Origin of the sequence: Pseudomonas sp. NPDC089554 (assembly GCF_050280645.1) — a bacterium.
GTDB lineage: Bacteria > Pseudomonadota > Gammaproteobacteria > Pseudomonadales > Pseudomonadaceae > Aquipseudomonas.
Map to the genome: position 1 here is coordinate 1 of NZ_JBNNVR010000009.1, position 57448 is coordinate 57448.

The window sequence follows — 57448 nt, forward strand, 5'->3', positions numbered from 1 at the left end:
GGCCTGGCCTATGGCACCTTGCGCCTGACCACCGATGTTCCGGCCAAGCGGGCGTTCCTCAAGCAGTTGCAAGACCCAGCTGCGCATCGCCGAGACCGAAAAGTACGCCCACGTGACGTTCTTCTTCTCGGGCGGGCGCGAGGAGCCGTTCGACGGCGAAGAGCGCATCCTGATCCCGTCGCCGAAGGTCGCCACCTATGACCTCCAGCCAGAGATGAGCGCGCCGGAAGTCACCGACCGCATTGTCGAGGCCATCGAGCAGCAGCGCTTCGATGTGATCGTGGTCAACTACGCCAACGGCGACATGGTCGGCCACACCGGCGTGTTCGACGCCGCGGTCAAGGCCGTGGAAGCCCTGGATGGCTGCGTCGGGCGCATTGTCGAGGCCCTCGGCAAGGTGGGTGGCGAAGCGCTGATCACCGCCGACCACGGCAACGTCGAGCAAATGGAAGACGAATGCACCGGCCAAGCGCACACCGCCCACACCACCGAGCCTGTGCCCTTCATCTATGTTGGCGAGCGCGACCTGAAGGTGCGTGAAGGCGGCGTGCTGGCCGACGTGGCGCCGACCATGCTCAAGCTGCTGGGCCTGGAAAAGCCCGAGGAAATGACCGGTACGTCGATCCTGGTCGACTGATCACTGCCCGGTTTCCAGACAAACGCCCCGCCGCATCTGCCGCGGGGCGTTTTTTTTGCCGCCCCGCGCGGGCATACTAGGCCGGTCTCCAGCCCTGGTACGCCCATTCCATGCTCCGCGCCCTGATACTCCTAGCCCTGTCATGCCTGTTCGTCCCGGCCTTCGCCGACGAGCGCGCGCAGACCCAGCAACAACTGGACGCCACCCGCCAGGACATCGCCGAGCTGAAGAAAATGCTGGGCAAGCTCCAGGAAGAAAAATCCGGCGTGCAGAAAGACCTCAAGACCACCGAGACCGACATCGGCAACCTCGAGAGACAGGTGGAGGCGTTGCAGCAAGAACTAAAAAAGACCGAGGGCGAACTGGAGCGCCTTGACCACGAGAAAAAAAAACTCCAGTCCGCCCGCGTTGAACAGCAACGCCTGATCGCCATCCAGGCCCGCTCGGCCTACCAGAACAACGGCCGCGAGGAATACCTCAAGCTGCTGCTCAACCAGCAGAACCCCGAGAAATTCGCCCGCACCCTCACCTATTACGACTACCTGAGCAAGGCGCGCATGGAGCAGTTGCGCGCCTTCAACGAAACCCTGCGCCAGTTGTCCGGGGTCGAGCAGGACATCGCCAGCCAGCAGGCGCAACTGCTGGCCCAGCGCGGCAACCTCGACAGCCGCCGCCAGGAACTCGAAGCCGAACGCAGCAAGCGCCAGCAGGTGCTGGCCAAGCTCAACGGCGACTTGAAAGAGCGCGACCAGAAGCTGCAAGCCCGCGAGCAGGACCAGGCCGAACTGACCCAGGTACTCAAGACCATCGAGGAAACACTCGCCCGCCAGGCCCGCGAGGCCGAAGAAGCGCGCCAGAAAGCCTTGTTGGCCCAACAGGAAGCGGAAAAACGCCGCCAGCAGCAAGCCCTGGCCGCCCGCGAGCAGCCTGCCGAAGAGGCGCCGAAGAAGGCCAGCACCACCCTCGGCCCCCTGGTTTCCAGCGACGGTGCCAACTATGGCGGCGCATTTTCTGCCGCTCGCGGAAAACTTCCCTGGCCAGTCAATGGTCGATTGCTGGCACGCTTCGGCGATGCGCGCGGCGGCGACGCCCGGGCCAAGTGGGACGGTGTGATGATCAGCGCCAGCGCCGGCACCCAGGTACGCGCCGTACACGGCGGGCGCGTGGTGTTCGCTGACTGGTTGCGCGGTGCTGGACTTCTGGTCATTCTCGACCATGGTAATGGTTACCTGAGCCTGTACGGCCACAACCAGCGCCTGCTCAAGAGTGCCGGCGACATCGTCAAGGCCGGCGAAGCCATTTCCACCGTCGGCGACAGTGGCGGCCAGGAAAGCGCAGGCTTGTACTTCGCCATTCGCCAGCAGGGCCGCCCGTCGGACCCTTCGCAGTGGTGCCGCGGTTAGCAGTTATTCACGGCGTAACACGCCGATGCTCCCCGGAGCGCCAACAGGATCAGGAGTTCGTTCGACATGCTGCACTCGCCCCGCCTCACCCAGCTGGCCCTGACCATCGCACTGGCGGTAGGCGCCCCCCTGGCCATCGCCGCCGACCCGGCCAAGCCCGCTGCCATGCCAGCCCCCGAGGTGACCAGCAAGGCGCCGCTGCCGCTGGACGAGCTGCGCACCTTCGCCGAGGTCATGGACCGCATCAAGGCCGCCTACGTGGAGCCGGTGGACGACAAGACCCTGCTGGAAAACGCCATCAAGGGCATGCTCAGCAACCTCGACCCGCACTCGGCCTACCTCGGCCCCGAGGACTTCCAGGAACTGCAAGAGAGCACCAGCGGGGAATTCGGTGGGCTGGGCATCGAAGTGGGCATGGAGGACGGCTTCGTCAAGGTGGTCTCGCCCATCGACGACACCCCGGCCTCCCGCGCCGGCATCGAGGCGGGCGACCTGATCGTCAAGATCAACGGCGCCCCCACCCGCGGCCAGACCATGACCGAAGCCGTGGACAAGATGCGCGGCAAGGTCGGCGAGAAAATCACCCTGACCCTGGTACGCGATGGCGGCACGCCGTTCGACGTGACCCTCGCTCGCGCGGTGATCCAGGTGAAAAGCGTGAAGAGCCAGTTGCTGGAAAACGACTACGGCTATATCCGTATCACCCAGTTCCAGGTCAAGACCGGGGACGAAGTGGGCAAGGCCCTGGCCAAGCTGCGCAAGGACAACGGCAAGAAGCTGCGCGGCATGGTGCTGGACCTGCGCAACAACCCCGGCGGCGTGCTGCAATCGGCCGTGGAAGTGGCCGACCACTTCCTGACCAAGGGCCTGATCGTCTACACCAAGGGCCGTATCGCCAACTCCGAGCTGCGCTACTCCGCCGACCCGGCCGACGCCAGCGAAGGCGTGCCATTGGTGGTGCTGATCAACGGCGGCAGCGCCTCGGCGTCCGAGATCGTCGCCGGCGCCCTGCAAGACCAGAAACGCGGCGTGCTGATGGGTACCGACAGCTTCGGCAAGGGCTCGGTGCAAACCGTGCTGCCACTGGCCAACGACCGCGCGCTCAAGCTCACCACCGCGCTGTACTTCACCCCCAACGGCCGCTCCATCCAGGCCCAGGGCATTGTCCCGGACATCGAAGTGCGCCCGGCCAAGCTCACCGCCGAAGCCGACAACGAAGCCTTCAAGGAAGCCGACCTGCAAGGTCACCTGGGCAATGGCAACGGCGGCGCCGACCGCCCGAGCGGCAGCAGCAAGCGCAAGGAGCGCCCACAGGACAACGACTTCCAGCTGAGCCAGGCGCTGAGCTTGCTCAAGGGCCTGAACATCACCAAGGGCGACTGACTGCCCGCCATGCGTTCGTTGTTCCTAGCGTTGCTCCTCTGCCTGGCCGGCACCGCCCACGCGGCGCCGGCCAAGGCCTACCTGAGCATCATCATCGACGACCTGGGCCAGAGCGCCGAACGCGACAGCCGCACCCTGGCGCTGCCCGGCCCGGTGACGATGGCGATCATGCCCGACACCCCCCACGCCACCGACTTCGCCCGCCAGGCCCACAAGGCCGGGCGCGAGGTGATCCTGCACATGCCCATGGACCCAGCCACCGGCCCCTACGCCTGGCACCCCGGCATCACCATCGACGAGCTGGCCAAGCGCCTGGACGCAGCGCTGGCCAAGGTGCCGTTCGCGGCCGGCATCAACAACCACATGGGCAGCCGCATGACTGCCCAGCGCGAGCCGATGCATTGGTTGATGGGTGAATTGCAGCGGCGCCAGCTGTTCTTCGTCGACAGCCGCACCAGCGCTGCCACCGTGGCTGCAGCCGAGGCGCAGTCCCAGGGTCTGGCGCACGTTTCCCGGGATGTGTTCCTGGATGACATACGTACCGTCGAAGCGATCACCGAACAGCTGCGCCAGGGCGTGGCGCTGGCCCGCAAGCAGGGCTCGGCCGTGCTGATCGGTCACCCTTACCCGCAAACCCTCGAGGTGCTGGAAAAGCAGATGCCCCAGCTGAAAAGCCAGGGCATCGAGGTGATCGGCCTGCAACAGATGATCGCCGAGCGCAGCAACCAGGCCATGCCAGCCCATGGCCGCCACGGTCGCTACGCCAACCACTGAGCGGCCTTGCACATCAGTAGAACGGGATGATGCCTTGCGCCTGGGCAAGCGTCAGCGGCCCTCGGTGAATCCGCAGGTTTTGCTTGGCGAGCTTTTTCGCGTCCTCGGGCCCATAGTGACGCTGCGCCCAGGTTTTCAGGTGCCCACGCGTGAAGTCGGTGGCATTGTCGGCCTGCTCGTTGAAATGGAAATGCGCGACCCATAGCGGCCGGCTGTTGCGGGCATCCGGCTTGGGCAACAGGCGGATGATGTACTCGTCCATGGCACTGTCATCGGCCAACGTCTTGCGTGGCGGGTTGTACGCCACCCGCAGCAACCCCTTCTCATGCAAGTAGCGCAATGCCTCGGCGTCTGGGTAGGGCGTCTTCGAATACAGCGTGACCAACAGCGACTGCAAGCGCACAGTCCACTCCCCCAGACGCTGCCTGAGCAGCAGCGCGGTAGGCGTCTGCTGCCCCTCGAACGCCTGCTCGAAACCCCGAAGTTTGCTCACATGAGCCTCTACCAGTTGCTCCAGCAAGTGGTGGCTGACGTTGTTGTCCACGTACTCCTGCGCTTTTTCCTGAACCGCGACGTCCTTGCCCAATATCTTGAGCGCCTTTGTCGTAAGTTCAGCGTCAGCAGCAGAAGGCGGCACGACCTCGGGCTCAGCGGCCACATCGACCCAGGCCTGACCTACCCGCTTGAATTGCTGCAGGACCGCTTTGGTCGCCGGGTCGCAGACATTCAAGAAGGTCTCCCCCTCTACTGTGACCAGGTCACCGACCAGAATCTGCCCGTTGCGCGCACGCACTACCCCCCGGGGTGTCTCGCTGGGCACGTACGCACTCATCATCTGCACGCCGCCACCCTCCTCCTCGCCGACCGAACCTGCAATCAACTTGCCGGCATCGTCCTTGAGCGCCTGGAGGGTCTGCGCGTAGCGCTCGAACATGGGCAGGTTGACCAGGTTGTCATCGGCATCGCGCTTGATATCGACCAAGTTGATCAAGGCGGCGCTGTACTCGTCCCAGGCCACTTGCAACACCTCGATCCGGTCGGCGGCATCCAGGTTGCCCACGCTCACTTCGCCATGGGCATAGGCTGCGGCCCGCAAGCGGGTGCCCATGAGCTGCTCGTAGTAGCCCGGCAACCTGTCGAGGGGGTCTTCCTGGTCAAAGTTTATCGCCAGGTCGCTGTAGTGCATCGCTTGCTGGAAGAGGAAATCCACTGTCGTTAGCGTGCGCTCATACTTGATCCACTCGATGCGGATCTCGGGCTGGCCAGCCATCTCCGGGATCATCACGGTATTGGCCGGCACTTCGGGAATGAACCGGTCCATCAATGCGCTGGCCTTGACGAGCCGCGCCTGTATCCCCACCAAGTGCTCCAGGCCCTGCCTGTAGTCACGGTACTTGGCCAGCAGTTCCCCCTCGATGACCCGACCGTGCAGATCATTGCTCAACGCCCTGATCTTGGGGTAGCCCGCGATGATCGGCAAGCGTGCGAGGACAACGCGACATAAACGGATGGCGGTGTCGCGGGCGGTAGCGCGGGTATCGATGAAGTACTGGGGCACTTGATCGGAAGTGACCCGCGGACGCTTGAGCAGGTCCAGTATTTCATCGGTCTCAGCCACCAGTTGCACGCACAAGTCGACCAGGCCTTCGACACTGTCGACATAACGGCTCACTGCCTGCTCGTAGACCAAGGCCTGCGTTTCTATCTTGCCAACGACCCCCGCCATCAACCGCTCGTAGTCCGCGCTCGACAACGAAGCTTTGTTGGATTCGGTGTTCTCCTTCAAGGCGTAGTAGTTCTGCAAGGTCGTCAACGCTTCGAGCTCGGTAATGTTCAAACCTGTACTCGTGCTGTTGTCGCTGACGATGCGCGCGCTCAACACATTGATATTGGCATTCAGCGCATCGAACCGCGCTTGCGCCTGGCGCCTGCCGACTGGCGCGCCCCCCAGCCCGAAGCCATCGACGCGGATCCGCCACTGGCCATCGTTGTACAACAGCGGGCCTTTCTCGCCAGCAGGCCCGACAACCCGCCGCCCCATCTCATCGACCTGCACCTCATAGGGCTCGCCATACAAGGTGACGTAGCGCCGTCCGTCGAGCAGGCTCAGGCCATCGACCAACACGCCAGCAGCCAGGTCGACCTCAGCCTTGTAGGGCAACAGCATTCGACGCTGCTGCACCGGCCCCGGCCCCCAGCCATGCCCGAGCGCCACGTGCCCGGCCCACGCCTGCAACACCTGGTCGGTCGGCTCATGGACAACCTCCACGCTGTCCTGGGGCAATTGCAGCGGGGTACGCGACGCGGGCTCGCCCAGGCTGATCGGCGCGGCCTCGAGGGACATGACCCTGGCGTGGGTATTCGGCAAGCGTGCATGCATCAGCACAAGCGCGAAGCTGGCAAGCAGGTTGACAGCCTTCACCGCCCCAGCGCCATCGACTTGCGGCGCATCATCCTGTTCCAGCCATGGCTCCAGCATGCCGACAACCCACGCCACAGCACCGACCGGGCCGCGCAACAGGGGGGTGACAAAGTCGAACAGCAACCAGGCAAAGCGCCCAATGACGTGCCAGCGCTCCTCGCTGTTGGAGGTGGACTGCCGGTCGGCCAGCACCTGCAAGGCCTGGCGTTTGTCCTCGAACAGCCAGGTATCGATGTCGGCCTTGAACGGCTTGAGCCACAGGCTGACCGGCTGTACCGGCTGCGGCCAGAGGCTCGTGTCGAAGATCACCCGGCGCAGGTGCGGCTCCAGGAAACCGCCATTGGCATAGACCCGGAACACCGAGTCGGGCAACCAGTGCAACACGCTGTCCTGCAACTCGCCCGATTGCGCCAGGGCCGCCATCAGTGCAGCACGGTCAGCGAAGTGCATGAGCGGTGCATCGCGGTACAAGGGGCGGTACAGCAGCAGCGCCTGGGGTCGCTGCACCTCGATGACGTACATGCAGGTGGCCACGTCGCGCTGGCTGTCGCCCTCCTGCGCCCTGAACCCCAGGGGCGAAAGGTCGATGTTGCTCTTGAGGTCGCGCCGGCTGCGGCAGAACTCGGCCAGTGCCTGCCAGCACTCAGCGTCCAGCACACCATCGACCTTCGCCTTGAGCCCATCGAAGAACAGCGCGCTGCGCCATTCCAACGTGAAACGCTCGATGCGCTCGGCACGCTGTTCAGGCGCCGCGAGCAACGCTTCGACATAGCCGGGATAGGCGCCCCCGACATCGACCCGCTCGACCAGGTCCACCACATAGGTTGGCGTCATCCAATTCATGATCAGTTGCTCGTCGCGGTGAGTGAGCTGGGTGATCACCGCGTCCTGCAGGCCCTTGAGCCGGTCGATGGCGAACTGCGTCAGGCTCATGCTGCCGATCGCCCGAAGCTGCACAGGCAGTTCCGGGTCTACCGTCGGGTCGGGAATGGACAGGTGCAGCACCAAGTCGTCAGGGAAATAGTTGGCCTCCACCGGGTAGTCCTCCAGCAGCACCTCGCGCAGGCGCCGCGCGGCGTAGGCCTGGAGGCTCTGCACCCCCTCGAGCGAGGAGCGTCCCTGCCAGCGCGTCTGGGCGATGGCCAGGTCGAGCATCGCCACCTGGTAGGCAAAACGATCCTCGCTGGCAGCGGTGTTCAGCCAGTCGGGAACGCTGGACGGGGTGTCGCTCTCGCCGAAGAACGCATCGTCGAGAAAGTACCTGGACGGGTCGGTGATCTCGGCCATGACCTGTTCGAGTGCTTCCCTGCTGGTGAGCGACGACAGCCGTACACGCTCAAGGTCTTGCAGCAGGCTGTTCAACAGCAAGCCCGACTGCTGCTGGAAAGGGTCGCCCTGGAACGTTCGACGCCGCCAGTCCAGCCGGTCGAACTGCGAAAGCGGCACCTCAGACCGATGCAGGTACTGCTCGAAGTCTTGCAACGACGCGAATGCCTGGAACAACCCGGATGGCACACAGAGCACCACCAGGCTGCGCTCCTCACGCTCGGCCTCGAGCAACAGCCCAGGCAGCAAGCGGCTGAAGGTCTCGTCCCCGACTTGATAATCCAGCTCGACGACCGACACCGAAAGGCCCTTGTCCATGCCCAGCAGCATGTCATACAGAACGTTGCGCTCATCGCTGCCCAGGTTCGAATAGCTGATGTTGCCCAGCAATGCCACCCGCAATACCTGGCGCATCCAGGCGTGTCGGCTGACGCCGGTCACGTCCGGGGTAATCGCATCGTCCTCGTTCCAGAAGCGCACCTGAGCCTTCTGAAAGCTGACTAGCAAGGTCGCCAGGACGGCATTGAGGTCATCGTTCAGGGGCGCCAATGCCAGCAAGCTACTGCCCTGGCCCGCGTCATAACGATTGCCGCTCAGGCCTTCGAGCGTGTAATCCAGGTACTCCTCGGCGAAGGGCCTGAACTTGAGCTTGTCGCTTGCACCGAAGGCAACGACGTAGCCCTGCACATAGGCATCGAGCAGCAGGGACAGCAGCCGCTCGGGCTGCAAGGTGCCATCGGCACCCGGCCGCACCAGGGTGTAGGGCTCACTCTGGTGGTGATCGATGGCTTCTGCCGCATGACCGGGGTAATGCGTGGCGACGACCTTGAAGAACGCCTCGCTGAGCACGTTTCGCAAGGTGGGGCGGTAAGCGAACTGCCTGGCGACAGCTCGCCTGAGCGTAGCGGGTTGCGATGGGGCATTGGACATGATGTGGACCCTGGTCGAAGAACGAGGGGTCCACGCTAGGCGTTGCCCCTCCAGACCTGGCGCTACTCATTCACCACCCAGCAGGGCCCTGCTCGAACACGCAGGGCCCTCGATCGATCGAACTCAGCTGTAGACGCGCCCCAGCAGTTGGCGATGGCTCTCGAACTGGTCGAATACGTCGCGCACCATCTGCTCGGGGGTGAAGCCCATCAGGTCGTACTCCTGGCTGCCGTCGTGCAGGTACACCTCGGCGCGGTAGAAGCGCTGGCGTACTTCCGGCGCACCCTCCACCGGTGCCTCGCTCGGCGCGGCCAGGTAGCCGTCCAGGCTCACCTCGTAGACGAAGGGGTTGCCCTCTTCCATCATCACCCGCAGGCCCATCATGCTGCGCGCCTGGCCCACCCGGGTCTCGACGCTGAAGCCCTGAGCGCGCAGCTGCTCGGCAGCTTCCTTGAGCGCCGGGCTGACGTGGCGGTCCATGAAGCGCTGCACCACCGCCTGGGTCGGTTGCAGCTCAAGCGCAGTCAGGCGCTCGCTGAAGCCGCGGCGGCCACGGGCGGCCAGCTCGGCACGCTCCTGCTCGACCGCCACGTCCTGCTTCATGGCCTTGTACAAGCCGAACATGAACAGCACCAGCACCACCGAGAACGGCAGCCCGGCCAGCACCACCATGGTCTGCATGGCTTCGAAGTTGCCGGCGAACAGCAGCCCGATGGTCACCAGGGTGATCACCACCGACCAGAACACCACCATCCAGTGCGGGGCGTCTTCATCCACCTTGCCGCCCTTGCAGGAAAGGTTGGCCATCATCACCGCGCCCGAGTCCGCCGGGGTGAGGAACAGCACGAAGCCAACGAACACCGCCACGCCGATCACGATCTTGGCCGCCGGGAAGTACTCTAGCAGCTGGTAGATCGACATCGAGGGTTGCTCCAGCGCGGTCTTGCCCAGCTCCACGGCGCCCTGGTTGATCACCAGGTCCAGCGCGGTGTTGCCGAAGATCGACAGCCACGCCAGGGTGAAGCCCAGTGGGATCAGCAACACGCCACTGACCAGCTGGCGCACAGTGCGGCCCTTGGAGATACGCGCGATGAACATGCCCACGAACGGGCCCCAGGAAATCCACCAGGCCCAGTAGAACACGGTCCACAGCCCAGCCAGCGCTCGGACTTGCCGGGCTCGCCCTCGTACACGTACAGGTCGAAGGTTTTGAGCACGATGCCATTGAGGTAGTCGCCGACGTTCTGCACGAAGCCATTGAGCAGGTGCAGGGTTTCGCCGCCCAGCAACACGAACAGCAGCAGGCCGCTGAACAGCATGATGTTCAGGTTGGACAACCGACGAATGCCGTTCTCCACGCCCGACACCGCCGCCACGGTGGCCACGCCGGCCATCACCAGAATCACCACCAGCAGGTTGGTCTTGCTGTGGTCCATGCCGAACAGGTATTCCAGGCCCGAGGCCACCTGCATCGAGCCGATCCCCAGGTTGGTCACCAGGCCCAGCAGGGTCACGAACATGCCGAAGATGTCCACCGCGTTACCTGCCGCGCCCTTGACCCAGCGCTCGCCCACCAGCGGGTACAGCGCCGAACGCAGCGCCAGCGGCTGGTTGTGGCGGTAGGCGAAATAACCCACGGCCAGGCCGACCAGGGCGTAGATCGCCCAGCCGTGCAGGCCCCAATGCAGGAAGGTCAGTTGCAGGCCCTGACGCGCGGCTTCAAGGCTGGCCGGCGTGCCTTCGGGCGGATTGAAATAGTGGTCCAGCGGCTCGGAGGCGCCGAAGTACAGCAGCGAAATACCGATACCCGAGGAGAACAGCATGCCGGCCCAGGCGCCGTAGCTGAAGTCGGGGGTGTCGTCCTTGCCGCCCAGCTTGAGCTTGCCGTAGTCGGAGAAGGCAATGGCGACCACGAACACCAGGTAGCCGCAGATCACCAGCATGTAGTACCAGCCGAAGGTGCGCGTCAGCCATTTCTGGGCCACACCCAGGACCTGGCCAGCGGTTTCGGGAACAGCGATCAACAAGGCAGTCAGAACGAGGATCATCAACGCCGAGGTGAAGAACACCACGCGGTTGACCCGTACCCTCTCGGCGGGGGGTTTGGTTAGGGAGGCAGAACTCATTGCACGAAGGCTCCGGGGAGTGCGGCAGTGGAGGCTAATCAGTGATTTCCCGCGCAATTGGTGCAATAGCCCCACTGCTACAGGTGTTATAAAAGCAACCTGGAAACCGTGATCCCGAATCGAATCGTTGCAAAAAAACAGATCCAGGCCCGCTCCAAAGGCCCTGCCGCGCGGCCTGTGACCGTTCGGCAGAATCTGCAACTCGCCTCGCTCGTGCCCGTCAACGCCTTGTATTCCGGGGGTTACGCGATTTCCTGGGGTGCCAGTTCGTGCCTGCTTGAACGCCCTTGAGGGTGTCAATGGCACAAATTGTCGCAGAGCTTATTCTTTATTGATTGAACGTTCAATCAAAACAAAATAGACTGGCCTTCGCCGAGGCAGCCGCTCGTCGTCTGCTCGCAGGCCTGAGGAGAATCGCAAGATGCCCAAGGTCGGTATGCAACCCATCCGCCGCCAGCAGTTGATCGACGCCACATTGCAGGCGGTCGATCAGGTCGGGCTGGGAGATGCCAGCATTGCGCTGATTGCCCGTTTGGCCGGTGTGTCGAACGGTATCATCAGTCACTACTTTCAGGACAAGAACGGCCTGATCGCAGCGACCATGCGCCACCTCATGAACGCGTTGAGCGAAGGCACCGTCGCCCGTCGACAAGCCCTCACCGACGACAGCCCGCGGGCGCACCTGCAGGTGATCATCGAAGGCAACTTCGACGCCACCCAGGTCAGCGGCCCGGCAATGAAGACCTGGTTGGCCTTTTGGGCCGCCAGCATGCACCAGCCGTCGTTGCACAGGTTGCAGCGGATCAACGATCACCGCCTGTATTCCAACCTGTGCTTCCAGTTCCGCCGGGTGTTGCCGCGCGATGACGCGCGCAGCGCGGCGCGCGGGCTGGCCGCCTTGATCGACGGCCTGTGGCTGCGTGGCGCCCTGTCGGGAGATGCCTTCGATACCGACCAGGCAGTACGGATCGCTTACGAATACATGGATCAACAACTGGCTAAGCAGCAGGCCCCGGACACCCAACCGGCCGCTGAACGATCGCGCGACGCGCTTGCCAAACCGGCAGGAGCGCGACGCGGCTAGCCGCACACACACTGCACTTGCGAGGACACTATGGCCCGTTTCGGAACGCAAAAACTCTACATCGATGGTGGTTATGTCGACGCTGGCAGCGATGCCACCTTCGAAGCCATCAACCCAGCCAACGGCGAGGTGCTTGCCCATGTGCAACGCGCCACCCAGGCTGACGTCGAGAAGGCGGTCGAGAGCGCCGAGCGTGGCCAGAAAGTCTGGGCGGCGATGACCGCCATGCAGCGTTCGCGCATCCTGCGCCGTGCCGTCGATATCCTGCGTGAGCGCAACGACGAGCTGGCCATGCTGGAAACCCTGGACACCGGCAAGTCGTACTCCGAAACCCGCTACGTCGACATCGTCACTGGCGCCGATGTACTGGAGTACTACGCAGGCCTGGTGCCGGCCATCGAAGGCGAGCAGATCCCGCTGCGCGAGTCGTCCTTCGTCTACACCCGCCGCGAGCCGCTGGGCGTCACCGCCGGTATCGGCGCATGGAACTACCCGATCCAGATCGCCCTGTGGAAATCCGCCCCGGCCCTGGCCGCTGGCAACGCGATGATCTTCAAGCCTTCGGAAGTCACTTCGCTGACCACCCTGAAGCTGGCCGAGATCTTCACCGAAGCCGGCCTGCCGGATGGCGTGTTCAACGTGCTGACCGGCAGCGGCCGCGAAGTCGGCACCTGGCTGACCGAGCACCCACGCATCGAGAAGGTGTCGTTCACCGGCGGCACCACCACCGGCAAGAAAGTCATGGCCAGCGCCTCGAGCTCCTCGCTCAAGGAAGTGACCATGGAACTGGGCGGCAAGTCGCCGCTGATCATCTGCGACGATGCCGACCTGGACAAGGCCGCCGACATCGCCATGATGGCCAACTTCTACAGCTCCGGTCAGGTCTGCACCAACGGCACCCGCGTGTTCATCCCAGCAGCGATGAAAGCCGCCTTCGAAGCCAAGATCGCCGAGCGCGTAGCGCGCATTCGTGCCGGCAACCCGCAAGACGAAAACACCAACTTCGGCCCGCTGGTGAGCTTCGCGCACATGGAAAGCGTGCTGGGCTACATCGCCAAGGGTAAAGAGGAAGGTGCCCGCGTACTGTGCGGCGGCGAGCGTCTGACCGAGGGTGACTTCGCCAAGGGCGCCTTCGTGGCCCCGACCGTGTTCACCGATTGCACCGACGAGATGACGTCAAGGAAGAGATCTTCGGCCCGGTCATGAGCATCCTCAGCTACGAGACCGAAGAAGAAGTGATCCGCCGCGCCAACGACACCGAGTACGGCCTGGCGGCGGGTGTGTGCACCAACGACATCACCCGCGCCCACCGCATCATCCACAAGCTCGAAGCGGGCATCTGCTGGATCAACGCCTGGGGCGAGTCGCCGGCGGAAATGCCGGTCGGCGGCTACAAGCAGTCGGGCGTCGGCCGTGAGAACGGCGTCAGCTCGCTGGCCCAATACACGCGCATCAAGTCGGTCCAGGTCGAGCTGGGCGGCTACAACTCGGTCTTCTAAGGCCCTGTTCAGCCACGCCCGCGCCCTTGTGCGCGGGCGTTCCCGCTCCCTGCCTACCGCAAAACGAGGGTACTTTTCCCATGTCCCAAGCATTCGACTACATCATCGTCGGCGCAGGCTCGGCCGGTAACACCCTGGCCACTCGCCTGACCGAAGACGCCGGCGTCACCGTATTGCTGCTGGAAGCCGGTGGCCCGGACTACCGCTTCGACTTCCGCACCCAGATGCCCGCCGCCCTGGCCTTCCCACTGCAAGGCCGCCGCTACAACTGGGCCTACGAGACCGACCCGGAACCGCACATGGACGGCCGCCGCATGGAATGTGGCCGCGGCAAGGGCCTGGGTGGTTCCTCGCTGATCAACGGCATGTGCTACATCCGCGGCAACGCCATGGACTTCGACGGCTGGGCCAAGCTGTCAGGCCTGGAAGACTGGGCCTACCTCGACTGCCTGCCGTATTTCCGCAAGGCTGAAACCCGTGACATCGGCCCGAACGACTACCACGGCGGCGAAGGCCCGGTCAGCGTCACCACGCCCAAGGCCGGCAACAACCCGCTGTTCCACGCCATGGTCGAAGCCGGCGTGCAAGCCGGCTATCCGCGCACCGAAGACCTCAACGGCTACCAGCAGGAAGGCTTCGGCCCGATGGACCGCACAGTGACCAAGAAGGGCCGTCGTTCCAGCACCGCCCGTGGTTATCTGGACCAGGCCAAGCAGCGCCCGAACCTGACCATCGTCACCCACGCCCTGAGCGACCGCATCCTGTTCGACGGCAAGCGCGCCGTTGGCGTGACCTACCTGGTCGGCGACAGCGAAGAGCGCGTCGAGGCCCGGGCGCGCAAGGAAGTGATCGTCAGCTCCGGCGCCATCGCTTCGCCACAGCTGCTGCAACGCTCCGGCGTCGGCCCGCGCGCGCTGCTCGAAAGCCTGGATATCCCGGTGGTGCACGAGCTGCCAGGCGTCGGCGAGAACCTTCAGGACCACCTGGAGCTGTACCTGCAGTACGCCTGCACCCAGCCGGTATCGCTGTACCCGTCGCTGCTGTGGTGGAACCAGCCGGCCATTGGCGCCGAGTGGCTGTTCAACGGCACCGGCATCGGCGCCAGCAACCAGTTCGAGGCCGGTGGTTTCATCCGCACTCGCCCTGAGTTCGAGTGGCCGAACATCCAGTACCACTTCCTGCCGGTGGCGATTAACTACAACGGCTCCAACGGCGTGAAGGAGCATGGCTTCCAGGCGCACATGGGCTCGATGCGTTCGCCCAGCCGTGGCCGTATCCAGGCCAAGTCCAAGGACCCACGCCAGCACCCGAGCATCCTGTTCAACTACATGGCAACCGAGCAGGACTGGCAGGAGTTCCGCGACGGCATTCGCCTGACCCGCGAGATCATGGCCCAGCCCGCACTGGATGCGTTCCGTGGCCGCGAGATCAGCCCAGGCGAGCACGTGCAGACCGACGAGCAACTGGACCAGTTCATCCGCGAGCACGCCGAAACCGCCTTCCACCCGTCCTGCTCGTGCAAGATGGGCGACGACGACATGGCGGTGGTCGATGGCCAGGGCCGCGTGCACGGCATGCAGGGCCTGCGCGTGGTGGATGCGTCGATCATGCCGATCATCATCACCGGCAACCTCAACGCCACCACGATCATGATCGCCGAGAAGATCGCCGACCGTATCCGTGGCCGCCAGCCGCTGCCGCGTAGCACTGCCGATTATTACGTGGCGGGTGATGCGCCGGTGAAGGGCAAGGCGATGCGTGAGGTCAAGCAGGGCTGATCGCAGCGTGGCCATCGCGGGCTTGTCCCGCGATGAGGCCTGCCCCTCTAGAAAAGGCACCTTTACGGTGCCTTTTCTACATATGCAGAAACGCTTTACAGCCTGCCAATTCATCAGGTTAGAATCGATTGGCACGCGACCTGCTAGTTCACGACAACAGCACGTCCTCTTCCCCGCGATGTACCGGAGTACCTGCCTTTGGATGCCAGCACCATCAACAGCCTGTTCCTGATCGGCGCATTGCTGGTGGGTGCAAGTATCCTGGTCAGCTCGCTGTCCTCGCGCCTGGGCATTCCTATCCTGGTCATCATTCTCGCGGTCGGCATGGTCGCCGGGGTCGATGGTGGCGGCATCATCTTCAACAACTACCCCGTGGCCTACCTGGTGGGCAACCTGGCCCTGGCCGTGATCCTGCTCGACGGCGGCCTGCGCACGCGGGTGGCGAGTTTCCGCGTAGCACTGTGGCCTGCGCTGTCGCTGGCCACGGTGGGCGTGCTGATCACCACGGGCCTGACCGGCATGGTCGCCGCCTGGCTGTTCGACCTCAGCCTGATGCAAGGCCTGCTGATCGGCGCCATCGTCGGCTCCACCGACGCCGCCGCAGTGTTCTCGCTGCTGGGCGGCAAGGGCCTGAACGAACGGGTGACCGCCACCCTGGAAATCGAATCGGGCAGCAATGACCCGATGGCGGTGTTCCTCACCGTCACCCTGATCGAAATGATCGCCAGCGGCCAGACCGGCCTGCACTGGGGCCTGCTCGGGCACCTGTTGCGCGAATTCGGCATCGGCGGGGTGATGGGCCTGGGCTGCGGCTGGCTGATGCTGCAGCTGGTCAACCGCATCAACCTGGCCAGTGGCTTGTACCCGATCCTGGTGATCGCCGGTGGCCTGGCGGTGTTCTCGCTGACCATCGCCCTGCACGGCAGCGGCTTCCTCGCCGTGTACCTGTGCGGCCTGGTGCTGGGCAACAAGCCGATCCGCAGCCGCCACGGCATCCTGCACATGCTCGATGGCATGGCGTGGCTGGCGCAGATCGGCATGTTCCTGGTGCTCGGCCTGCTGGTCACGCCCCACGACCTGCTGCCCATCGCCTTACCGGCCCTGGGCCTGGCGCTGTGGATGATTCTGGTGGCGCGGCCGCTGTCGGTGGTCGCCGCGCTGCTGCCGTTCAAAGCCTTCCATGGCAAGGAAAAGGGCTTTATTTCCTGGGTCGGCCTGCGCGGCGCGGTGCCGATCATTCTCGCAGTGTTCCCGCTGATGGCCGGGTTGCCGCAGGCACAGCTGTTCTTCAACCTGGCGTTCTTCATCGTGCTGGTGTCGCTGCTGGTGCAAGGCACCAGCCTGCCGTGGATGGCCAAGTTGCTGAAGGTCACCGTACCGCCGGACCCAGCGCCAATTTCCCGCTCCGCGCTCGAGGTGCACATCACCAGCGAGTGGGAGCTGTTCGTCTACCGCCTGGGCGCCGAGAAGTGGTGCATCGGCGCCGCCCTGCGCGAGCTGAAGATGCCCGAAGGCACGCGTATCGCCGCACTGTTCCGCGGCGAGCAGTTGCTTCACCCCTCGGGCAGTACAGTGCTTGAGGTAGGCGACATGCTCTGCGTGATCGGCCACGAACATAACCTGCCGGCCCTGGGCAAACTGTTCAGCCAGGCCCCGCAGCGTGGCCTGGACCTGCGTTTCTTCGGCGACTTCGTACTCGAAGGCGATGCCGAGCTGGGCGCGGTGGCGACGCTGTACGGCCTGAAACTCGACGGCCTGGACGCAAAAATGCCGCTGGCGCAGTTCATCCGACAGAAGGTCGGAGGCGCTCCAGTAGTAGGCGATCAGGTCGAATGGCACGGCACGATCTGGACCGTGGCGACGATGGACGGGAACAAGATCCAGAAAGTCGGCGTCAGATTCCCCGAAGGTACCCGACCCGGCCCCGGGTTGTTCCTCTAAACTCGATTTCCTGCCCAGTACACAAGATTTCTGCCTATGTCCCTGCGTGTGTCCTTGCGCGCAGCCCTGCTGGGGCTGTGCCTGTCTCTCTCGTTCGCCACCCTCGCGGCCGAGGCGCCCACCACCGCCTCCATCCAAGGCAGCCTCGACAAGATTGCCGAGCGCAAGCTGCCCGAAGCCGAGCAGAAAGCCTTGCAACAGGTGCTGGAGCAAACCCTGGCGCAGCTCACCAGCCAGCAGGACAGCGAGAAGAAGCTCGCCGCCCTCAAGCAGCAACTGGCCGACGCGCCCCAGGAAACCCGCGATGCCCAGCGCGAACTGGCCAAGCTCAAGGACAGCAAGGTCACTGCCGTGGCCCAGCGCTACGCCAGCCTCGACGTGCCGCAGCTCGAACGCATGCTCAGCGAGCGCAGCACCCAGCAGGGCGAGCTGCAAAAGGCGCTGTCCGAAGCCAACAGCCTGATCATCAATTCCCAGACCCGCCCGGAACGCGCCCAGGCCGAGATCAGCAACAACCAGACCCGCACCCAGCAGATCAACAACACCCTCAAGGCCGGCAAGGACAACGGCAAGGCCTTGACCAGCGACCAGCGCAACCAGCTCAACGCCGAACTGGCCTCGCTCAATGCCCTGACCCTGCTGCGCCGCCAGGAACTGGCCGGCAACAGCCTGCTGCAAGACCTCGGCAACGCCCGCCACGACCTGCTGATCGAGCGCGCCGCGCGCCTGGAGCAGGAGATTCTCGACCTGCAAACGCTGATCAACGAAAAGCGCCTGGCCCAGTCGCAGCAGACCGTCACCCAGCAGTCGATCGAAGCGCAGAAGGCCGGCGGCAGCACCCTGCTGGCCAACGAGAGCGCGGCCAACCTCAAGCTCTCCGACTACCTGCTCAAGAGCACCGACCGCCTCAACGAACTGACCCAGCAGAACCTGCAGACCAAGCAGCAGCTCGACAGCCTGAGCCAGGCCGACCAGGCGCTGGACGAGCAGATCAACGTGCTCAAGGGCAGCCTGCTGTTGTCGAAGATCCTCTACAAGCAGAAGCAGGCGCTGCCGCACCTGAAGCTCGACCGCGACCTGGCCGACCAGATCGCCGACATCCGCCTGTACCAGTTCGAGGTCAACCAGCAGCGCGAGCAGATCAGCAGCCCGGCCAGCTACGTCGACAAGCTGCTGGCCAGCCAGCCCGAGGAGAGCGTCACACCGCAGCTGCGCAAGGCCCTGCTGGAGGTGGCGCTCACCCGCAGCGACCTGCTCGAGCGCTTGAACCGCGAGTTGTCTGCCCTGCTCAACGAGTCCATCACCCTGCAACTGAACCAGAAGCAACTGCTCAGCACCGCGCAGAACCTGCGCACCACGCTGGAAGAGCAGATGTTCTGGATTCCCAGCAACAAGGCGCTGGACTGGGAATGGCTGCGCTCGGTGCCCGAGCGCCTGGTCGAGCAGGTCGCCAGCCTGCCCTGGGGCTCGGGGGTCAAGGAACTGGTCGATGGCCTGGGCCAGCGCCCGTTGCTGTTCCTGCCGCTGCTGCTGGTGATCGGCGGGCTGCTGTGGCGGCGCAAGTACCTGTATCAGCGCCTGGACAAGGTGCACCAGGACATCGGCCATTTCCGCCGCGACAGCCAGTGGCACACGCCCCAGGCGATCCTGATCAACATCCTCCTGGCGCTGCCACTGAGCCTGGCCCTGGCGCTGGGTAGCTACGCCTTGCAGATCGACGCGCGAGGGCAGAACGCCAACCTCGGCGCGGCGCTGTGGCAACTGGCCCAGGCCTGGCTGGTGTTCTACACCGCCTACCGGGTGTTGGCGCCCGGTGGCGTGGCGGAGGTGCACTTCCGCTGGCACAAGCCGCAGGTCGAGTTCCTGCGTGGCTGGGTGCGCCGCTTGGGTATCGTGGTACTGGCGTTGGTCGGCGTGGTGGCGGTGGCCGAGCACCAGCCTTCGGCGCTGGCCGACGACGTGCTGGGCATCGGCGTGGTGCTGACCTGCTACGCGCTGATGGCCTGGCTGCTCAGCCGCCTGCTGCTGAGCAGCCCGGCGCACCGCGATACCTCGCTGTTCCGCAAGGCTGTCGGGGTGGCCTTCACCGCCCTGCCGATCGCGCTGTTCGTGGCCGTGTGCTTCGGCTACTACTACACCGCCCTGAAGCTCACCGACCGCTTGATCTACACCCTGTACCTGTTGCTGTTCTGGCTGGTGATCGAAGCTGCGTTCGTGCGCGGCCTGGCGGTGGCGGCGCGGCGCCTGGCCTACCAGCGCGCGCTGAGCAAGCGCCAGTCGGCCAAGGAAGGGCTGGACGGCGAAGTGCTGGTCGAGGAGCCGACGCTGGACATCGAGCAGGTCAACCAGCAATCGCTGCGCCTGATTCGCCTGGCCCTGCTCGGCGGCTTCATCGGTGGCCTGTACTGGGTGTGGTCAGACCTGATCACGGTGTTCGCCTACCTCAACAACATCACCCTCTACGAATACAGCAGCGGCACCGGCGCTGCGGCCAGCCTGGTGCCGATCAGCCTGGGCGACCTGCTGGGCGCGCTGGTGATCGCCGGCATCAGCGTGGCGCTGGCCAGCAACCTGCCTGGCCTGCTCGAAGTGCTGGTGCTGTCGCGCCTGAACCTCGCCCAAGGCAGCGCCTACGCCATCACCACGCTGCTGTCTTATGTGATCGCCGGGGTCGGCATCGTCAGCACCCTGGCCACCCTCGGGGTGAGCTGGGACAAGCTGCAATGGCTGGTGGCAGCGCTGTCACTGGGCCTGGGCTTCGGTATGCAGGAGATCTTCGCCAACTTCATCTCCGGCATCATGATCCTGTTCGAACGCCCGGTGCGTATCGGCGACACCATCACCATCGGCAACCTGTCGGGCACGGTGAGCAAGATCCGCATCCGCGCCACCACCATCACCGACTTCGACCGCAAGGACATCATCGTCCCCAACAAGACCTTCATCACCGGCCAGCTGATCAACTGGTCGCTGACCGACACCGTCACCCGGGTGACCCTGAAGCTGGGCATCGACTACGGCTCGGACCTGGACCTGGTGCGCGACCTGCTGCTCAAGGGCGCCCACGACAACCCACGGGTGCTCAAGGACCCGGAGCCGATCGTGTACTTCCTGAACTTCGGCGAGAGCTCGCTGGACCACGAGCTGCGCATGCACGTGCGCGACCTGGGCGACCGCAACCCGACCCTGGACGAGATCAACCGCTACATCAACCGCGAGTTCAAGGCGCACAACATCAAGATCTCGGTGCGCCAGGTGGAGGTGTTCCTGATGGATACCCAGGGCGGCAAGCAGCAGTTGATCGTGCAAGAGGGCGGCGACAGCGCCAAGCCCGCGTGACTGGACGCCACCGCACCTGACCGCCCAGAATGGGCAATGCCCCTGGGGCTGCTGTGCAGCCCTTTCGCGACACAAGGCCGCTCCCACAGCCATACTCGCCCCCTGTGGGAGCGGCCTTGCGTCGCGATAGGGCCGCACAGCGGCCCCAAGCCCCACTTCAGGACCCGACCCATGAAGTCCCTCGACCAACTCAGCTTCGACAACCGCTTCGCCCACCTGGGCGACACCTTCTCCACCCAGGTGCTGCCCGAGCCCATCGCCGACCCGCGCGTGGTGGTGGCCAGCGAAGCGGCCATGGCCCTGCTCGACCTCGACCCTGCCCAGGCCGAACTGCCGGTGTTCGCCGAGCTGTTCAGCGGCCACAAGCTCTGGGAAGAAGCCGACCCACGGGCGATGGTGTATTCCGGTCACCAGTTCGGCTCGTACAACCCGCGCCTGGGCGATGGCCGAGGCCTGCTGCTGGGCGAGGTGGTCAACGAGGCCGGCGAACACTGGGACCTGCACCTCAAGGGCGCCGGGCAAACCCCCTATTCGCGCATGGGCGATGGCCGCGCCGTGCTGCGCTCGTCGATCCGCGAGTTCCTCGCCTCCGAAGCCCTGCATGCGCTGGGCATCCCCAGCAGCCGGGCATTGTGCGTGGTCGGCTCCAGTACCCCGGTGTGGCGCGAAACCCAGGAAAGCGCGGCGATGTTGCTGCGCCTGGCGCAGAGCCATGTGCGCTTCGGCCACTTCGAATACTTCTACTACACCAAACAACCCGAGCAGCAGCGCGTGCTGATCGACCACGTGCTCAACGCGCACTACCCCGAGTGCCGCGACGCCGAGCAGCCGTACCTGGCGATGTTCCGCAGCATCGTCGAACGCAACGCCGAGCTGATCGCCCGCTGGCAGGCCTACGGCTTCTGCCATGGGGTAATGAACACCGACAACATGTCGATCCTGGGCATCACCTTCGACTTCGGCCCCTACGCCTTCCTCGACGATTTCGACGCCAACTTCATCTGCAACCACTCCGACGACCGTGGCCGCTACAGCTACGCCAACCAGGTGCCGATCGCCCACTGGAACCTCAGCGCGTTGGCCCAGGCGCTGACGACGGTGATCGAGGTGGAAGCGCTCAAGGAAGTGCTGGGGCTGTTCCTGCCGCTGTACCAGGCCCACTACCTCGACCTGATGCGTCGTCGCCTGGGCCTGACCACTGCCGAGGACGACGACATGGCGCTGGTCGAGCGCCTGTTGCAACGTATGCAGAGCGGTGGCGTGGACTACCACCTGTTCTTGCGCAAGCTAGGCGAGCAGCCAGTGGAAGAGGCGCTGAAGGTGGTACGCGACGATTTCATCGACCTGGCCGGTTTCGACGCCTGGGGCCAGGACTACCTGGCGCGCTGCCAACGCGAACCCGGCAACGCCGAAGGCCGGCGCGAGCGGATGCATGCGGTGAACCCGCTGTACGTGCTGCGCAACTACCTGGCGCAGAAGGCCATCGAAGCGGCAGAAGCGGGCGACTACAACGAAGTGCGACGCCTGCACCAGGTGCTGTGCAAGCCGTTCGAGGAGCAGCCCGGCATGCAGACCTACGCCGAGCGCCCACCGGAGTGGGGCAAGCATCTGGAAATCAGCTGTTCGTCCTGACGATCACCTCACCCCCTGTAGGAGCGGGCTTGCCCGCGAACACGGGCTACGCCCGTGCCATCCACCGCGATGCTTCATTCGCGGGCAAGCCCGCTCCTACAGGGTCTGTGCAAACCGAACAAGGAAATGGACATGCCCGACCCACTACTGATCCCCTGCCCCCACTGCAACGGCCTCAACCGCCTGCCCGCCGCACGCCTGGGCGACAGCCCCAAATGCGGCCGCTGCAAGCAGGACGTACTGCTGGCCACCCCCTTCGACCTCAACGAACGCAGCTACGCCGCGCAAATCAAGGGCGACCTGCCCTTGCTGCTGGATGTCTGGGCCGACTGGTGCGGCCCGTGCAAGTCCTTCGCGCCGATCTTCGAACAGGCCGCCCGCCAGCTCAGCGGCCGCTGCCGCCTGGCCAAGCTCGACAGCGAAGCCAACCGCAACCTCGCCGGGCAACTGGGCATCCGCTCGATTCCCAGCCTGATCCTGTTCAAGGATGGCCGCGAAGTGGCCCGCCAGGCCGGGGCGTTTCCCTTGCAGCCACTGCTGGAGTGGCTGCGTTCGCAGGGGGTATGAGGTTTCAGAAACCTGCCAGGGCAGGATGAATCGGGTAGTGCTCGTTTTCGTACCTTTCGATCAACGTTACGAGCATTTCCATTTCATCCGCCTCAGGTGCGCTCACCTCGGCCTGAAAAATCTCTTCGAGACGACAGAGTGCAGCCTGAAGATCGCCTTCAGTACGGATCGACTTAAGATTCACTGTTCATCCCCGCCACCCTAAACACCGACAGCTCAAACCTCACGCACTACGCTCCAGCAAGTCATGCAACTCGACAAACTGCTGCGTCAGCTTGTGCCGCGGCTCCAGGTGAATCAGCGGCAGGCTGGCGTGGTGCGACTCGCGCATCTTCACCGAGCTGCCCAAATACACCGGCAACACCGGCATGCCCTCGGCCAGCAGCTCGTCGAGCATCTGCTGCGGCAGGCTGGCGCGTGACTGGAACTGGTTGACCACGATGCCCTCGACCATCAAATCTTCGTTGTGGTCGTCCTTGAGCTCTTCGATCTCGGCCAGCAGGCCATACAGCGCCTGGCGCGAGAAGCTGTCGCAGTCAAAGGGGATAAGAACACGATCAGCAGCGATCAGCGCCGAAACTGCATAGAAATTCAGCGCAGGCGGGGTGTCGATGTAGATCCGCTCGTAGTCTTCGTCCAACTCGTCGAGCAGTTTGCGCAGCTTGTTGATCTTGTGCTTGGCCTCGAGCTTGGGCTGCAGGTCGGCCAGCTCCGGGGTCGCGGTGACCACGTGCAGGTTGTCGAAGGGGGTTTCGTAGATATCGACCTTGTTCTTCTTCGAAAACGGCCCGCTGGACAGGCTCTGTTTGAAGAAGTCGGCAATGCCCATGGGGATGTCCTCGCCCGTGAGCCCGGTCAGGTACTGGGTCGAGTTGGCCTGGGCATCCAGGTCGATCAGCAACGTCCTGTAGCCCTCGTTGGCGCTCACCGCCGCCAGGTTGCAGGCGATGCTCGACTTGCCCACGCCACCTTTCTGATTGAACACCACGCGCCGCATGCTAGACCTCCGTGTATCAAGGAATGCCCGAGTATGTGTCGCACTCCCGGCATTGACCAGCATTCTTCGTCCACATCATTACCGTTCGAACCTGATAGCATCCAGCCATTACTGCTTTCACGGCCGATTGTCGGAAAAAACGGCCGGGAAAAGTCAACAACGCCGCAACTAAGAATCGGCGTTGTCTGATGGCAATTATGTAACAGCCATTTGCTACACACCTCCGTCACCGGGATAATGCCCGCCACTCGGCGAAGCGCCACCCCTGCAAGGTCTGTGTTCCGAGTCATCCCCACGGCAAGGAAGTCCCTCAGGGCGGGAAGTAACAAGCATCGTGATCAGCTTCGACATCAGCCAATGGCGCGCCTGGGCACCGGGCCTGCAAACGCCTGACGATTGGCAAGCCTGGGCCAGTGGAGCCCCCCTCGTACCTGCCGACGGGCAGGCACCGGACGTCTCGTTCCTGCCCGCCATGCAACGCCGTCGCCTCAGCTACCTGGCACGCATGGCCTTCAGCGTGGGCTGGCCCCTGGCCGAGGGCCAGGCGCCAATGCCGCTGGTGTTCGTCTCGCGCCATGGCGAAACCCCGCGCACCTTCTCGATTCTCAGCGAACTGGCTGAAGGCCAGGCGCTGTCGCCCACCCAGTTCAGCCTGTCGGTGCACAACGCGGTGATCGGCCTGTGGTCGATCATGCGCGGCGAAACCTCGGAAATGACCGCCCTGGCTGCCGCTGGCGATGGCTTCGAGCAGGGCCTGCTGGAAGCGGCTGCACTGCTGCACGAAGGCGCACCCGCCGTGCTGCTGATCGTCGCTGAAGAGCAGCCGCCGGAAATCTATCGCCCCTGGGTGGACGACGTGCCGTTCGCCTATGCCGTTGGCCTGCGCGTGACCGCTGGGCAGCAGTGGCAATTGTCGCCACAGCCCGCCACGGCGCACACCCCGCGCACGCCACTGCCCCATGCCTTGAGCTGGCTACAGGCCTCGCTCGCGGGGGCTCATTCACTCACCCACACCTGGAAGCGTCGCGCATGGAACTGGCAACGACAGCCATAGACCGGCCCCGCGACGCCTACTACTGGCGCCTGCTGGCCACCGCCCTGAGTTTCGCCCTGTTCGGCATCGGCGGCCTGTGCCTGCGCGTGCTGGTACTCCCGTTGCTCACCTGCCTGCCCGGCGACGCGGCCCGCCACCGCCAGCGCGCCAGACGCACCATCGGCTGGCTGCTGCGGCGCTTCATCCATTTCATGCGCGCAACGGGTGTGCTGACCTACGACGTCCAGGGCATCGAACGCCTCGGCCGCCCGGGGCAGATGATCGTCGCCAACCACCCCTCGCTGATCGACGTGGTGTTCCTGCTCGGCCTGGTGCGCGATGCCAACTGCGTGGTCAAGCACAGCCTGTTCACCAACCCGTTCACCCGCGGGCCGGTCAGCGAAGCGCAGTACATCGGCAACGACGGCAGCATGGACATGCTCGACAGCGCCGTTGCCGCGCTGCAACACGGCCAGACGCTGATCATCTTCCCCGAGGGCACCCGCACCCCGCCCGGCCAGGCGCCCGCCTTTCATCGCGGCGCCGCAGCCATTGCCCTGCGCGGTGCGAAAATCATCACACCGGTGACCATCCGCGTCAGCCCCACGACCCTGACCAAGCACGAGCCTTGGTACCGCATTCCCCGCCGTCGCGTGCATTTCAGCCTGCACGTGGGCGCCGACATCGACCCACAAGGCTTCACCGCCCTGGGCCCGGCGCCGATCGCCTCGCGGCGGCTCAACGATTTCCTGCACCAGCACTATATGAAGGAGCTCGCCACAGATGAGCGATCCACGACACGACCTGACGCGTGACATCAAGCAACTGATCATCGACGCCCTGGGCCTGGAAGACATCAGCGTGCACGACATCGATGACCAGCAGACCCTGTTCGGCGAAGGCCTGGGCCTGGATTCGGTGGACGCCCTGGAGCTGGGCCTGGCCCTGCAAAAACGCTTTGGCATCAAGATCGACGCCGACGCCAAGGACACCCGCACCCATTTCACCAACGTCGCCACCCTTGCGGCGTTCGTCACTGCCCGCCAGGCCGCCTGAGATCGCACCATGCAAAACCGTGAAGACATCTTCAACATCCTGCGCGACGCCCTGGTCGAGCTGTTCGAATTGCCACCCGAGCGCATCACCCTGCAAGCCCACCTGTACCAGGACCTGGAAATCGACAGCATCGATGCGGTCGACCTGATCGACCACATCAAGCGCCAGACCGGCAAGAAGATCGCCGCCGACGAATTCAAGGCAGTGCGTACCGTAGGCGATGTGGTCGAAGCGGTGCACCGCCTGGTCAACCCGGCGGCATGAAACGCCTGGTCGGCCTCGGCCTGCTGTTGGCCGGCGTGCTGTACCCATTCGCGGTGCATTTCGGCATGGCCCATTTCGCCCCCTGGCAGTTCGCCGTGCTGCTCGGCGGGCTGTGGCTGGCCCGCGCGCTGAACACCCCGCGCCACACCGGCGACCTGTGGATGGCCGTGGCGGCGCTGGCGTTCTGCGTACTGCTGGGGCTTTCCGACAGCCCGCAGCTGCTGCGCTGGTACCCGGTGCTGATCAACGCCTTCATGCTCGCGCTGTTCGGCAGCAGCCTGCTGCGCGGCATGCCGGTGGCCGAGCGCCTGGCGCGCCTGCGCGAGCCGCAACTGCCGCCGCGTGGGGTGCGCTATACACGCCGGGTCACCCAGGTGTGGTGCCTGTTCTTCCTGGTCAACGGGCTGATCGCCGCTGGCCTGACGCTGTGGGCGCCGCTGGCCTGGTGGACCCTCTACAACGGCCTGCTCGCCTATGCCGCGATGGGCCTGCTGTTCGTTGGCGAATGGCTGGTTAGACAACGTGTGCGAGGACGCTCATGAACTGGATCAACCTCGAGCACCTGCTACACCCCGTGGAATCGCCACGCCCCATCACCCAGGCCCCGCACCTGGACCACGCCCAGTGGCGCCTGCAAGCCCTGCGCCTGGCTGCGGGCCTGCAACAGCGCGGCGTACGTCGCCTGGCGCTGCATCTTGAGGACGCCGCCGAACTGTCCACCGCCCTGTTTGGCGCCTGGCGCGCGGGCGTCGAGGTGCTGCTGCCGGCCGACCTGCAACCGGCCACCCGCGAGCGCTGGCACAGCCAGGTCGACCTGTGGCTCAGCGACCAGCCCGGTGACGAGCACCTGGCCAGCCTGTTCGGCGAGGCGCTCACCCCTGAAGACCTGGACCTCGACAGCTGCCGCATCAGCCTGTGCACCTCCGGCTCCAGCGGCGAGCCCAAGCGCATCGACAAGCACCTGCGCCTGCTGGCCAACGAAGTGAACGCCCTCGAGCAGCTGTGGGGCGACGACCTGGGCGACGCCTGGATCATCAGCAGCGTCGCCACCCAGCATATCTACGGCCTGCTGTTCCGCGTGCTGTGGCCACTGTGCGCCGGGCGCGGCTTCGAGCGCCGCCAACTGCCCTTCCCCGAGGATCTACAACGCGCCAGCCGCGAGCACACGGCCTTCGCCTGGGTGGCCAGCCCGGCATTGCTCAAGCGCATGGGCGACAACCTCGACTGGCCGGCCCTGAGCCCGGTGCGCCGGGTATTTTCCTCCGGGGGCGAGTTGCCAGGCGCGGCCGCCAACAGCCTGCACCAGCGCCTTGGCCAGTGGCCAACGGAAATCCTCGGCAGCTCCGAAACCGGCGGCATCGCCTGGCGCCAGGGCGCTACGGCCTGGCAGCCATTCGCCGACGTACACCTGAGCCAGGACGCACACGGCGCCCTGCGTATCGCCTCGCCCTACCTGCCTGTGGGGCACATCGAGCAGGGCGCCGATGCGGTCGAGTTCGACAGCGACGGGCGCTTTCGTCTGCTAGGGCGGCTCGACCGCATCGTCAAGCTGGAGGAAAAACGCATCTCCCTGCCCATGCTCGAACAGGCCCTGTGCAGCCACCCGTGGGTCGCCGAGGCGCGCCTGGGGGTGCTCGAGGAAGGCCGGGCCTACCTCGGTGCGCTGGTGGCGCTCAGCGCTGCCGGCGTACATGCCTTGCGCAGCCAGGGTCGACGCGCCTTGCTCGACAACCTGCGCCGCCACTTGGCCGGGCACTGCGAGGCGCTTGCCTTGCCACGCCGCTGGCGGCTGCTGCGCCAACTGCCGTTCAACGCCCAGGGCAAGTTGCCCAACGCCAGCCTGCTGGCCCTGCTGCAAGCCCCGCGCAACATGGCGCCGGAGCTGCTCGGGCAAGCCAACGAGGGCGAAGAACTGCATCTACGCCTGGCAGTACCGCCGGACCTTGCCTGTTTCACCGGACACTTCCCCACCAGCCCCGTGCTGCCAGGCGTGGTGCAGGTCGACTGGGCCATCGCCCTGGCCAAGGCCCACCTGCAACTGCCGCCGCGCTTCGTCGGCATGGAAGTGCTCAAGTTCCAGCACCTGGTACGCCCCAGCGATGAACTGCTGCTGACCCTGCGTTTCGATGCCACGCGCGGCAAGCTGTACTTCGCCTATACCTGCGAAGGGCAACCATGCTCCAGCGGCCGGATCCTCCTGGAGGCTGCCAGTGCATAAGCCTTGCGCGGTGATCCCAGTGTACAACCACGAGCACGCCGTGCCCAAGGTGGTGGACGACCTGCTGCGTGCCGGCCTGCCCTGCGTGCTGGTGGACGACGCCAGCCACGCCCCGTGCGCCCGCGTGCTGGGCCAGCTGGCCGAGCGTGACGACATCTACCTAGTGACCCTGGCAGCCAACCAAGGCAAGGGCGGCGCGGTGATGGCCGGGCTGCGCGAAGCGGCGCGGCTGGGCTTCAGCCATGCCTTGCAAGTGGATGCCGACGGCCAGCACGACCTGGCCGATGTCAGCCGCTTCCTCGAACAATCCCAGGCGCACCCGCAGGCGCTGGTGTGCGGCTACCCGCAATACGACGCCAGCGTGCCCAAGGGCCGCCTGTACGCGCGCTACCTGACCCACGTGTGGGTATGGATCAACAGCCTGTCGCTGCAGATCCCCGACTCGATGTGCGGCTTTCGCGTGTACCCGCTGCCGGTGACCCTGGCCTTGATCGACCAGGTGCGCCTGGGCCGACGCATGGATTTCGACCCGGAGATCCTGGTGCGCCTGTCGTGGCGCGGGCAACCCATGCGCTGGCTGCCAACCCGGGTGCACTACCCGCAGGACGGCCTGTCGCATTTTCGCCTGTTCCACGACAACGCGCTGATCTCGAAGATGCACGCCAAGCTGTTCTTCGGCATGCTCGTGCGCGCCCCATGGATCCTCTGGCGCAGGTGGCGCCCATGAGCCAGCAGCCCGAGCACTGGGCCGCGCACCAGGAGCGCGGCAACTTCTGGCTGATGAAGCTCACCGCCACCCTGGCGCGTGTACTGGGCCGCCGCGTGCTCAGCCCGCTGATCCATGTGATCGTCGCCTACTTCTTCGTTTTCGGCGCCCGCGCCCGGCGCAGCGCCTGGCAGTACCAGCAGCACCTGCACCAGTGGAGCGCCGGGCAGACCGAAGCCCCCAGCCACTGGCGGGTGTTCCGTCAGTTCATGGCCTTTGCCGACTCCCTGCTCGACAAACTCGACGCCTGGAACGGCCGGCTGCGTCTCGACCAGATCGACATCGTCGACCCGGCCAACCTGCGCCAACAGCTACGCGGCGAGCGCGGCCAGATGCTGGTGGGCGCACACCTGGGCAACCTGGAAATGTGCCGGGCCCTGGCCGAGCTGGGCGAGCAAGTGACCATGAACGTGCTGGTGCACACCCGCCATGCCGAGCAGTTCAACCGCCTGCTCGGCGAAGCCGGCGCCAGCCACCTGCGGCTGATCCAGGTGAGTGAGCTGGACCCGGCGGTGATGCTGCAACTGAGCGAGCGCCTGGAGCGCGGCGAATGGCTGGCGATTGCCGGCGACCGCGTGCCGCTGCACGGCGGGCGTACCGTCGAGGTGGACTTTCTCGGCAAACCCGCACGCCTGCCCCAGGGCCCGTGGCTGTTGGCCGGGATGCTCGAATGCCCGCTCAACCTGCTGTTCTGCCTCAAGCATGAAGGCCGCTACCGAATCACCCTGGAGCCCTTCGCCGAACGCCTGCAATGGCGCCGTGGCCAGCGCGACGCGGTGATCGAGCAATGGGCGGCGCGCTACGCCGAACGCCTCGGCCACTACTGCCGCCAGGCGCCGCTGCAATGGTTCAATTTCTACCCCTTCTGGAAGAACGATGACGATGCATCCGCATGAGCCCGTGACCTTCGGCGAGACGCCGCTGGCAATCGAAGACGTCCTGGCCGTGGCCGAGCGCCGCGCGCCGTCGCGCCTGCAAGACGATGCCCCGTACCGCGAGCGCATCGCCCGTGGCGCACGCTTTCTCGACACTTTGCTGGACAAGGAAGGGGTGATCTACGGCGTCACCACCGGCTATGGCGACTCCTGCGTGGTGGCCGTGCCGCTGGAGCATGTCGAAGCGCTGCCGCGTCATCTCTATACCTTCCACGGCTGCGGCCTGGGGCGCCTGCTCGATGCCCAGGCCACCCGCGCTGTGCTGGCGGCGCGCCTGCGCTCGCTGAGCCATGGCATGTCCGGTGTGCGCCTGGAGCTGCTGGAGCGCCTGCAAGGGTTTCTCGAGCACGACATCCTGCCGCTGATTCCCGAAGAAGGCTCGGTGGGCGCCAGCGGCGACCTCACGCCGCTGTCGTACGTAGCCGCTACGTTGTCGGGCGAACGCGAGGTGATGTACCAGGGCGAGCGGCACAACAGCGCCGACGTGCACCGCGAACTGGGCTGGCAGCCCCTGGTGCTGCGCCCCAAGGAAGCCCTGGCGCTGATGAACGGCACCGCGGTGATGACCGGCCTGGCCTGCCTGGCCTACGCCCGCGCCGACTACCTGCTCAAGCTGGCCACGCGCATCACCGCGCTCAACGTCATCGCCCTGCAAGGCAACCCCGAGCACTTCGACGAACGCCTGTTCGCCGCCAAGCCACACCCCGGCCAGACCCAAGTAGCCGCCTGGCTGCGTCAGGACCTGGCCATCGACGCCCCGCTGCCGCCGCTGCACCGCCTGCAAGACCGCTACTCGCTGCGCTGCGCGCCTCACGTGCTGGGCGTGCTGGCCGACAGCCTGGGCTGGTTGCGCGGGTTCATCGAGACCGAACTGAACAGCGCCAACGACAACCCGATCATCGATGGCGACGAGGAGCGCGTGCTGCATGGCGGGCATTTCTACGGCGGGCATATCGCCTTCGCCATGGACAGCTTGAAAACCCTGGTGGCCAACGTCGCCGACCTGCTCGACCGCCAGCTCGCCCTGCTGGTGGACGTGCGCTACAACCATGGCCTGCCCAGCAACCTGTCGGGCGCCGAGGCCGAGCGTGCGATGATCAATCATGGCTTCAAGGCCGTGCAGATCGGCGCCAGCGCCTGGACCGCCGAAGCCCTCAAGCAGACCATGCCAGCCAGCGTGTTCTCGCGCTCCACCGAGTGCCACAACCAGGACAAGGTGAGCATGGGCACCATCGCCGCGCGCGATGCCCTGCGCGTGCTGGAACTGACCGAACAGGTGGCTGCCGCGACCCTGCTGGCGGCCAACCAGGGCGTCTGGCTGCGTACCCGCCAGGCCGACGCGCGGCCACTGCCGCCCGCGCTGGCACAGATGCACGAAGCGCTGCTGGGCGACTTCGCCCCGGTCATCGAAGACCGCGCCCTGGAACACGAACTTCGCCTGTGCCTAGCGCGTATCGGCCAGCGCCATTGGAGGCTGCACGATGCGTAACCCGGGTGTGTTCCACGTCGACAGCGAAATCGTGGTGCCATTTTTCGATGTGGACAGCATGCACATCGTCTGGCACGGGCATTACGTGAAGTATCTGGAGGTCGCCCGTTGCGCGCTGCTCGACCGCCTGGCGCACAACTACCTGCAAATGCAGGCCAGCGGTTATGCGTGGCCGGTGATCGACCTGCAACTGCGCTACATCCGTGGCGCCACCTTCGGCCAGCGCCTGAACGTGCGCGCCAGCCTGGTGGAGTGGGAGAACCGCCTGAAGATCCACTACCTGATCAGCGATGCCGAAAGCGGCGAGCGCATGACCCGCGCCAGCAGCGTGCAGGTGGCGGTGCATATCGAAAGCGGCGAGATGCAGCTGGCCTCGCCGCAGGTGATGCTCGATGCCGTGGCCAAGGTGTTGGCATGAGCCTCGGTTTTCTTACTGAAGCCACTGGCCTCTTCGCGGGCAAGCCCGCTCCTACAGGCACCGCGCACCCTGTAGGAGCGGGCTTGCCCGCGAAGAGGCCGGTGGCCTCAACAGTGCTAATGGCTCTGTTGCTGCTCTTCGCCAGCCCCCTGACCCTGGCCTTCACCCTCGAAGACCTGAAAAACCAGCTCAGCCAACCCGCCGTCGTCACCGGCCCCTTCATCCAGGAAAAACACCTGCGCGCCCTGCCCCAGCCGCTGCAAAGCAAAGGCCGCTTCGTCCTGGCCCGCGACCACGGCCTGCTGTGGCTGCTGCAAACACCCCTGCGCCAGGACTACCGCATCACCGCCAAGGGCATCGCCCGGCGCGACCTCAGCGGCTGGCAAACCCTGCCCAGTACCAGCGCCGCGACCGAACAGAACCGCCTGTTCTTCGCCGTCCTGCAAGGCGACAGCAGCGGCCTGCAACGGGATTTCGACCTCGACCTCACAGGCGAACCCCAGCATTGGCAACTACGCCTGACCCCGCGCTCACTCCTGCTCAAACAGGTGTTCACCCACATCGACATCAGTGGCGCGCGCTTCGTCGAACGCATCGAGCTGCACGAAACCCAGGGCGACCGCACGCTGCTGCGCATGCCTGAAAGCACAAGCGCAGAAAGCCTGGACGACGCGGAGCGCAATGACTTTGCCGAGTGAACGCCTGCTACCACGCCTGTTCGTGGCCCTGCTGCTGGTGATGCTGGCCATCGCCGGCTGGCAGTGGCGTCACGGCGCGCCGTTGTCGGCCGACCTGATGACCCTGGTACCCGGCGCCAGCCAGGATGCGCAAGTCTTGCAGGCCGAGCAGCGCATGCAGCAACCGCTCAACCGCGAACTGCTGGTACTGGTCGGCCACCCCAAGCGTGAGCAGGCCATCGCCCAGGCCCAGCTACTTGCCGAAAAATGGCAGGCCAGCGGGCTGTTCGAGAAGGTGCAGTGGAGCCTGCAAACCGACCTGCAAGCAGTACGCGCGCAACTGCTGCAAGGGCGCCTGGCAATGCTCTCGGCCCAAGACCGTACGCTGCTCGCCGAGCACCCCGGCAGCTTTATCGAACAGCGCGTGCAAAGCCTGTTCGACCCCTTCGCAGGCTTCAGCCTGGTGCCCAACCAGGACGACTGGCTGGGCCTGACCGGGCGTGTCCAGCAAAGCCTGCCAAAGCCTGTGAACGTGCAGCTGGACACCGCCAGCGGCGCGCTCTACGCCGAAGCCGATGGCCAGCAATGGGTACTGCTGCGCGCCCGCACCCAAGCCGATGCCTTCGACCTGAACCTGCCGTTGCAGGTGGCCGAACTGCTCGCCAGCAGCCGCGCCGATGCCCAGCACCATGGCGTACAACTGCTGGCCGCCAGCGGCCTGTTGCATGCCGCGGCTGGCCAGCAGCAGGCCAGCCGCGAAATCAGCTGGGTAGGCGGCGGCGCGACCTTGGGCATCTTGCTGCTGTTGCTGCTGACCCTGCGTCGCTGGCGCGCATTGCTGGCCTTCGTGCCGGTGCTGGTGGGCATGCTGTTCGGCGCGGTGGCCTGCGTGGCGCTGTTCGGGCAGATGCATGTGATGACCCTGGTGCTCGGCTCCAGCCTGATCGGCGTTGCGGTCGACTACCCACTGCACTACCTGTCCAAGAGCTGGAGCCTTCGCCCCTGGCGCAGCTGGCCTGCGCTACGCCTGACCCTGCCGGGCCTGAGCCTGAGCCTGGCGACCAGTTGCATCGGCTACCTGGCGCTGGCCTTCACGCCCTTCCCGGCGTTGACCCAGATCGCCGCGTTCTCCGCCGCCGGGCTGGTGGGCGCGTACCTGAGCGCCGTGTGCCTGCTGCCGGCGCTGCTTGGCGGGGTCGAACTCAACCCGGCGCAATGGCCGCTACGCATCGCCGAATGTCTGACTCAATTGCGCGAACGCTTGCTGCGCAGGGTGCCCAGCGCCGCACTGCTGGTTTTGGTGCTGCTGTTCTGCGCCTCCGGCCTTTGGCAGCTGGACACCCGCAACGACATTCGCCAGTGGGTCGCAAGCCCACCTGAGCTGCTGCAAGAGGCCCAGGCAGTGGCGCGCATCACTGGCTACCAGCCCACCAGTCAGTTCTACCTGGTGCGCGGCAGCGACCCGCAGCAACTGCTGGAGCGCCTGCAAGCGCTGGATACCCAGCTCGACGAATTGGTCGACCTGGGCAAGCTCAAGGGCTACCTGTCCCTCGGCCAACTGCTGGCCAGCCCCGCCGAACAGGCAAGCACACGCGAAGCCCTGCTGGCCCTGCCCGAGCACTGGCAGCCGCTGCTGGCCCTGGGCGTCCCGCAGGCGGCGCTGGAGGCGGAGCTTGCGCAGCTGCGCCAACTGCCGCCCCAGGGCATCGACGAGGTACTCGCAGGCCCCTTGGCCGAAGCCTGGCGCCCCCTGTGGCTCGGCCAGACCGACCAAGGTGTAGCCGCGATCGTCAGCTTGCAGGGCCTGGGCGATAGCGCCTTGTTGCGCTTGCAGAGCGACGGCCTGCCTGGCGTACAGCTGGTGGACCGCCTCGGCGAGCTGAACCAGCTGTTCGCCGCCACCCAGGTCAGCGCTGCCGAGCTCAAGCTGCTGTCGTGCGTGTTGATCCTGGTACTGCTGGTGCTGCCCTTCGGCCTGCGCGGGGCCTCGCGCATCGTCGCGCTGCCGCTGCTGGCCGCCTTGTGCAGCCTGGCCAGCCTGGCCTGGCTGGGCCAGCCGCTGACCCTGTTTAGCCTGTTCGGCCTGCTGCTGGTGACGGCGATCAGTGTCGACTACGCGATCCTCATGCACGAACGCATCGGCGGCGCCGCTGTGAGCCTGTTGGGCACGCTGCTGGCCGCCCTGACCACCTGGTTGTCGTTCGGCCTGCTGGCCCTGTCGAGCACCCCGGCAGTCAGCAATTTCGGCCTGGCGGTCAGCCTGGGCCTGGTATTCAGTTTTCTCCTGGCCCCCTGGGCCGCGCCACGCGAAGGAGCGCACGCACCCTCATGAATGTTCGCCAACAGCCCTACCTGAGCGACACCTACGTCGAAGAGACGCGCATCGGCTTCTGGTTCCTGCGCAGCCACACCTGGCAGCACCATGTGTTGCGGGTAGCCATCGACGACCTGCGCCAGCTGTTCGACGGCCCGCTGCCCCAGGCCCCGGTGCTGCTCGATGCCGGTTGCGGCCAGGGCCGCTCGTTCAAGCACCTGCACCGGGTGTTCGCCCCCGCGCGCCTGCTGGGCACCGACGCCGACCCCCACAGTCTGAAGCTAAGCGCCGCAGAAGCCGAGCGCCAAGGGCTGAAAGTGGAACTGAGTGGCAGCGATTGCGCGGCCTTGCAGTTCCCCGACGCCAGCGTGGATGTCCTGTTCTGTCACCAGACCTTCCACCACCTGGTCGAGCAGGAAAAAGCCCTGGCCGAGTTCTACCGGGTGCTCAAGCCCGGCGGCTACCTGCTGTTCGCCGAATCCACCGAAGCCTATATCGACACCTGGGTGATCCGCTGGCTGTTCCGCCACCCGATGCACGTGCAAAAAAGCGCCGAGGGCTACCTGGACATGCTGCGTGCCCAGGGCTTCCAGTTCAGCGCGCGCAACGTCTCCTATCCTTACTTGTGGTGGAGCCGGGCCAAGGACTTCGGCCTGCTCGAACGCCTCGGCCTGCGCCAACCGCCACCGGTTGGCCAACGCGAGGAAACCCTGGTCAACGTGGTGGCGCGCAAGCCCCTGGAGCCGGCATGAAAACCTGGCTGGCCGCCCTGCTGTGCCTGCTGCTGACGGCCTGTGCCGCCCAGGCGCCGCTGCCCGAGCGCCTGCCGAGGCTGGCGCTGCCGAGCCAGTTGCACGTGATGCGCGAGCAGGCCGGCCAGCGCCTGGACTGGCTGCTGGTGATCCAGGGTGAAGGCCAGCAGCTGCGCTGGTCGCTGCTCGATTTGCTGGGTGTGCCCCAAGCTCGCCAATTGCTCGACGGCGAGCACTGGCAGGCCGACGGCCTGCTGCCGCCCAACCCGGCAGCCCGCGAGCTGTTCGCCGCCGTGCTGTTTGCCCTGACCCCCGCCGAGCAACTCCAACAGCTGTACCCGCATGCCGAGCAAAGCGGCCAGCGACGCTGGCTGGGCGAGCGCTGGCAGGTCAGCTACCAGGCCGACGACCGCTTCACCTTGAACCTTGCCCAGGGCCTGCGCTACCACGTCAGCCCACTGCCCCGCGAGAACACGCCATGACTGCCTACCTCAATGCCCTCGGCGTAGTGTGTGCCCTTGGCCGTGGCCAGGCCGAAGTCGCTCGACGCCTGTTCGCGGGTGACAGTTCCGGCATGCTGCCGCAAGCGGGTTGGGTCGCCGGGCGCCAGCCGCCGGTCGGCGCGGTGGTCGGTGAACTGCCTCTGTTGCCATTGCCCGATCAACACAGCCGCAACAACCAGCTGCTGTACTGCGCGGCCCAGCAGATCGAGCCGGTCATCCGCCAGGCCATCGCCCAGTACGGGCCGGCGCGGGTTGGCGTGGTGCTGGGCACCAGCACTTCGGGGATTGCCGAGGCCAGCGCCGATATCGCCCATTACCTGAACCACGGCCAGTTGCCCGCGCACTACTGCTACGACCAGCAAGCGCTCAGCGCCCCAGCTGACTTTCTCGCCGACTGGCTGCAACTGAGCGGCCCGGCCTATGTGATTTCCACCGCCTGCACCTCCAGCGGCCGAGCGCTGCTCAGCGCTCGCCGCCTGCTGGAGCTGGGCCTGTGCGACGCAGTGCTGTGCGGCGGCGTCGACAGCCTCTGCGGCCTGACCCTGAACGGTTTCAGCGCGCTGGAAGCGGTCAGCGAACAACGCTGCAACCCGTTCTCGGTGAACCGCAGCGGTATCAATATCGGCGAGGCGGCGGCGCTGTTCGTGATGACCCGCACGCGCAACACCAGCGGCCCGTCCATCGCCCTGCTCGGCGCTGGCGCCAGCTCCGACGCCCACCACATCTCCGCCCCCGACCCCACTGGAAAAGGCGCCTTGCAGGCCATGGCCAAAGCACTGGACAATGCAGGCATTGAGCCACCACTAATCGATTACCTGAACCTTCACGGCACCGCCACCGCGCACAACGACGCCATGGAAAGCCTAGCCGTGCACAGCCTGTTCGGCGCCAGCCTGCTCTGCTCGTCGAGCAAGCCGCTGACCGGCCACACCCTGGGCGCCGCCGGTGCGCTGGAGGCGGCCTTCTGCTGGTTGAGCCTGAGCGAGCACAACCCGCAGGGCCACTTGGTGCCGCACCTGTGGGACGGCCAGGCCGACCCGCAGTTGCCGCCGCTCAACCTGGTAGATGGCCGCCAGCGCCTGCCCAGCGGCAGGCCGCGCTACCTGATGAGCAACTCGTTCGCCTTCGGCGGCAATAATGTAAGCCTGATTCTCGGAGACACCCCATGATTGCCTGGCCTGTGGCCGAACTACTGCCCCACGCGGGCGACATGATCCTGATCGATCAGGTCGACAGCTGCGACGAGGAGCAGATCCACACCCGCGTGACTGTCCGCCCCGGCGGGCTGTTCAACCGCGAGGACGGCAGCCTGCCGGCCTGGCTGGGCCTGGAGTTGATGGCCCAGAGCGTGGCCGCCTATGCCGGTTGTCGCGCACGTCGCCAAGGCCTGCCGGTGGAGCTGGGTTTTCTGGTCGGCACGCGCAAGTATGAATGCGATGTCGAGCACTTCCCGGCCGGTGCCGAGCTGCTCATCCACGCGCAGCGCTCGCTGGAGGACGACAACGGCATGGGTGTGTTCGAATGCCACCTGCGCGGCCCTGGCCTGCACGCCAGCGCGCGCCTGAATGTGTACCGCCCGCCACAGGCGGCCAGCTACCTGGCCGAGGCGGGCCCTGAGGAGTCCCCCCATGACTGACACCATCCTGGTCACCGGCTCCAGCCGTGGCATCGGCCGGGCCATCGCCCTGCGCCTGGCGCGCGCCGGCTTCGACCTGGTGCTGCATTGCCGCAGCGGCCGCGTCGAGGCCGACGCCGTTGCCGCCGAGGTGCAGGCCCTGGGCCGCCAGGCGCGGGTGTTGCAGTTCGACGTGGCCGACCGCGCCGCCTGCAAGGCCATCCTCGAAGCCGATGTCGAGGCCCATGGCGCCTACTACGGCGTGGTATGCAACGCCGGCCTGACCCGCGACGGCGCCTTCCCGGCGCTGAGCGAGGACGACTGGGACCAGGTGCTGCGCACCAACCTGGACGGCTTCTACAACGTCCTGCACCCGGTGATGATGCCGATGATCCGCCGCCGCGCGCCGGGGCGTATCGTCTGCATCACCTCGGTTTCCGGGCTGATCGGCAACCGCGGGCAGGTCAACTACAGCGCCTCCAAGGCCGGCGTCATCGGTGCAGCCAAGGCCCTGGCGATCGAGCTGGGCAAGCGCCGCATCACCGTCAACTGCGTGGCCCCCGGGCTGATCGACACGGCCATGCTCGATGAACACGTGCCGGTGGACGAGCTGCTGAAGATGATTCCGGCCGGGCGCATGGGCACCCCGGAAGAAGTGGCCGGGGCGGTGAATTTCCTGATGTCGCCCGAGGCGAGCTACATCACCCGCCAGGTGCTGGCAGTGAACGGGGGGCTGTGCTGATGCGCCGCGTCGTCGTCACCGGCATGGCCGGCATCACCGCCCTGGGCAACGACTGGGCGACCATCGCCGGACACTTCGCGGCCCAGCGCAGCGGCATCCGCCGCATGGACGAGTGGGACCGCTTCGAAGAACTCAACACCCGCCTGGCCGGCCCCATCGATGACTTCCAGGTGCCCGGCCACTGGACCCGCAAGCAGCTGCGCAGCATGGGCCGGGTCTCGCGCCTGGCGGTGGCCGCGGCCGAACGCGCCCTGGCCGACGCCGGGCTGCTGGACGATGCGAGCATTCGCGATGGGCGCATGGGCGTGGCCTGTGGCTCGTCCACCGGCAGCACCGACGAGATCAAGGCGTTCGGCAACATGCTGCTCAACTCGGTGGCGGATGGCCTGAACGCCAACTCCTATGTGCGCATGATGCCGCACACCACCGCCGCGAACATCAGCATCTTCTTCGGCCTGACCGGGCGGCTTATTCCTACCTCCAGCGCCTGCACCAGCGGCAGCCAGGGCATTGGCTACGCCTACGAGGCGATCAAGTACGGACGCCTGCCGATGATGCTCGCCGGCGGTGCCGAAGAGCTTTGCCCCACCGAGGCGATGGTGTTCGATGCGCTGTACGCCACCAGCCTGAAGAATGACACCCCACACCTGAGCCCGCGCCCCTACGACCTGGCCCGCGATGGCCTGGTGATCGGCGAAGGCGGCGGCATGCTGGTGCTTGAGGAGTTGGAACACGCCCTGGCCCGTGGCGCACGCATCCACGCCGAGATCGTCGGCTTTGGCAGCAACGCGGATGGCCAGCACACCACCCGCCCCGAGCAGGCAACCATGCGCCGGGCCATGGAGCTGGCGCTGGAGGACGCGAACCTGGCGCCCGAGGCGATCGGCTACGTCAATGGCCATGGCACCGCCACCGAACAAGGCGACATCGCCGAAACCCAGGCCACCAGCAGCCTGTTCGGTGCGCGCATGCCGATCAGCTCGCAGAAGAGTTTCCTCGGCCACACCCTGGGCGCCTGTGGCGCGCTGGAGTCGTGGTTCAGCATCGAGATGATGAACAGCGACCAGTACGTGCCCACCCTCAACCTCGACCACGTCGACCCGCGCTGCGGCGAGCTGGACTACCTGCAAGGCCAGTTCCGCGCCATGCAGCACGAGCACGTGATGAACAACAACTTCGCCTTCGGCGGGGTCAACACCTCGTTGATCTTCCGGCGCTGGCCCTGACTTTTTTGACGACCTTTGGAGTGAAAGGAATGACTCGGTTCCACCGTATCCTCGCCGTGCTGGCCATGGCACTGCTGTTCGCCGGCTGCACCAGCAAGCCCGTCTACAACGCCAAGGAGCAGTTCTCCGGCAACCTCAACTTCACCGACGACCAGATGAAACGCGCCATCGTCACCGCCCTGAACGACCGCCAGTGGATCGTGCAGTCGGTGCGCCCGGGCATGGTCAAGGCCGAGATCACCGTGCGGGGCCGCCACCACGCCGAGGTCGACATTCCCTACAGCCCCACCGAGTTCCAGGTGGTCTACCGCAGCAGCTGGGGCCTGGACTACGACGACGGCAAGATCCACGGCAACTACAACCGCTGGGTCAACCGCCTGCGCGACAACATCCTCAAGGAGCTGTCGTTCGACCCCTACGTCGAGCAGCTGAACAGCAAGGGCTTCGTCAACCAGGGCGTGGACGCCCCCACCTACCTGAGCTTTAGCGAAGGGGTCAAGCGCGCCACCCAGGCCGGCGTGCTCGACGGCAGCGTGAAGTTCTACCTGGCCGGCGAAGCCCTGCCCGCCTCCACTCGCACCCTGAACCCGGTGAGCAGCAGCCGTAAGACCAACGGCAGCAACAAGAGCGACGTCGACGCCTGCTACTGGGCGCTGCAATCGGCCCTGGCGACCCTGCAGAACGCCGCGCGCAAGGCCGACGCCAATGCCGTGGTGAACATCGCCAGCGTCGACCAGCGCAACCTGTACAAGGACACCGAGAAATTCCAGTGCCGCGCCGGCACGCTGATCACGTCGGTGGCGCTGCGCGGCGACCTGGCCCAGGTGGACTGACCCCGCCGAGCAGCTCGGCGAAGGCCCTGGCCATCGCCGAGCCCGCCCCCTCGCGCTGCACCAGCCACACGGCAGTGTCGGCGCCTTCGTCCAGCAGCGTGCGATAGACCACGCCGTCAATGCGTATGCGCTGGAACGACGCCGGCAACACCGACACCCCCAGCCCCGCCGACACCAAGCCGATGATGGTCAGCGCCTCGCCCGCCTCCTGGGCGAAATGCGGGCTGAACCCTGCCTTGCCGGCCAGGCTCATCAACTGCGCATGCAGGCCGCTGCCATAGCTGCGCGGAAAGAACACGAACGGCTCGTGCGCCAGCGCCGCCATGTGCACGCCCGCTTCGCTACCCAGCGCCAGCGGGTGCGAGGCGTTGAGCACCGCCACCAGCGGCTCGCGGAACAGCTCGCTGACCACCAGCCCCTCGGGCACCGACAGCGGGCGCATCAGGCCAACCTCGATGGACTCGTCGAACACCCCTTCCACCACCTCGCGGCTGCTCATTTCCTTCAGGTGCAGGTGCACCGACGGGAAACGCTGGCGGAAGGCGTGGATCGCCTGGGGGATACGCGAGGTAAAAGGTGCCGAAGAGGTGAAGCCGATCTTCATTTCGCCCAGCTCGCCCAACTGCGCGCGACGCGCCACATCGGCGGCCTTGTCGACCTGGGCCAGCACCTGGCGCGCTTCATCCAGAAACAGGCGCCCAGCCTCGCTCAGCTCGACCCGCCGGTTGGTGCGCTCGAACAGGCGAGCGCCCAGTTCCTGCTCCAGGGCCTGGATCTGCTGGCTCAAGGGCGGTTGGGAAATGCCCAGTTGCTGGGCGGCGCGACCGAAGTGCAGTTCTTCGGCCACGGCGATGAAATAGCGCAGGTGACGCAGTTCCATGATCGGCTCCAAATGAGTCGCTGAACGTCTTAAATAGGTCGAACAATATATTGGATCTAATCATTAGCCAGCTATATGCTTTTTCTCAATTGCATCACCGGCCCTCCGTGCCTTGAGGTACTCGCTGTGAAATCCGCTGTAGCCCGCCTGCCCATCGACCCCGAGCCTGCACCCCTGAACGACATATGGATCGAGAAAGGCACCCCTGCCTTCATGAAGACCGTACTGGCGCTGTTCAGCGGCGGCTTCGCCACCTTCGCTTTGCTGTATTGCGTGCAGCCGATGATGCCGCTGCTGTCGCAGGAGTTCTCGATCAATGCCGCGCAGAGCAGCCTGGTGCTGTCGGTATCCACCGGCATGCTGGCCATCGGGCTGCTGATCACCGGGCCGATTTCCGACCGCATCGGGCGCAAGCCGGTGATGGTCTTCGCGTTGCTGTGCGCCGCGCTGTCGACCATGGCCAGTGCAATGATGCCCAGCTGGGAACTGCTGCTGGCCACCCGCGCCTTGGTGGGCCTGTCGCTGAGCGGCCTGGCGGCGGTGGCGATGACCTACCTGAGCGAGGAGATCCACCCGCAGCACATCGGCCTGGCCATGGGGTTGTACATTGGCGGCAACGCCATTGGCGGCATGAGTGGACGGCTGATCCTCGGCGTGCTGATCGACTTCGTCAGCTGGCACACGGCGATGCTGGTCATGGGTGGCCTGGCGCTGCTGGCAGCGGTAGTGTTCTGGAGGGTGCTGCCCGAGTCGCGCAATTTCCGCAGCCAGGCCCTCAACCCGCGCAGCCTGCTGGAGGGGTTCACCACGCACTTCAAGGACGCCGGTCTGCCCTGGCTGTTCCTCGAGGCCTTCTTGCTGATGGGCGCGTTCGTCACCCTGTTCAACTACATCGGCTACCGCCTGCTGGCCGAGCCCTACCACATGAACCAGGCGCTGGTGGGGCTGCTGTCGGTGGTGTACCTGTCGGGGATCTACAGTTCCGCCCAGGTGGGCGCGCTGGCCGACCGACTGGGGCGGCGCAAGGTGTTCTGGGCAAGCATCGTGGTGATGGCAGGCGGCATGCTGATGACCTTGGCCAGTCCACTGGCGATGGTGATCGTTGGCATGCTGGTGTTCACCTTCGGCTTCTTCGGCGCGCACTCGGTGGCGAGCAGCTGGATCGGCCGCCGCGCCTTGAAGGCCAAGGGGCAGGCGTCGTCGCTGTACCTGTTCTGCTACTACGTGGGGTCGAGCATCGCCGGGACGGCGGGCGGGGTGTTCTGGCACTACGCGGGGTGGAATGGCATCGGGCTGTTTATCGGCGCCCTGCTGGCAGTGGCGTTGGCGGTGGCGTTGAAGTTGAGTCGGTTGCCTGCCAAGACCGCCTGAAGCACCCTTCGCGGGAAACCCCGCGAAGGGCCGTCGGATCACTTGATGATTTCGACGATATCCACATCCACTTCACGGCTCATCAGGTGCTTCTCCACCTCGCCGGTCAGCTTGACCTTGGTCTTGTCGTCGAACGGAGTCGGCGGCAGGTCTTCGTTGTCGATCTCGACGGTGATGCTGTCGGTGTTGTCCTTGAACTCGTACTTGTCGTCGTTATCGATCTTCTTGGTCACGAAGCCTTGCAGCACCACCGGGGTGTCGTCGGCCGCGTCATTGGCGGCGGCGACGGTGGTCACCGGCTGGGCGCCTGGGCCGGTGTAGCTGGAGGCCAGGGCAGCGGTGCTGAACAGCGGCGCGAGGATCAGGGCGAGGTAGCGGGCTTTCATGGGGCAGTTCCTGTATGGGTTTCGATGGATACAGGCTAACCGCGTCGGCTGAAGCCAAGCTTAATGGCAATCACCCATCATCGAGCATACGGCCGATACGTGCCTGCAACTGGTCGTCGGCCGCCTGCAAGCGTATTTCGCTCAAGTCGGCGCCCTCCCGCTCCAAGGCCTGGAGCCAGCCCATCACGGTTTGCGGGGCCCCCTGCACGGTCATCGTCAACTGCTGGCCGTTGCTGTGCAGGTCGACGGTGGCCAGGCCCGCGGCTTGCGCCCGCTCGCTCAGGCGCGCTGCGGTCAAGGGGGGGCCAGCCTGTTGCACCGCTGCCGGGGTGCCCGACAGGCGCAGCAAGTGCTGGGCCAGCACTCGCTGCTGATGCAACCGCGCCTCAGCCAGCGCCAGGTGTTGCTGGCCCGGCAGCCATAGCCCCTGCCAGACCACGACCAGCGCCAAGCCCCAGGCCGCCGCCTTGAACGCCACGCGGCGGGCCGGCGGAATCTGCCGCCACGCCTGCTGCAACCGATCACCCATGCCTGCCATCATTGCCCTGACTCCCACACCAATGTCGCGCTGACCCGCTGCGCCTCCTGCTGCTGCGCCTGCCCCACCTGCACGCCGGGCAGGCGTTCGCGCAACCGTTCCAGGTCGTCGAAGCCCCGGGCGACCACCTCGACCCGCCAACCGTGGCTGGCCGTGCGTTCGGCCCGTTCGATCCACAGGCCACCGCTTTCCACCAGCGGCTCGCTGAGCAGCGCCAGACGCTGCATCGAGGTGGCTGGCTGTGGGCGTTGCACCAACTCGCTAACCTGGCGAGCCAGGTCGTCACGCGGTGGTTGGCCCGGCGCCCAGCGCTCGAAGGCGTTCACGTTGTCTTGATGCAATTGCGCGGCTTGCTGCTGCAACCACCCCGCACGCCAGTAATCGGCCAGGCACACCAACAACCCGGCCAGCAGGCACCCCGCCAGCAACCCTTGCCAGGGCAAAGACAGGCCGCGCGTCGGCGCGAAGATGCCCTGGCGCAGGTCGATGGCCTGCACCCGCCCCTCCCAGAGCAGGGCGAACGCATCGGCCACCGGTTCGTAGCTGCCCTCTTGCAACGCCTGCCCAGGCTCAGCCAGCCAGCTCACCTCGGGCATCGAGGCCGCCAGCACCTGCGCTGCGGCCGGGCTGAGCGCCAGGCGCTGGCGGTGCTTTCCACCCAATAGCCAACGCCCCTCCAGCCACAAGGCGGTAGGGTCGGCCGATGACAGCAGGTCGGCATCGGCCAGCACAGCCAGGGGCTCGACGCCCTGCGCGCGGACCCACGCCAGCACTTGCTCGAGGCACGCCCGGTCGATCGCCAGGCACGGGCGCGAACCGCTTTCGTCCGCAGCGCCAAAGGCCAGGTGAAGTTCCTCGAGGGGGGTGGCCAGCCGCTCTTCCACGGCAAACGCCAGGGCATCCCGGCCAGGCCGCCGCCCCGGCAGCGGGCCGGCCTGGCAATAGGCGAACAGCTCCATCGGCAGCACCAGGGCCACGTGGTGCCCGGCCAGCGCCGCCAGGTCATCCAGGCGAGACCGATACATCGAGCCGTCGGGTCGGCGAACCCGCACAGGCCAGCTTGCCTGCGCCGTGCCCACCCCTTCGGGCACCAGGTAGATTGCATACTCACTCATTCGACACCTGCCTGTCGTACTGTGGAAAACGCGCGCCGTAGCACCCGTAGTCGTTTCGTGTCGAAGTCCATCTCTACTTCGCTGTACAAATGCATGCGCTGCCCTTCCAGGTCGGCCTGCAGATTCACGCCGAACCAGCGGCTGCCCACCGTCAGGCCGCGCGCCGATGCCACCTCACCAAGCAGCGGGTCCTGGAGAAATTCCCGTACGCTGGCGTGGCCATCCTTGGGGCGCGCCTCGACCAATTGCCGGCCAGCAGCCGGTGTCACGCCCTCCAGTGCCGCAAGTACCTGTCCATTGGCAGTGTTGATGTTCAACCCGGCTTGCACAGGCAGCACCGTCACCCAGGGCCTGAGGCGCTCCAGAACCTTGGCATCGACGTCTGGCAGCTCCCTCAATTGGCTGACGTCGAAGAAGGGTTGCCCGTGCAGCGCTGCAAGGTCAGGAGGCGCGACACCGAGCGCGTCGCACAAACGCTGCCAGCGCGCGAACAGCACCGGGTCGGGCTCGCGGCTGCGGGTCAGTGCAGCGAGGTTGAAGCGCGCGGCCAGGTCCTCGACCTGCACCCGCAGGCGTACGTCGCCCAGGCTGAACAGCTGGGGTTGCGCCCACGGTTGCGCGTCGTGAATGACCCGCATGTCCTCCGCCAACCGCTCACGCAACAACCCCAGCGCGCGGTGCTCCGCCGCCATCAGCACTTGCAGGCCGCGTGAGGTCTCGGACTGCTGCGATACGCTGGCAATCAGCAACTGATGGCTGCGCAACATGCCGGCGACCAGCATCACCACCAGCGCCATGATCAGCAGCACGGTGATCAGCGCCAGCCCCTGTTGCCGCGCCCTCCTCACAGGCCCGCCCCCGCCAGAGGCAGCACGCGACGAACCTGCCGCACCCGCTCGGTAGACAGGGTGATCTCGATGGCCGCCGGAGGTACCTTGGCAGTCGCTGCGCCGGGCCAGTCAGCCTGCCAGCCACGCCCAGGCACGAACACCCGCCAGCGCAAGCTGGTGACGCCCTCGAGCAGGCGTTGCGCACGCCCCTCACCCGTCGAAAGGGTGACGCGTTGGCGCCACAGTACGCCGTCTTCGAGCCAGTACTGGGTCAGGCGCAAGTCGCTACGTGGCTGCAGGCGGCTGTCATGGCCATTGCTCGAGATCCAGCTCAACCGCTGCCCCTGTAACGCCAGGGCATAGTTGTGCTTCTTCAGCGTCGAGGGGAATACCCCCTGCAGGGCATCGCGCTGCAACAGGCCCATGGCCCTGGCCAGGCTTCGCACTTCGGCGGCCTGGCCTTGCCGGGCCAGGTCAGTACGCACCAGCGCATCGAATAGCCGCGTGCTGCCGGCGGCCAGCAAGGCGAAGATCGCCACGGCCAGCAGCAGCTCGATCAACGTGAAGCCACGCTGCCTGCGCTTGTCGCGCGGCTCAGTCCGGTTCATCGGGCAGCTCCAACCAGCCGTTGGCCTGGTGCAGTACCTGGCCGTCTGCGGCACGGGCGGCCCGCACCTCTACCTCCAGCACACCCGGCCCGGTTCGGCGTCGCTCCTCCAGGTGCCAGCGCTGCTCGGCAAACTCGACCGTGAGCGTGCGCTGCCCCGGCCCAGGGGTGGCCTGAAGGCGCATTTCAGTGAGGTGGTTGTCCGCCACCCAGCTGGCGTACAAGCGGTCACGCAATTGCTGCGACTGCTGTAGCACGTGCTGCATGGCCAGGCTCGCCGCAGAGGCCAGTACCGCGAAGATCGCCAGCGCGACCATCACCTCCAGCAAGGTGAAGCCCCGTTCAGCAGCCGAGTTGCGCATTGAGACCATCGCTGACCACACAGGCCAGGGCCTCGTCGCCCTGGCTGAAGTACAAGGTGAACGGCACATGCTCTTCGTCGCCGGCCAGCACCAGCTGGGCAGGTCCGTCCAAGGCCCGCGTGTCGTCCAGGCGCAGGTGCAACGCCAACTCGCTCGACTGTGGCTTGCCGCCCCCGCGCCAGCCCTGCTCGGTCAGCCGAGCCAGGCGATAGCCGTGCTCGTCGACCTGGATGCCCAGGGTTTGCCCCTGCAACGTGGCCTGCTCACGGACATGCTCGAAGAATTGCAGGAACAACTGCGCCTCCTGCGCAGCCAGGCGCTGCGGACTGCGCGTTGGCGCCAGCCCGGCCATGCCGATCACCACCCCCAGCACCGCCAGCACCAGCAGCAGCTCCAGCAAGGTGAAGCCACGGCTGCGCCGCAGCGTCATGGCGCCCATTTACCGATATCGGCGTCCAGACCCTCGCCGCCGGGCTGGCCGTCGGCGCCGAAGGAGTACAAGTCGAAGCCCTGGTTGGAGCGTGTGCCTGGGCTCAGGTACTGGTAGTAGCTGCCCCAAGGGTCGACAGGCAGGCTCTTGAGGTAGCCCTGGGCGTTCCACAGGCGTGGCAGCGGTGCTTGCGTCGGGCGCGTCACCAGCGCCTCCAGGCCCTGCGAAGTGGTGGGGTAGCGGCCATTGTCGAGGCGGTAGATTTCCAGCGCGGTGGAGATCGATTGCAGGTCGGTGCGCACCGCAGTGGCCTTGGCGTGGTCCGGGCGGCTCATGACGTTGGGCAGCACCAGGCCGCCGAGCACGCCCAGAATGATGACCACCACCATGATTTCGATAAGGGTGAAACCGCCTTGGCGGCGGCGAGGGTTACGAGGGGGCATATTCAGGAAACCAATTGGTTGAGGTTAAGGATCGGCAGCAGGATGGCCAGCACGATGAACAGCACGATGCCGCCCATGACCAGCAGCATCAGCGGCTCGCACAGGCTGACCAGCAGCGAGATGCGCGAGGCGAGGTGTTTTTCTTGCAGGTCGGCGGCGCGCTCGAGCATGGCTTCCAGCTCGCCGGCCCGTTCGCCACTGGCGATCATGTGCAAGGTCAAGGGCGGCAGCGCCGCGCAATGGGTCAGGCTGGTGGCCAGGCTGGCGCCTTCGGCGACCTCCTGGGCGGCACTGACCAGGCGTTCGCGCAGGGCCAGGTTGCTGGTGACCGCCGTACCGATGTGCATGGCGTCCACCAGGGCCACGCCGCTGCGCCCGAGGGTGGCCAGCGTGGCGACGAAACGTGCGGCATCGCTGGCGCGGATGAAATCGCCCAGCAGCGGCAGGCGCAGGGCCAGCGCGTCCCAACGTGCACGCCGGGTGGGCTGGTGCAGCGCCCAGCGGGCCGCCGCCACGCAGCCCAGCAACGCCGCCAGAGTGAGCAGGCCGAAACGCCCGGTGAACTCGCTGAGGCCGATCAACAGCTGTGTGGCGAAGGGCAGCTGCGCCTGGTCGCGGGCAAAGGCCTGGACCACATCAGGTACCACGTAGCCCAGCAGGAACCCCACCACCAGCAACGACACCAGCAGCAGGATCACCGGGTAGACCATCGCCAGCTGCACCTTCTGGCGCAGCGCCTGCTGGCGCTCGCCATGGTCGGCCAGGCGCTCGAACACATCCGGCAGGTAGCCCGAGCGTTCGGCCGCCGCCACCGTGGCCCGGTACACCATGGGGAAAGCCTGGGGAAACTGGCCCAGGGCATCGGCCAGGGTGTGCCCCTGGGTCACCCGCTCGTTCACCGCGTGCATCAGCTGGCTGACCTCGCGCTGCTCGCTCTGCGAGGCAACCGCCTGCAGGGCTTCGCTCAACGGCATGCTGGCATGCAGCAAGGTTGCCAACTGGCGAGTGACGATCGCCAGCTGGGTTGCCCCCAGGCGCTTGCCGGGCAACCAGCCGCTCGGCCAGCGCAAGCGTACCGGGCGAATCGACAGCACCTGCAAGCCGCGCTCACGCAGATGTTGCCGAGCCTGTCGGGCGCTGGGGGCTTCGAGGGTGCCGCGCTGGCGTGCGCCCTGGCTGTCCTGGGCGTCGTACCTGAACTGCATGCCGCTCACTCCTGCCCCGCCACGCGCAGCAGCTCCTCGACGCTGGTCTGCCCTTCACAGACGCGCTGCACGCCGTGCTCGAACAGGCTTGGGGTGGACTGGCGCACCCGCTCGAGCATCTGCGCTTGCGAAGCACGCCCATGGATCGCCTCGGCCAGCTCCGGCGTCACCAGCACCAGTTCGTGCAGCGCCAAGCGCCCACTGTAGCCATGCTGGCAGTGCTCGCAGCCGTGTGCCCGATAAACCTGCGCCGGCAACTCGCGCGGCTGGCCGAGCAAGCCTGCGGTGACCGCGTCCACCTCGACCGCGACCTTGCAGTGCGCGCATAACTGGCGCACCAGGCGCTGGGCCATTACCCCCGACAGCGACGATGCCAGCAGGCAGGTGTCCACGCCCATATCGGCCAAGCGGGTGATGGCACCCAGGGCACTGTTGGTGTGCAGGGTCGACAGCACCAGGTGGCCGGTCAGCGAGGCCTGCACGGCGATCTCGGCGGTTTCCCGGTCGCGGATCTCGCCCACCATCACCACGTCAGGGTCTTGCCGCAGGATCGCCCGCAGGCCCCTGGCGAAGGTCATGTCGACCTTGGCGTTGACCTGGGTCTGGCCGATGCCGGGCAGGTGGTACTCGATCGGGTCTTCGACGGTAAGGATGTTGCGCGTAACCTGGTTCAGCACCGACAGCGCGGTGTACAGCGTGGTGGTCTTGCCCGAGCCGGTGGGGCCGGTGACCAGGAAAATGCCATGGGGCTTTTCCAGCAGCTGCAGGAAGCCCTCCCGGGTGCGCGGCTGCATCTGCATGTGCTCCACGTCCAGGCGCACTGCCTGTTTGTCCAGCAAGCGCAGCACCACCCGCTCGTCGTGGGCAGCGGGCAAGGTCGAGACACGCACGTCCACCTCGTGCCCGGCCAGGCGCAGACTGATGCGGCCATCCTGGGGGATGCGCTTCTGCGCGATGTCCAGCTTGGCCATGACCTTGATCCGCGACACCAGCAAGGCCGACAGCGCCCGCGGCGGCGACAGCACTTCGCGCATCACCCCGTCGATGCGCATGCGCACGCGCAACTGCTGCTCGAAGGTTTCCAGGTGGATATCCGAGGCCCTCGACCTGACCGCTTCGCTGAGCAAGGCGTTGAGCAGGCGGATGATCGGCGCGTCGTCCTGCTGGTCGAGCAGGTCGCTGGTTTGCGGCAATTCTTCGGCCAGGCGCGCGAGGTCCAGATGCTGGTCGATGCCCTGCACCACAGTCTGCGCAGCGTCCTGGGCGTTGCCATAGCAGCGGGCCAGGCGCTCGGCGAAGCCCTCGGCATCCACGTGACGCAACGGCCAGGTGCTGCCGACCAGGCGGCAGGCTTCGGACAACGATGCCAGCGAGGCGTCTTCGCGCATCAGCAAGGTGGGCGGCTCGGCCTGGTGGTCGAACAGCACGCCATGGCGCCTGGCAAACGCGAAAGGTAGACGCTCGCTCATGGGCGCTCGCCCGCCGCATCAGGTTCGGGCTTGTCGAACAGTTCGCGCACGTTATCTGGCATTGAAGGTGCACCGGGGGCGCGAACGTCTCGGTAGGCACGCTGGCCAGCCTCGGTCAGTTGCTGCTGGCTGCGCAGGATGGTCGGGCGCAGGAACACCATCAGGTTGGTTTTTTCCTCGATGTCTCGCTGCCAGCGGAACAGTCCGCCGATCAAGGGCAGGCGTCCGAGCAACGGCACGCTGCGCTGTTCGGCACGCACGCTGTCCTTGATCAGGCCGCCGATCACGATGATCTCGCCATCGGCGGCGAGGATGGTGCTCTTGAGGGTGCGCTTGTTGGTGGTCTGCCCGCCTTCTGCCGCGAGCGGACCCAGTTCCGAGCTTTCCTGCTCGACCTCCAAACGCAGGCTACGCCCTTCGTTGATGTATGGACGCACCTTCAGGCTGATACCGATGTCCTGTCGCTCGTAGGTGTTGAAGGGGTTTTCCGCGCCGCTGCCGGGCGTGGTATAGCTGCCGGACTTGAACGGCACGTTCTGCCCGACCAGGATCTGCGCTTCCTGGTTGTCCAGGGTCACCAGGCTGGGCGTGGACAGCAGGTTGCTGCGGGTGTTGCTGGCCAAGGCGCTGACCAGCGCGGCGAAACGGTCGGAGCCGATCGCCAGCGCAGCGCCTGCCGGCAGCGCTTCACCGCCCAGCAACGCCGGCAGCGAGGCACCGCTGTCGGGGAAGGTGATGCCACCCCTGAGGCTGCCGCGGTCGACGCCCCATTGCAGGCCCAGGGCCTCGTTGATATTGCCGCTGACTTCGACGATGGCGGCATGAATCAGCACTTGTGCACGCGGCTGGTCAAGTTGCTGGATGATCTGCTCCAGGCCGCGCAGCACTTCCGACTCCCCCAGAAGCACTAGGGCGTTCTGATTGATATCCGCCTTCACCGCAGCTTTCTCCGGCAGGCTGTCGAGCCCCTTGCGCTCGGTGGTCGGCTTGCCATCCAGGCGCCCGCCAACCTCCGCCAGCACTTCGGCCAACTGCTCGGCATTGCTGTGCTGTAGGCGCACCACCCGCCAGTTCTGCGAGGCTTGCGGCGTCGGTACATCCAGCGAGCGCACCAGCTGTGCCAGACGCTGCCTGGACTGGGTGGGGCCGAGCACCAGCACCCGGTTGCTGCGGGTATCGGCAAGCACCCGTACGCCACTCTCCGGGCCACCCGCCGCCGCTTCCAGCACCGCCAGCAACTCGCTGGCCTGGCCATGGCGCAGCACCACCACTTCGTAGTCGTGGCGCTGGCCGCTATCCAGTTGCGCGACCAGGGTCGCCAGGCGCTCCAGGTTGGCTTGCGAGTCGGTCACCACCAGGGCATTGGCCGAGCTGGAGGGGCCGATATAGCCATTGCTCGACACCAGCGGGCGCAGCAACCCCGCCAGGTCGGCGGCCAGGCTGCCCTGCAGGCTGAACACGCGGGTGGTGAAGGCCGCCGGTATGGCGTCCATCTGCTGGCTGGCCCAGGCCTTGGCCTCGCTGGCCGGCAATACCAACAGGCGCTCGTCGTCGTTCACGGCGGCGAAGCCATGGGCGTTGAGCACCGAGTAGAACAGCCGGCGAATGCCCTCGCGGTCCAGCCGCTCGTTGGACAGCACGGTGATACGGCCCTGCACGCGTGGGTCGAGAATGATCGGCTGGTCGAGGATTGCACCGACCTCGCGCACCACATCCCGCACGTCGGCATCGCTCATCGCCATTTGCCAGGTGGCTTCGTCCTGCGCATTGGCAAACATGCAAGCCAAGGAAAGAGATGCGCTGAGCGAGGCCAGCCGCAGCATTCGCCGAATAGTCATTGGTGTTTCCGCAAAAGAAGAAGTGAAGAAGTGGAGGCCGGTTGCTGCGGCGTATCCATGCCGACCGGTCGCAGCAAGGTGCCGGTGGCGCCTGCCAGGGCCAGGGTTTCTTCCCGACCCTCGACCCACAGCGTGATTGCGCGCGCTTCGATACGCCGCACCACGCCACCGCCGGGCAGGCGGTCGCCGACGCGGTAGATCGCGTCCTTGGCGTTATTGGAAATCAGCGCACGCGCTTCACCGAGGCTGGAAACGAAACTGGCCTTGAGGGTGATGTCAGAGCGAGTGGAGGCCTTCGCATCAACGGCCTGGAAGCCGAACGCCAGCGCCATTGTGGCGGCTGGCAGGGGGCCCTGCGTGTCGACAGCGGCTGGCGAGCCCAGCATTGGCAGCGGCGCTTGCCAATGCGCCCGCGCCTGTCCCTCCCGCCAAAGCAGGAACGCCCCCATCAATGCAGGTAGCGCCACCCAGACCGCGTGGCGCCGAGAACTGGCCCAGTTCAAAGCCACATCCTTTGCAGGATGCGCCGCCCGGAGAGTTCATGCTTGATCACAGCCGCCACGTGCAACATGACCAAGGCCGCCAGCAGAGCGCAGCTGAACACGTGCACGTCGAACCACAGGTGCAGCCAGAAATGGTCCTTGAGCAGGGGTTCGAGGATGAACAATCCCAGGTCAATGCCACGGTGCATCATCAGGATGCCCGACAGCAGCACCACGGCGGTCAACCCATACAGGCCCAGGTGGGTGAAGTGAGCGACGACCGACCTCCAGCCCTCGCCATTCGCGTCTCTGGGTGCTGGCCCAACGATGCGGAAATAGCAACGCAGGAGGAACACGGGGATGAACAAGGTGCCCACTATGGCGTTGAGCTGCGCGACCTGCTCGAAAGTGGCGAGGTCTACGTCAAGTAGCGAGACAGCGAAACCGCTGGCCAGGGCCCAGAGGATGACCACCGCCGAGAGCCAGTGGAGCAGCAGTTGCTGCCAGCAATATTTTTCGTTGTTCATGGCGATGTCTGCACATGAAAAGGGGCGCCCGCAAAGGCGCCCCCTTTACATCAGCGCAGGTCCCAGGCCATGGTCCAATTCGAGCCCGTGCCGGGTTCGAATTGAGTGGCGGAGGGGCTCCACTGGTTGCAATACCCGGAGTACGGGAATGGCTTGCACTCGTAGATCTCGCCAGTCTTCGGCTGGAACACCTTGTCACCGGCCTGGTAGCTGCCGACCGACTCGGGGAAGGTGTACTGGTAGTCGCCGCCCTCGCGCACGATCAGCTCCAGCTCGTGTTCCTGCTGCAGCAGCACCTTGTCGTCCTTGTTCCGACCAACCAGCTTCAGCACGTGCTTGCCTTCGCCGCTGGTGGCTTTCAGGGCGAATGGCACAGTGGCCGAGTTCACGTCCAGGGCCTGGAAGCCGACCTGCTTGTTGTTCGCATCGAACAGCGTTGCACGGACTTTCAGGTCGCGGTTGGTCATCACCGAGAAGTCGACGGTGGCTTCGCCATCCTTCAGCACGTATTCCGGCTTCAGGCCATGCTGGTGCATGTAGGCGTCTTCCGGGCTGCCTTCAAAGGCGAACTCGTAGTTCGATACACCACTTTCCTGCTTGGCGTAGATGATGTTCGGGCCACGCTGCGGTGCGATGTTGCCTTCGGCATCCTTACGTCCGGCGCTGATGAGCGTCTGGGTAGCGTTGATCTTGTTTGCGAGCTTGTACGACCAGTTCTCCGCGATACCATCCTGAATGTTATCGATGCTGATGCTGGCGCTGTACTCTGCGGACTCAGCACCACCGATGAACGCCCGGGCCGTGACCTTGTCGCCCAATTTCAGGTTGCGATGGGGGTTGATGCTACTGACTTGCCGCCACTCTGGCGCAGGACCACCGTCCACCTTGATATCGACATCTATGGCTTTATAGAAGGCCTTGTCGGTATCTCCCACAGTCCAGACACCAAGGATCACATGGTGCCCGGATCGATCAGAGGGTATCGCACAGGTATGCTTAGGTTGAGACGGGTCATGAGCTTCCTTGTTTTGGCCGTCAAAGGAACAGAACGGCGTGAGATCGAAGGATGCACGCGTCAGCGGAGCATTCGGGTTCCAGTCGTTCTTGGTGATGAAGTATTCCCACCCCCTGGTTACATGACCCACGATGTAATGCCACTTGAACTCGATTTCATGCTTGTCGAGTTGCATCAGGTGCCAGCGGTTGGCAGCTTGCTCGTTGAGTGCAGAGAACATACCGTCGCCACCGATAATGGTACCGTCGACCGGCCCACTGGCAGGGAAGCCCTCAAGCAATTCGCCAGCACTTTGCGGTTCATATTGGGCCTGCCCGCAATTCAAATTCACGAGAAGCTGGCAATTGAAATCTCGAGAGGGCGGATCCTGAATGTAACCATGGGCATTGACCACCTGCGGCAGCAGGGCGGTACCGGCGATAGCAGCGTATATGCTGCTGGCCAAGAGTCGGTTTCTTAGAACTACTTGCTTCATGCAAAGACCTCCAGACGCACATCTAGGCTAAAACCCGCAGGATCATGTCCGGATTGACACAAGAGCCTGCTGGGAGCGCGAAGATTAGGTGAGTGCTGGAGACGGTAATGTAGGGTTAATCTGGGTCGACTACCGAAATTTTCTCGGTAACCGTGTGGGAAGCCCGACAGCCCGTTGCAGGCCTAGCGGCTCCCCACATGCCAGATCAATCAGCGGTGGTAGTCAGCCGAGAGCTCGTGCACGGCATTGATGAACACACCCGCGTGCTCCGGGTCGACTTCCGGGGTAATCCCATGGCCCAGGTTGAACACATGCCCGCTGCCATGGCCATAGCTTTCCAGAATACGCGCCACTTCGGCACGAATCGCCTCAGGCTTGGCGTACAGCACGGTCGGGTCCATGTTGCCTTGCAGCGCAACCTTGTCGCCGACCCGACGACGGGCATCGCCGATCTCGCAGGTCCAGTCCAGGCCCAGGGCGTCGGCACCGGCCTCGGCGATGCTTTCCAGCCACAGGCCGCCGTTCTTGGTGAACAGGATCACCGGCACCTTGCGCCCTTCGTGCTCGCGGATCAGCCCGCTGACGATCTTGCGCATGTAGGCCAGCGAGAATTCCTGGTAGGCCGCCGCCGACAGCGCGCCGCCCCAGGTGTCGAAGATCTGCACGGCTTGGGCGCCTGCGAGGATCTGCCCATTGAGGTAGGCAGTGACCGCCTGGGCCAGCTTGTCCAACAGCAGGTGCATGGCCTGTGGGTTGTCGTAGAGCATCGCCTTGGTCTTGCGAAAATCCTTGGACGAGCCGCCTTCGACCATGTAGGTGGCCAGCGTCCAGGGGCTGCCGGAGAAGCCGATCAGCGGCACGCGGCCATTGAGCTCGCGGCGGATGGTGCTGACCGCGTCCATGACGTAGCCCAGGTCTTTCTGCGCATCGGGAATCGGCAACGCCTCGATGTCGGCCGGGGTGTTGACGACCTTCTTGAAACGCGGGCCTTCGCCGGTTTCGAAGTACAGGCCCTGGCCCATGGCGTCGGGGATGGTGAGGATGTCCGAGAAGAGGATCGCCGCGTCCAGCGGGTAGCGGTCCAGCGGCTGCAGGGTCACTTCGCAGGCGAACTGTGCGTTCTTGCACAAGCTCATGAAGTCTCCGGCCTTGGCGCGGCTGGCGCGGTATTCCGGGAGGTAGCGGCCGGCCTGGCGCATCATCCAGACCGGGGTGACGTCTACGGGCTGCTTGAGCAGTGCACGCAGGAAACGATCGTTCTTCAGGGCAGTCATGTCGGCATCCGGGGAAAATGTGCCGGGCATTTTCTCAGACGGCAACGCAAAAGGCACGGCTGTAGCCATGGCTTTTGTCTATTGGATGCGGTGGATCAAGGTTTTTTGTATACAGAAATGCGCCAGGAACCTGTGGGGTTTCCCCCACAGGGCCTGAGGAAGTCTTTCAGACTTCCAGGTAGTCCAGGATGCCTTCGGCGGCGTTGCGCCCCTCGAAGATGGCCGTTACCACCAGGTCCGAACCGCGCACCATGTCGCCACCGGCGAACACTTTCGGGTTGCTGGTCTGGTGCTTGAACTTGGCCTTCTCCGGTGCAACCACGCGGCCTTGGCTGTCCAGTTGGATATTATGCTGCTCGAACCACGGCGCCGGGCTTGGGCGGAAGCCGAAGGCGATCACCACGGCATCGGCCGGCAGGATCTCCTCGGAGCCGGGGATCGGCTCAGGGCTGCGGCGGCCACGGGCATCCGGCTCGCCGAGACGGGTCTCGACCACCTTCACGCCTTCGACCTTGTCCTCGCCGACAATAGCGATAGGCTGGCGGTTGTAGAGGAACTTCACGCCTTCTTCCTTGGCGTTCTTCACCTCTTTGCGCGAACCCGGCATGTTCGCCTCGTCACGACGATAGGCGCAGGTCACCGACTTGGCGCCCTGGCGAATCGACGTGCGGTTGCAGTCCATCGCGGTGTCGCCACCGCCAAGCACCACCACCTTCTTGCCTTGCATGTCGACGAAGTCTTCCGGCGACTTCTCGAAGCCCAGGTTGCGGTTGACGTTGGCGATCAAAAAATCCAGTGCGTCGTGCACGCCCGGCAGGTCTTCGCCCGGGAAGCCGCCCTTCATGTAGGTATAGGTGCCCATGCCCATGAACACTGCGTCGTACTCGGCGAGCAGCTGTTCCATGGTGATGTCCTTGCCCACCTCGGTGTTCAGGCGGAATTCGATGCCCATGCCGGTGAAGACTTCGCGGCGGTTGCTCAGCACGGTCTTTTCCAGCTTGAACTCGGGGATGCCGAAGGTCAGCAGGCCACCGATCTCGGGGTTCTTGTCGTACACCACCGGGGTCACCCCCTGCACGCACCAGCACGTCGGCGCAGCCCAGGCCCGCAGGGCCCGCGCCGATGATGGCGACGCGCTTGCCGGTGGGCTTGACCTTGGACATGTCCGGACGCCAGCCCATGGCGAAGGCGGTGTCGGTGATGTACTTCTCCACCGAGCCGATGGTCACCGCGCCGAAGCCATCGTTCAGGGTGCAGGCACCCTCGCACAGACGGTCTTGCGGACAAACGCGGCCACACACCTCGGGCAGGGTGTTGGTCTGGTGCGAAAGCTCCGCGGCGGCCAGGATGTTGCCCTCGGACACCAGCTTCAGCCAGTTGGGGATGAAGTTGTGTACCGGGCACTTCCACTCGCAGTACGGGTTACCGCAGCCCAGGCAGCGGTGTGCCTGCTCGACGGACTGCTGTGGCTTGAAGGGTTCGTAGATTTCCACGAACTCCTTCTTGCGCTGACGCAGCAGCT

47 protein-coding genes and 4 pseudogenes (1 of these 51 cut by a window edge) are annotated in these 57448 nt (G+C 65.5%); 31 read left to right on the forward strand and 20 right to left on the reverse strand.

What is annotated here, in order from left to right:
• Positions 1-70: 70 nt before the first annotated feature.
• From ACQKPE_RS04625 to ACQKPE_RS04640, 4 genes and pseudogenes are all read left to right on the forward strand, one after another.
• Positions 71-637, forward strand: a pseudogene (locus ACQKPE_RS04625) (2,3-bisphosphoglycerate-independent phosphoglycerate mutase); the annotation flags it as partial.
• 110 nt (positions 638-747) lie between these two features.
• Positions 748-2040: a murein hydrolase activator EnvC family protein gene (locus ACQKPE_RS04630; protein ID WP_427663619.1), complete on the forward strand. Its 1293-nt coding sequence runs from the start codon at positions 748-750 to the stop codon at positions 2038-2040.
• A gap of 66 nt (positions 2041-2106) precedes the next feature.
• Positions 2107-3423 (forward strand): S41 family peptidase, encoded by a 1317-nt coding sequence (locus tag ACQKPE_RS04635; RefSeq protein WP_427663621.1) that lies wholly within the window; start codon positions 2107-2109, stop codon positions 3421-3423.
• Between the two features lie 9 nt (positions 3424-3432).
• Positions 3433-4197, forward strand: a complete 765-nt coding sequence (locus ACQKPE_RS04640; RefSeq protein ID WP_427663623.1) for a divergent polysaccharide deacetylase family protein — start codon at positions 3433-3435, stop codon at positions 4195-4197.
• Between the two features lie 13 nt (positions 4198-4210).
• Here the strand turns inward: ACQKPE_RS04640 and ACQKPE_RS04645 are convergent, their stop codons facing one another.
• Both ACQKPE_RS04645 and ACQKPE_RS04650 read right to left on the reverse strand, forming a co-directional pair.
• Complete coding sequence (locus ACQKPE_RS04645; RefSeq protein WP_427663625.1) at positions 4211-8875, reverse strand: dermonecrotic toxin domain-containing protein; 4665 nt, start codon at positions 8873-8875, stop codon at positions 4211-4213.
• Between the two features lie 123 nt (positions 8876-8998).
• Positions 8999-10944 (reverse strand): annotated as a pseudogene (locus ACQKPE_RS04650) (BCCT family transporter).
• Between the two features lie 478 nt (positions 10945-11422).
• On the opposite strand from ACQKPE_RS04650, the gene betI reads away from it, so the two are divergent.
• The 7 genes and pseudogenes from betI (at position 11423) to trxC (ending at position 22841) form a co-directional block, all read left to right on the forward strand.
• A complete protein-coding gene (betI, locus tag ACQKPE_RS04655; protein ID WP_427663627.1) occupies positions 11423-12085 on the forward strand; it encodes a transcriptional regulator BetI in 663 nt (220 codons plus the stop codon).
• A gap of 30 nt (positions 12086-12115) precedes the next feature.
• A pseudogene (gene betB / locus ACQKPE_RS04660) lies at positions 12116-13584 on the forward strand (betaine-aldehyde dehydrogenase).
• An 80-nt stretch (positions 13585-13664) separates the two neighbouring features.
• Positions 13665-15362, forward strand: a complete 1698-nt coding sequence (gene betA, locus ACQKPE_RS04665; RefSeq protein ID WP_427663628.1) for a choline dehydrogenase — start codon at positions 13665-13667, stop codon at positions 15360-15362.
• 198 nt (positions 15363-15560) lie between these two features.
• Positions 15561-17303: a potassium/proton antiporter gene (locus tag ACQKPE_RS04670; protein WP_427663630.1), complete on the forward strand. Its 1743-nt coding sequence runs from the start codon at positions 15561-15563 to the stop codon at positions 17301-17303.
• A 36-nt stretch (positions 17304-17339) separates the two neighbouring features.
• The gene (gene mscK, locus ACQKPE_RS04675) at positions 17340-20642 is read left to right on the forward strand and encodes a mechanosensitive channel MscK (RefSeq protein ID WP_427663632.1); all 3303 of its coding nucleotides are present in this window, start codon (positions 17340-17342) and stop codon (positions 20640-20642) included.
• 171 nt (positions 20643-20813) lie between these two features.
• Positions 20814-22274, forward strand: a complete 1461-nt coding sequence (gene selO, locus ACQKPE_RS04680; protein WP_427663634.1) for a protein adenylyltransferase SelO — start codon at positions 20814-20816, stop codon at positions 22272-22274.
• 132 nt (positions 22275-22406) lie between these two features.
• Positions 22407-22841 carry a thioredoxin TrxC gene (gene trxC / locus ACQKPE_RS04685; RefSeq protein WP_427663636.1) on the forward strand — a complete coding sequence of 145 codons (435 nt, stop codon included), beginning with the start codon at positions 22407-22409 and terminating at the stop codon, positions 22839-22841.
• A gap of 223 nt (positions 22842-23064) precedes the next feature.
• Here the strand turns inward: trxC and ACQKPE_RS04690 are convergent, their stop codons facing one another.
• Positions 23065-23838: a ParA family protein gene (locus ACQKPE_RS04690; protein WP_427663637.1), complete on the reverse strand. Its 774-nt coding sequence runs from the start codon at positions 23836-23838 to the stop codon at positions 23065-23067.
• A gap of 334 nt (positions 23839-24172) precedes the next feature.
• On the opposite strand from ACQKPE_RS04690, the gene ACQKPE_RS04695 reads away from it, so the two are divergent.
• The 19 genes from ACQKPE_RS04695 (at position 24173) to ACQKPE_RS04785 (ending at position 40679) form a co-directional block, all read left to right on the forward strand.
• Positions 24173-24892, forward strand: a complete 720-nt coding sequence (locus ACQKPE_RS04695; RefSeq protein WP_427663639.1) for a beta-ketoacyl synthase chain length factor — start codon at positions 24173-24175, stop codon at positions 24890-24892.
• On the forward strand, positions 24868-25686 hold the full coding sequence (locus ACQKPE_RS04700; protein ID WP_427663641.1) for a lysophospholipid acyltransferase family protein: 819 nt from the start codon (positions 24868-24870) through the stop codon (positions 25684-25686). The genes ACQKPE_RS04695 and ACQKPE_RS04700 overlap by 25 nt, the downstream gene beginning before the upstream one ends.
• Positions 25655-25927, forward strand: coding sequence for a phosphopantetheine-binding protein (locus ACQKPE_RS04705; RefSeq protein ID WP_427663643.1), 273 nt, complete (start codon positions 25655-25657; stop codon positions 25925-25927). Before ACQKPE_RS04700 ends, ACQKPE_RS04705 begins: the two co-directional genes overlap by 32 nt.
• Before the next feature lie 9 nt (positions 25928-25936).
• On the forward strand, positions 25937-26191 hold the full coding sequence (locus tag ACQKPE_RS04710; RefSeq protein ID WP_427663644.1) for an acyl carrier protein: 255 nt from the start codon (positions 25937-25939) through the stop codon (positions 26189-26191).
• Positions 26188-26733, forward strand: coding sequence for a hypothetical protein (locus tag ACQKPE_RS04715; protein WP_427663645.1), 546 nt, complete (start codon positions 26188-26190; stop codon positions 26731-26733). Before ACQKPE_RS04710 ends, ACQKPE_RS04715 begins: the two co-directional genes overlap by 4 nt.
• Positions 26730-28409 (forward strand): AMP-binding protein, encoded by a 1680-nt coding sequence (locus tag ACQKPE_RS04720; RefSeq protein ID WP_427663647.1) that lies wholly within the window; start codon positions 26730-26732, stop codon positions 28407-28409. The genes ACQKPE_RS04715 and ACQKPE_RS04720 overlap by 4 nt, the downstream gene beginning before the upstream one ends.
• Positions 28402-29136 (forward strand): glycosyltransferase family 2 protein, encoded by a 735-nt coding sequence (locus ACQKPE_RS04725; RefSeq protein ID WP_427663649.1) that lies wholly within the window; start codon positions 28402-28404, stop codon positions 29134-29136. Before ACQKPE_RS04720 ends, ACQKPE_RS04725 begins: the two co-directional genes overlap by 8 nt.
• Positions 29133-30071 carry a glycosyl transferase gene (locus ACQKPE_RS04730; RefSeq protein ID WP_427663651.1) on the forward strand — a complete coding sequence of 313 codons (939 nt, stop codon included), beginning with the start codon at positions 29133-29135 and terminating at the stop codon, positions 30069-30071. The genes ACQKPE_RS04725 and ACQKPE_RS04730 overlap by 4 nt, the downstream gene beginning before the upstream one ends.
• Complete coding sequence (locus ACQKPE_RS04735) at positions 30052-31599, forward strand: HAL/PAL/TAL family ammonia-lyase (RefSeq protein ID WP_427663653.1); 1548 nt, start codon at positions 30052-30054, stop codon at positions 31597-31599. Before ACQKPE_RS04730 ends, ACQKPE_RS04735 begins: the two co-directional genes overlap by 20 nt.
• Positions 31592-32017 (forward strand): acyl-CoA thioesterase, encoded by a 426-nt coding sequence (locus ACQKPE_RS04740; protein WP_427663655.1) that lies wholly within the window; start codon positions 31592-31594, stop codon positions 32015-32017. The genes ACQKPE_RS04735 and ACQKPE_RS04740 overlap by 8 nt, the downstream gene beginning before the upstream one ends.
• Positions 32018-32136: 119 nt before the next feature.
• Positions 32137-32715, forward strand: a complete 579-nt coding sequence (locus ACQKPE_RS04745) for an outer membrane lipoprotein carrier protein LolA (protein WP_427663657.1) — start codon at positions 32137-32139, stop codon at positions 32713-32715.
• Complete coding sequence (locus ACQKPE_RS04750; protein WP_427663658.1) at positions 32699-35026, forward strand: MMPL family transporter; 2328 nt, start codon at positions 32699-32701, stop codon at positions 35024-35026. Before ACQKPE_RS04745 ends, ACQKPE_RS04750 begins: the two co-directional genes overlap by 17 nt.
• Positions 35023-35760 carry a class I SAM-dependent methyltransferase gene (locus ACQKPE_RS04755; protein ID WP_427663659.1) on the forward strand — a complete coding sequence of 246 codons (738 nt, stop codon included), beginning with the start codon at positions 35023-35025 and terminating at the stop codon, positions 35758-35760. Before ACQKPE_RS04750 ends, ACQKPE_RS04755 begins: the two co-directional genes overlap by 4 nt.
• A complete protein-coding gene (locus tag ACQKPE_RS04760; RefSeq protein ID WP_427663660.1) occupies positions 35757-36242 on the forward strand; it encodes a hypothetical protein in 486 nt (161 codons plus the stop codon). The genes ACQKPE_RS04755 and ACQKPE_RS04760 overlap by 4 nt, the downstream gene beginning before the upstream one ends.
• Positions 36239-37432: a beta-ketoacyl-[acyl-carrier-protein] synthase family protein gene (locus ACQKPE_RS04765; RefSeq protein WP_427663662.1), complete on the forward strand. Its 1194-nt coding sequence runs from the start codon at positions 36239-36241 to the stop codon at positions 37430-37432. Before ACQKPE_RS04760 ends, ACQKPE_RS04765 begins: the two co-directional genes overlap by 4 nt.
• Positions 37429-37899: a hotdog family protein gene (locus tag ACQKPE_RS04770; protein WP_427663664.1), complete on the forward strand. Its 471-nt coding sequence runs from the start codon at positions 37429-37431 to the stop codon at positions 37897-37899. Before ACQKPE_RS04765 ends, ACQKPE_RS04770 begins: the two co-directional genes overlap by 4 nt.
• Positions 37892-38620, forward strand: a complete 729-nt coding sequence (gene fabG, locus ACQKPE_RS04775; RefSeq protein WP_427663666.1) for a 3-oxoacyl-ACP reductase FabG — start codon at positions 37892-37894, stop codon at positions 38618-38620. The genes ACQKPE_RS04770 and fabG overlap by 8 nt, the downstream gene beginning before the upstream one ends.
• Positions 38620-39846, forward strand: coding sequence for a beta-ketoacyl-ACP synthase (locus ACQKPE_RS04780; protein ID WP_427663668.1), 1227 nt, complete (start codon positions 38620-38622; stop codon positions 39844-39846). Before fabG ends, ACQKPE_RS04780 begins: the two co-directional genes overlap by 1 nt.
• 29 nt (positions 39847-39875) lie before the next feature.
• Positions 39876-40679: a hypothetical protein gene (locus ACQKPE_RS04785; protein ID WP_427663670.1), complete on the forward strand. Its 804-nt coding sequence runs from the start codon at positions 39876-39878 to the stop codon at positions 40677-40679.
• Here the strand turns inward: ACQKPE_RS04785 and ACQKPE_RS04790 are convergent.
• Positions 40636-41559 (reverse strand): LysR substrate-binding domain-containing protein, encoded by a 924-nt coding sequence (locus ACQKPE_RS04790; RefSeq protein WP_427663671.1) that lies wholly within the window; start codon positions 41557-41559, stop codon positions 40636-40638. The genes ACQKPE_RS04785 and ACQKPE_RS04790 overlap by 44 nt on opposite strands.
• 126 nt (positions 41560-41685) lie before the next feature.
• Between ACQKPE_RS04790 and ACQKPE_RS04795 the strand changes: the two genes are divergently transcribed.
• On the forward strand, positions 41686-42930 hold the full coding sequence (locus ACQKPE_RS04795) for an MFS transporter (RefSeq protein ID WP_427663673.1): 1245 nt from the start codon (positions 41686-41688) through the stop codon (positions 42928-42930).
• A 38-nt stretch (positions 42931-42968) separates the two neighbouring features.
• On the opposite strand, the gene ACQKPE_RS04800 is transcribed toward ACQKPE_RS04795, so the two are convergent.
• From ACQKPE_RS04800 to ACQKPE_RS04875, 16 genes and pseudogenes are all read right to left on the reverse strand, one after another.
• Complete coding sequence (locus tag ACQKPE_RS04800) at positions 42969-43316, reverse strand: YgiW/YdeI family stress tolerance OB fold protein (RefSeq protein ID WP_427663675.1); 348 nt, start codon at positions 43314-43316, stop codon at positions 42969-42971.
• Positions 43317-43386: 70 nt separating this feature from the next.
• Positions 43387-43845, reverse strand: a complete 459-nt coding sequence (gene gspM, locus ACQKPE_RS04805; RefSeq protein ID WP_427663677.1) for a type II secretion system protein GspM — start codon at positions 43843-43845, stop codon at positions 43387-43389.
• A gap of 8 nt (positions 43846-43853) precedes the next feature.
• Positions 43854-44969 (reverse strand): type II secretion system protein GspL, encoded by a 1116-nt coding sequence (gene gspL / locus ACQKPE_RS04810; RefSeq protein ID WP_427663679.1) that lies wholly within the window; start codon positions 44967-44969, stop codon positions 43854-43856.
• Positions 44966-45817 carry a general secretion pathway protein GspK gene (locus ACQKPE_RS04815; RefSeq protein ID WP_427663680.1) on the reverse strand — a complete coding sequence of 284 codons (852 nt, stop codon included), beginning with the start codon at positions 45815-45817 and terminating at the stop codon, positions 44966-44968. The genes gspL and ACQKPE_RS04815 overlap by 4 nt, the downstream gene beginning before the upstream one ends.
• Entirely contained in the window at positions 45814-46407 is a 594-nt protein-coding gene (gene gspJ / locus ACQKPE_RS04820) for a type II secretion system minor pseudopilin GspJ (RefSeq protein WP_427663682.1), read from the reverse strand. Before gspJ ends, ACQKPE_RS04815 begins: the two co-directional genes overlap by 4 nt.
• The gene (gspI, locus tag ACQKPE_RS04825; protein ID WP_427663684.1) at positions 46394-46768 is read right to left on the reverse strand and encodes a type II secretion system minor pseudopilin GspI; all 375 of its coding nucleotides are present in this window, start codon (positions 46766-46768) and stop codon (positions 46394-46396) included. Before gspI ends, gspJ begins: the two co-directional genes overlap by 14 nt.
• Positions 46749-47207, reverse strand: a complete 459-nt coding sequence (locus ACQKPE_RS04830) for a prepilin-type N-terminal cleavage/methylation domain-containing protein (RefSeq protein WP_427663686.1) — start codon at positions 47205-47207, stop codon at positions 46749-46751. Before ACQKPE_RS04830 ends, gspI begins: the two co-directional genes overlap by 20 nt.
• The gene (gene gspG / locus ACQKPE_RS04835; protein ID WP_427663688.1) at positions 47195-47641 is read right to left on the reverse strand and encodes a type II secretion system major pseudopilin GspG; all 447 of its coding nucleotides are present in this window, start codon (positions 47639-47641) and stop codon (positions 47195-47197) included. Before gspG ends, ACQKPE_RS04830 begins: the two co-directional genes overlap by 13 nt.
• A gap of 2 nt (positions 47642-47643) precedes the next feature.
• The gene (gene gspF / locus ACQKPE_RS04840) at positions 47644-48846 is read right to left on the reverse strand and encodes a type II secretion system inner membrane protein GspF (RefSeq protein WP_427663690.1); all 1203 of its coding nucleotides are present in this window, start codon (positions 48844-48846) and stop codon (positions 47644-47646) included.
• Positions 48847-48851: 5 nt separating this feature from the next.
• A complete protein-coding gene (gene gspE / locus ACQKPE_RS04845) occupies positions 48852-50315 on the reverse strand; it encodes a type II secretion system ATPase GspE (RefSeq protein ID WP_427663692.1) in 1464 nt (487 codons plus the stop codon).
• Entirely contained in the window at positions 50312-52153 is a 1842-nt protein-coding gene (gene gspD / locus ACQKPE_RS04850) for a type II secretion system secretin GspD (RefSeq protein ID WP_427663694.1), read from the reverse strand. The genes gspE and gspD overlap by 4 nt, the downstream gene beginning before the upstream one ends.
• Positions 52150-52656 (reverse strand): type II secretion system protein N, encoded by a 507-nt coding sequence (locus tag ACQKPE_RS04855; RefSeq protein WP_427663696.1) that lies wholly within the window; start codon positions 52654-52656, stop codon positions 52150-52152. The genes gspD and ACQKPE_RS04855 overlap by 4 nt, the downstream gene beginning before the upstream one ends.
• Positions 52653-53162: a cytochrome b gene (locus tag ACQKPE_RS04860; RefSeq protein WP_427663697.1), complete on the reverse strand. Its 510-nt coding sequence runs from the start codon at positions 53160-53162 to the stop codon at positions 52653-52655. The genes ACQKPE_RS04855 and ACQKPE_RS04860 overlap by 4 nt, the downstream gene beginning before the upstream one ends.
• Positions 53163-53212: 50 nt before the next feature.
• Entirely contained in the window at positions 53213-54652 is a 1440-nt protein-coding gene (gbpA, locus tag ACQKPE_RS04865) for an N-acetylglucosamine-binding protein GbpA (protein ID WP_427663699.1), read from the reverse strand.
• Positions 54653-54861: 209 nt separating this feature from the next.
• Positions 54862-55926, reverse strand: a complete 1065-nt coding sequence (gene hemE / locus ACQKPE_RS04870; RefSeq protein ID WP_427663701.1) for a uroporphyrinogen decarboxylase — start codon at positions 55924-55926, stop codon at positions 54862-54864.
• 166 nt (positions 55927-56092) lie between these two features.
• Positions 56093-57448, reverse strand: a pseudogene (locus ACQKPE_RS04875) (FAD-dependent oxidoreductase); it runs 64 nt beyond the window's last position.

Excerpts from the sequence above, each read along its gene's own strand:
- betA (WP_427663628.1), top strand. The coding sequence starts at position 13,665 with ATGTCCCAAGCATTCGACTACATCATCGTCGGCGCAGGCTCGGCCGGT.
- betI (WP_427663627.1), top strand. The coding sequence starts at position 11,423 with ATGCCCAAGGTCGGTATGCAACCCATCCGCCGCCAGCAGTTGATCGAC.
- gspG (WP_427663688.1), bottom strand. The coding sequence starts at position 47,641 with ATGCCCCCTCGTAACCCTCGCCGCCGCCAAGGCGGTTTCACCCTTATC.
- ACQKPE_RS04830 (WP_427663686.1), bottom strand. The coding sequence starts at position 47,207 with ATGGGCGCCATGACGCTGCGGCGCAGCCGTGGCTTCACCTTGCTGGAG.
- fabG (WP_427663666.1), top strand. The coding sequence starts at position 37,892 with ATGACTGACACCATCCTGGTCACCGGCTCCAGCCGTGGCATCGGCCGG.
- gspL (WP_427663679.1), bottom strand. The coding sequence starts at position 44,969 with ATGAGTGAGTATGCAATCTACCTGGTGCCCGAAGGGGTGGGCACGGCG.
- gspM (WP_427663677.1), bottom strand. The coding sequence starts at position 43,845 with ATGGGTGATCGGTTGCAGCAGGCGTGGCGGCAGATTCCGCCGGCCCGC.
- ACQKPE_RS04740 (WP_427663655.1), top strand. The coding sequence starts at position 31,592 with ATGCGTAACCCGGGTGTGTTCCACGTCGACAGCGAAATCGTGGTGCCA.
- ACQKPE_RS04780 (WP_427663668.1), top strand. The coding sequence starts at position 38,620 with ATGCGCCGCGTCGTCGTCACCGGCATGGCCGGCATCACCGCCCTGGGC.
- ACQKPE_RS04770 (WP_427663664.1), top strand. The coding sequence starts at position 37,429 with ATGATTGCCTGGCCTGTGGCCGAACTACTGCCCCACGCGGGCGACATG.
- mscK (WP_427663632.1), top strand. The coding sequence starts at position 17,340 with ATGTCCCTGCGTGTGTCCTTGCGCGCAGCCCTGCTGGGGCTGTGCCTG.
- ACQKPE_RS04710 (WP_427663644.1), top strand. The coding sequence starts at position 25,937 with ATGCAAAACCGTGAAGACATCTTCAACATCCTGCGCGACGCCCTGGTC.
- gspF (WP_427663690.1), bottom strand. The coding sequence starts at position 48,846 with ATGCAGTTCAGGTACGACGCCCAGGACAGCCAGGGCGCACGCCAGCGC.
- ACQKPE_RS04630 (WP_427663619.1), top strand. The coding sequence starts at position 748 with ATGCTCCGCGCCCTGATACTCCTAGCCCTGTCATGCCTGTTCGTCCCG.
- ACQKPE_RS04720 (WP_427663647.1), top strand. The coding sequence starts at position 26,730 with ATGAACTGGATCAACCTCGAGCACCTGCTACACCCCGTGGAATCGCCA.
- ACQKPE_RS04715 (WP_427663645.1), top strand. The coding sequence starts at position 26,188 with ATGAAACGCCTGGTCGGCCTCGGCCTGCTGTTGGCCGGCGTGCTGTAC.
- hemE (WP_427663701.1), bottom strand. The coding sequence starts at position 55,926 with ATGACTGCCCTGAAGAACGATCGTTTCCTGCGTGCACTGCTCAAGCAG.
- ACQKPE_RS04800 (WP_427663675.1), bottom strand. The coding sequence starts at position 43,316 with ATGAAAGCCCGCTACCTCGCCCTGATCCTCGCGCCGCTGTTCAGCACC.
- ACQKPE_RS04745 (WP_427663657.1), top strand. The coding sequence starts at position 32,137 with ATGGCTCTGTTGCTGCTCTTCGCCAGCCCCCTGACCCTGGCCTTCACC.
- ACQKPE_RS04640 (WP_427663623.1), top strand. The coding sequence starts at position 3,433 with ATGCGTTCGTTGTTCCTAGCGTTGCTCCTCTGCCTGGCCGGCACCGCC.
- gspD (WP_427663694.1), bottom strand. The coding sequence starts at position 52,153 with ATGACTATTCGGCGAATGCTGCGGCTGGCCTCGCTCAGCGCATCTCTT.
- ACQKPE_RS04755 (WP_427663659.1), top strand. The coding sequence starts at position 35,023 with ATGAATGTTCGCCAACAGCCCTACCTGAGCGACACCTACGTCGAAGAG.
- ACQKPE_RS04860 (WP_427663697.1), bottom strand. The coding sequence starts at position 53,162 with ATGAACAACGAAAAATATTGCTGGCAGCAACTGCTGCTCCACTGGCTC.
- ACQKPE_RS04760 (WP_427663660.1), top strand. The coding sequence starts at position 35,757 with ATGAAAACCTGGCTGGCCGCCCTGCTGTGCCTGCTGCTGACGGCCTGT.
- ACQKPE_RS04645 (WP_427663625.1), bottom strand. The coding sequence starts at position 8,875 with ATGTCCAATGCCCCATCGCAACCCGCTACGCTCAGGCGAGCTGTCGCC.
- ACQKPE_RS04750 (WP_427663658.1), top strand. The coding sequence starts at position 32,699 with ATGACTTTGCCGAGTGAACGCCTGCTACCACGCCTGTTCGTGGCCCTG.
- gspI (WP_427663684.1), bottom strand. The coding sequence starts at position 46,768 with ATGCGCAACTCGGCTGCTGAACGGGGCTTCACCTTGCTGGAGGTGATG.
- selO (WP_427663634.1), top strand. The coding sequence starts at position 20,814 with ATGAAGTCCCTCGACCAACTCAGCTTCGACAACCGCTTCGCCCACCTG.
- ACQKPE_RS04635 (WP_427663621.1), top strand. The coding sequence starts at position 2,107 with ATGCTGCACTCGCCCCGCCTCACCCAGCTGGCCCTGACCATCGCACTG.
- gspJ (WP_427663682.1), bottom strand. The coding sequence starts at position 46,407 with ATGAACCGGACTGAGCCGCGCGACAAGCGCAGGCAGCGTGGCTTCACG.
- ACQKPE_RS04765 (WP_427663662.1), top strand. The coding sequence starts at position 36,239 with ATGACTGCCTACCTCAATGCCCTCGGCGTAGTGTGTGCCCTTGGCCGT.
- ACQKPE_RS04705 (WP_427663643.1), top strand. The coding sequence starts at position 25,655 with ATGAGCGATCCACGACACGACCTGACGCGTGACATCAAGCAACTGATC.
- trxC (WP_427663636.1), top strand. The coding sequence starts at position 22,407 with ATGCCCGACCCACTACTGATCCCCTGCCCCCACTGCAACGGCCTCAAC.
- ACQKPE_RS04690 (WP_427663637.1), bottom strand. The coding sequence starts at position 23,838 with ATGCGGCGCGTGGTGTTCAATCAGAAAGGTGGCGTGGGCAAGTCGAGC.
- gbpA (WP_427663699.1), bottom strand. The coding sequence starts at position 54,652 with ATGAAGCAAGTAGTTCTAAGAAACCGACTCTTGGCCAGCAGCATATAC.
- ACQKPE_RS04735 (WP_427663653.1), top strand. The coding sequence starts at position 30,052 with ATGACGATGCATCCGCATGAGCCCGTGACCTTCGGCGAGACGCCGCTG.
- ACQKPE_RS04700 (WP_427663641.1), top strand. The coding sequence starts at position 24,868 with ATGGAACTGGCAACGACAGCCATAGACCGGCCCCGCGACGCCTACTAC.
- ACQKPE_RS04730 (WP_427663651.1), top strand. The coding sequence starts at position 29,133 with ATGAGCCAGCAGCCCGAGCACTGGGCCGCGCACCAGGAGCGCGGCAAC.
- ACQKPE_RS04785 (WP_427663670.1), top strand. The coding sequence starts at position 39,876 with ATGACTCGGTTCCACCGTATCCTCGCCGTGCTGGCCATGGCACTGCTG.
- gspE (WP_427663692.1), bottom strand. The coding sequence starts at position 50,315 with ATGAGCGAGCGTCTACCTTTCGCGTTTGCCAGGCGCCATGGCGTGCTG.
- ACQKPE_RS04790 (WP_427663671.1), bottom strand. The coding sequence starts at position 41,559 with ATGGAACTGCGTCACCTGCGCTATTTCATCGCCGTGGCCGAAGAACTG.